Consider the following 57,671-nt stretch of genomic DNA (forward strand, 5'->3'; position numbering starts at 1 on the left):
GCTAGAAACTTAAAAATAGTTGGTTTTTATAACTTTTCGAATCTTTTATGCCAGTTTTTGAAGCGTTTTGCACAATAATTATCGAGTTCTTCATAGTCCATAAAATACAGTTCGGCACCTGCTTTGATGTCCATGTCATACTCGCAATGGTCGTTGGTGTGTTCACGGCAAATAAATGGGCGTTTCTCATAAATTCCACAATTGCCATTTGGCTCAAGGTGTTGGCACTGAGCATAGAAAACTAAATACCAGCCGTCAGTGTCTTTAAATAGATGAGTATTGAGATGGGAAACATGCCAAACCAAATTATCAAAGTCGCGGATAGAACGGGGCGTTTCAACTTCGACGGTAGAGTATTGACAGCATTTCGATTGTGAACAATAACTACATTTGTTTTCCGCATTCATGCCTTTAGGTTTTGGCATTTTCTTGTCGAAAGTAGCGAGGTTAACCACCGGTATTGTTTTGTGTTTTTTGTTCACCCGCTACCCCTAAGATATTAATCCAAAGCAATCTAATTTTAATGATTTATTATTATATTAACGTTGATACTAATCCGCTTTAAAATGTCCTCGCAACAGCTAAGTCTGCTAAGTCAGCTAATGCATTGCTAAACGGATTATTTGGCATCTTCTCTAATCGCTGCTTTGCTAATACGACTTCATGATTGGCTTTGGTTAGCGTGTATTCAATCGATTTGGTTTGCTTGATAATTTGCTGAATCTCCGAAAGATGCTCTAAACCACCGTTCTCGATACATTTTCTGATGAGTGCTTCGCCCGCTTCATCGGCTTGTTGTTTCGCATAAATTAGCGGTAATGTTGGCTTCCCTTCGGCTAAATCGTCGCCGACATTTTTACCAAGTTCCTCGCTGTCTGCAGTGTAATCTAAAGCATCATCCATTAATTGAAAAGCAAGCCCCAGATGAAGGCCGTATGCATGCATGTCGTCGGCGAGCTCATCATGGCCGGAGATAATAGCACCCAATTGGCAAGCGGCTGCAAACAAAATAGCAGTCTTATTTCTGATGACCTCAAAGTAAGAAGCTTCCGTCGCGTTGGGGTCATTGCAGTTCATTAATTGCAGAACTTCTCCCTCTGCAATTTGATTGGTAGTATCAGCTAAAATTTGCATAATCTGCATCTTGTCGAGCTTAACCATCAATTGAAAAGAGCGGGTATATAAGAAGTCACCGACCAGGACACTTGCCGCGTTACCAAATAATGCATTAGCGGTTTCTCTACCTCGACGTCTGTCACTTTCGTCCACGACGTCGTCATGGAGCAGAGTTGCTGTATGAATGAATTCGACGATAGCCGCAGCAATATGATGTTTGTTGCCTTGATAACCGAGGGCATTTGCGACCATCAGCACCAGTAACGGACGCAGTCTTTTGCCGCCAGCTGCGACGATATAATGACCCAGTTGATTGACCAGCGCGACGTCTGATTCTAACTGTTCGAAGATTACTTGATTGGTCGCCTGAAAGTCGTCATTAACTAATTGCGTAATTGTTTTGATATCAGCCATTTATGCTTTTTTTGCTTTCTGCCAGGTGAGTCGTTTGATAAGTATTTGAAGATATAGTGTTCGACTACCTGAATAATTATAATTCAGGCTCGAATGCTAGGGCTTGAGGGGGGTTCGGTCAAGAAAAAACTAGTTATGTCCGTGATCTTGTCAAATTGTGCTGAAAAATACTGAAATTTCTGCCTATAAGTCTTGCGACTAGTAGCCTAATGCCTTAAAATGCGCGCCCTTAAATAGGAATCCCAAGGTTCATAAAAGCAATAATAGCTACCAAGGGTCCTGACAAAAACTTAAAACTAAGCCAGTAACTTTCTTAGTTTTCGATTGAAAATCAAGAAGTTGCAATTAAGTGAAGGAGATTTTTCACTATGTATGCGGTAATTCAAAGTGGTGGTAAACAACACCGAGTTTCCGAAGGTCAAGTTGTTAGACTTGAAAAGATTGACGGCGAAAAAGGCGCAGCAATCGATTTCGACAAAGTTTTATTGGTAGGTGAAGGTGCTGATTTAGCATTAGGCGCACCTTACCTCGAAGGCGCTAAGGTCTCAGGCGAGATCGTAGAGCATGGTCGTGGCAAGAAAGTCAAGATCGTTAAATTCAAACGTCGTAAGCACCATATGAAACGTATGGGCCATCGTCAATGGTTTACTGAAGTTAAAATTACTGGCATTAGCAAGTAATCTAACTCAACTGATTCAGGAGAGATATAATGGCTCATAAGAAAGCTGGTGGTAGTACTCGTAACGGTCGCGATTCCGAAAGTAAACGCCTTGGTGTTAAGCGCTACGGTGGTGAAAAGGTTTCTGCGGGCAGCATCATTGTTCGTCAACGTGGTACCCAGTTCCACGCTGGCAATAACGTCGGCATCGGGCGTGACCATACTTTATTCGCTAAAGCTGATGGCGAAGTGAAGTTTGAAGTAAAAGGTTTACGTAACCGTCGCACAGTGAGCATCATCACTCACTAAGTGCGTTTCCAGCCTGGTTGCTGGAACAAAAGCCTTCTATAATAAAAAAGCTCCGATATTCGGGGCTTTTTTTATATCGGTAAAGTGTTTTAATTCACACAAGTTATCAAGACTGAGATTGTAAATCATGAAATTCGTAGACGAAGTGACCATAAAGGTAAAAGCTGGTAACGGCGGTAGCGGTATCTGTAGCTTTCGTCGCGAAAAATATATTCCTAAAGGTGGCCCAGACGGGGGCGATGGCGGCGATGGTGGTAGTGTCTATTTGATCGCCGATTCTGAGCTTAATACATTGGTCGATTATCGGTATGTACGTTTTTATGGTGCTGAAAACGGTGAAAAGGGTGGTGCTAAAAATTGCACTGGTGCAAAAGGCAGTGATTTAGTTTTACCGGTCCCAGTAGGAACCAGAGTCGTCAACCGAGAAACGGATGAACTCATTGGTGATATGCAAAAGGCCGGCGAGAAACTGCTTGTTGCCAGGGGCGGATTTCATGGCTTAGGAAACACACGATTTAAAAGCAGTGTTAATCGGACTCCACGCCAAACCAGTAAAGGTTCACCGGGTGACTTTCGCGAATTGAAGCTAGAGTTGCGCGTTTTGGCCGATGTAGGATTGTTAGGGTTACCGAACGCTGGTAAGTCGACGTTTATCCGCAGTGTTTCGGCGGCTCGCCCTAAAGTTGCTGATTATCCTTTTACTACCTTAGTCCCAAATTTAGGGGTTGTTGCCCCCGAACCTCACCGAAGTTTCGTGATTGCAGATATCCCGGGTGTTATCGAAGGGGCGGCAGAAGGCGCTGGATTAGGTGTTCGGTTTTTAAAACATTTATCTCGCACCCAATTGTTGTTGCATTTGGTCGATTTGAAGCCTTTCGATGAATCCGATCCGCTTGAAAATGTTAAGGCGATTCTCGGAGAGTTAGAACGATACTCTGAGGAATATCAGAGCGATCTCAACCAAAAAGAAGTTTGGTTAGTATTTAACAAATGTGATTTGTTGTTAGAAGACGAAGTTGAGGAAGCTAAAAACCGGATTCTTGAAGCGCTCGATTGGCAGGGGCCCTATTATGTTATATCGGGTCTGGAAAGCCAAGGGACCAAAAAACTGTGCTTTGATATTCTCGAACACATCGAATCTGAAAAAGATAAAGCTGAAAAAGACAAAGAAGAAACGGGAACCCATCCTGAAGAAACGCAATCGCAAGCAGGTTCGCTCGAGTAAGACAGTCAGTGACTTTTTAAAAGGTAATAAAAAACCCGCCATTAGGCGGGTTTTTTGTATTCGGTCTAGGCTAACCTCATCGGTTATGCCATAGCCTTAATTTGCGCGTTGAAACGGCTCTTATGACGAGCAGCTTTGTTTGCGTGAATTAGGCCTTTACCAGCAGCGACGTCAAGGACAGAAACTGCTTTAGTGTATGCAGCTTCAGCTGCAGCTTTGTCACCAGATGCAATCGCAGCAACAACTTTCTTCATGTATGTGCGCATCATAGAACGACGGCTAGCATTATGCTGGCGACGACCTTCAGCCTGACGTGCACGCTTCTTTGCGGATTTAATATTAGCCAAGGCTTTGCTCCTGAAATTAGGCTTACGTTTTAAGGTGCGGGAATATACAGGTTTTTTGGGGGGATATCAAGGTAAATTATGATAATTTCTTGTTTCTCTGTCATATTCCCTCAAGCCTCGTCGTTTCTGGCTTTAGGCAATTTTACGATCGGCATATTTGGTCCATAATTGTGCCATTTAAATAGCGGATTTGCATGCGATAATTTCATTGACGGATTATGGCTAACTGGCTAACCTTAGGTGCCTCGTAGTAGAACCCCGCTGACCGAAACCGATTACAGCAAAGCACTATCAGCTAAACAAGTTAAAAAACCGTTGCGACCGGATAATAACAATGGAGAAATAGGTGTCGAAGCAACTTTTAAAGTCTGGAATCATTGTTAGCGCAATGACCTTTTTGTCTCGGATCTTAGGATTGGTTCGAGATATCGTAATGACTTACGTATTAGGTGCTGAGTGGGCGACAGACGTATTTCTGGTCGCCCAAAAAATCCCTAACTTTTTACGCCGCCTATTCGCCGAGGGCGCATTTTCTCAGGCCTTCGTGCCCGTTCTTGCGGAGTACCAAACCAATAAAACCGTCCAAGATGTGAAGCGTCTAATTGCTGAAACGGCGGGTACGCTTGGCGCTATACTCTTGGTTGTTGCGATCTTGGGGGTGATTGGTTCACCTGTTTTAGTCACGCTTTTTGGACCAGGTTTTATTGGCAAAGAACAGGAGTTTGAGCTAGCGTCCTTGATGCTTAAAATTACCTTTCCTTATATTCTTTTTATCTCGCTTACGGCTTTTTGTGGCTCTGTATTAAATAGTGTTGGTCGATTTGGCATTCCAGCATTTACCCCTGTTCTGCTGAACGTATCCATCATATCGGCTGCGATCATCGTGACACCCGCTATCGAAGAAAAGACTGCATTGGCATTAGCTTGGGGGGTGTTTGTCGCAGGAGTCGTTCAATTGTTACTTCAGCTTCCATTTTTATGGAAAGAGGGACTATTGGCGAGACCGCGGTGGGGATGGGACTCTCCAGGCGTACAAAAAATTCTCACTTTGATGGGGCCGGCACTATTTGGCGTTTCGGTTGGTCAAATTAACCTTCTGCTTGATACGATTTTGGCGTCCTTTTTGGAGCGGGGCAGTATTACCTGGCTTTATGTTTCTGACCGAATGTTAGAGTTTCCGCTCGGTATATTTGCGATTGCCATTTCGACAGTCATTTTACCGTCGTTGTCTCGACAGCATGCGAGTGATGACAAAGCAGAGTTCAATCGAACCTTTAACTGGGGCTTGCGGCTTGTATTCCTGATAGGTATTCCCGCAACCATAGGCCTATTTATGATGGCGGAGCCGATTATATTGACGGTGTTCCAAAATGGTAAATTCGGGTTAAATGATGCTTATTTAGCTTCCTTGAGTTTAAAGGCGTATATCGTTGGACTACTCGGTTTTATGTTGATAAAAGTCCTCGCGACTGGGTTTTACTCGCGACAAGATACCAAGACGCCGGTAAAAATCGCCATAATCGCTATGGTGACGAATATGGTGTTCAATCTTATTTTATTTTTCCCGCTTAAACATGTTGGGCTTGCACTTGCTACTGCCATATCAGCCATTGTTAATGCGTCATTGTTGTTTATCAACCTCAAGCGTATCGGTGTCTTCATCGCTGATGGTCGATGGAATAGTTGGTTTGCTAAATTGGCCCTGGCAAACCTTGTTCTTGTTGGCTTTATCTTCCTAGTCATGGCGCCGACTCAAGATTGGCAGAACTGGGATGTTTGGCAGCGAGTCTGGAACATGGTGATTTTAGTCTTCGGTTCCATCGGAGTTTATGCGCTTACTTTGTTCGCCGCGAGGGTCAGAATGAGCGATTTACGCCAGACTTAGGGGGTTATTGTTTGTTTAAATGATAAACATTATTTGATGGCAGCAAAGCTCTATCAGTGGCCGCTTGTCTAGTATATAATCCAGCGACTTTGGCGTTTGCGCACCAGGAAAAACATGAAATTAATCCGAGGGTTAGTGAACCTTCAACATCAAAATGAGAGCAGTGTTGCAACCATTGGCAACTTTGATGGTGTGCATGTCGGACACCAAGCGATTATTGAGAAAGTTTTAGCGAAAGCAAAGCAACTCGGATTACCTTCTTGTGTCTTGCTATTTGAACCCCATCCTAAAGAATACTTCATGGGCGAGAGCTGTCCGCCTCGGCTGACGTGTTTCCGCGAAAAATACAATGCTTTGAAGGATTTGGGGGTGGACAAGCTGGTGGTGCTTCAGTTCAATCAGTCATTGCGAAACATGGAGGCGATTGCGTTTGTTCAGTCGATTCTTATCGAGCGATTGAGTATCAAGCATCTTGTCGTCGGTGATGATTTTCATTTTGGTAAGCAACGCAAAGGTAACTTTCAGTTATTGGAGCAGATGTCAGTAGGGCAATATACTCTTGAACCGACGCCCAGTGTTTTGGTTGATGGTGAGCGAGTAAGCAGTACACTTATCCGTAAAACGTTGGCCCAAGCAGATTTAGCTAAAGCTAAAAAATTACTTAATCGAGCGTTTACAATCTCTGGAAAAGTTGGTTTTGGACAGCAATTGGGAAGAACGATCAACTTCCCGACTGCAAATGTCGCCATCAAGCGGATAAAAGCCCCCTTAAATGGTGTGTTTTTGGTGAAGTGCCGATGGACAGCCTTGGGTGAGAATTGTAGCGCTTGGGGAGCCGCAAATTGCGGTTCTCGGCCAACCGTGGATGGGACTCTGCACCGTCTAGAAGTTCACCTGTTGGATGCCAATCCAGATCTCTATGGTATAGAGTTAATGGTTGAGTTTATCGCGTCAATTCGTGCCGAGAAGAAATTCGACAGCGTCGAAGCATTAAAAAGACAAATTGTTCGCGATGTTGAAGTATCGAGAAAACTGATTAGTCAGTTTGAGACTATCGAGTAAATTAAAGATTAACAAATAATAGTAAATTTTGGATAAACAAATGACAGATTACAAACCCACATTGAATCTACCGCAAACCGATTTTCCGATGCGCGGTAACTTGGCTCAAAACGAGCCAAAAGTCTTGGCCCAATGGACCAAAGATGGGTTGTATGAAAAAATTAGAAATGCGTGCAAAGGGCGTCCCAATTTTACTTTGCACGATGGTCCTCCTTATGCGAATGGCGACATTCACATCGGTCACGCTGTGAATAAAATCCTCAAAGATGTGATCGTGAAGAGTAAAACTCTAAGTGGTTTTGACGCGCCCTATGTTCCTGGGTGGGACTGTCATGGTTTGCCGATCGAAAACCAAGTTGAAAAGAAAATCGGTAAAGCTGGGGTTAAAGTACCGTTTGGTGAATTCCGAGATAAATGTCGAGCTTATGCGGCTAAACAGGTGGAAGGCCAGAAGAAAGATTTTATCCGTTTAGGCGTGTTTGGTGATTGGGATAATCCTTACCTGACAATGAATTATGAGACTGAAGCAGACATCATTCGATCGCTTGCTAAAATAGTTGACAATGGTCATTTACATCGCGGCTTTAAACCGGTTTATTGGAGCGTTGTCGGTGGTTCTGCACTCGCTGAAGCTGAGGTTGAATATCAAGACAAAACCTCCTTCTCAATCGATGTGCGTTATGCCCCACAAGATGAAGCGGAAGTGCTGGCGAAATTCAAGCCTGTCGATGGCGATTTAGGTGAAGGCGAACTGTCGGCGGTTATCTGGACCACAACACCTTGGACACTTCCTTCTAGTCAAGCGATATCGGCGCACGCTGAACTGGAATACGCATTGGTTGAACTGGATGTTTCTACCGAAGCTGACGAACGCCTCGGTAACGGCAAAGAGAGAATCATCTTAGCAAGCGAAATGGTTGAAGATATCATGCAACGCTGGCATGTTGAAAGCTATAAAATAGTCGGCACCACAAAAGGTAAAGCGCTAGAAAAACTGGTGTTTCAACATCCGTTCACGGAGCGTGACATTCCTTTAATCTTGGGTGAGCACGTTACAACCGATGCTGGTACAGGCTTGGTTCATACTGCACCTGATCATGGTATGGAAGATTTTGTCGTGGGTAAAGAGTATGGCATCGGCACGCTCAACCTAGTGGGTCCTAATGGTGTCTTTGCTGAAGAAGCTCCTGCAGTTGCTGGACAACACGTTTATAAAGTCGACGCGCCAATTTCTGAAATGTTAGCGGAACAAGGTCGCCTTATTCGCTTAGATAAAATCAGACACAGCTACGCTCATTGCTGGCGAACTAAAACGCCATTAATTTATCGAGCAACGCCTCAGTGGTTTATCTCAATGGAGCAAAACGGTTTACGCGAAATGGCGATGCAATCGATTAAAGATGTTCAATGGGTACCTGATTGGGGACAAGCCCGTATCGAAGGTATGGTCGATGGTCGTCCCGATTGGTGTATCTCTCGTCAACGAACTTGGGGCGTACCTCTTTGTCTGGTGGTTCACAAAGAGACTGAAGAGCTGCATCCAAAAGCGACTGAAATCATGGAGCGAGTTGCCAAGCTTGTGGAAGAAAAAGGTATGCAAGCCTGGTTTGATGTGCCACTTGAAGATTTAATCGGTGATGAAGCAGAGCAGTATCAGAAAATAGACGACACCTTGGATGTATGGTTTGATTCTGGTGTCACTCATTCGGCTGTGATGGGGCGTCGAGAAGAATTGTTTGAGCCAGCTGATCTTTATCTCGAAGGCTCTGATCAACATCGTGGTTGGTTCCAGTCTTCATTGCTTACCGGGATCGCGATGAACGGTCATGCGCCCTATAAAGCCGTGCTTACTCATGGTTTTACGGTTGATGCGCAAGGCAACAAAATGTCAAAGTCGTTAGGCAATGTTGTCGCACCGCTCGATGTTATCAATAAGCTTGGTGCAGATATTCTGCGTCTTTGGGTCGCTTCGACAGATTATCGTTCAGAAATAACTGTTTCCGAAGAAATCTTAAAACGTACGGCGGATAAATATCGCCGGATGCGCAACACTGCACGGTTCTTCTTGGCTAATTTAAGTGGCTTCAACCCGGAAACCGATATGGTTACCGCTGATGATATGTTGCCGCTCGATCGCTGGGCAGTCGCTAAGTGTCTTGAAGCACAAAAGGAAATCCACGCGGCTTTTGATGAGTACAACTTTCTAGCAGCAACCAATGCGATGCATCACTTTTGCTCGTTTGATATGGGGAGCTTTTACCTCGATATCATCAAAGATAGACAGTACACCGCCAAAGCGGGTTCATTAGCCCATAAATCTTGTCAAACGGCGTTGTATCACATTGTTCAGGCGGTCACGCGTTGGTTCGCGCCAGTGCTTTCTTTTACCGCTTACGAGATCTGGCAACAGATTCCTGGCGTAAAAGAGAATACGATTTTCTGGGAAACTTGGTATGAAGGTCTGTTTGCTTATGATGCGGACGCGAAAATATCGCAAGCAGACTGGAAAGTCATCGACCAAGTGAAAACTGAGGTGAATAAAGCCATCGAAGTAATGCGTAAAGACGGCGGTATCGGTGGTTCACTTGAAGCTGAGGTAACTTTGTGCGCGACTGACGAGATTGCATCAGTGCTAGAGAAACTCGAGGATGAGCTTCGGTTTGTTTTAATTACTTCACAAGCGAAAGTGGTTCGCGGTGACTCTGGAACGCAAACTGAAATGCCAGGTCTTAACTTAGAGATTGTTGCTTCAGCAGCTGAAAAGTGTGACCGTTGCTGGCACCGTCGAGAAGACGTCGGCGAGAATGATGCGCATCCGTTATTGTGTTCTCGTTGTGTGACCAATGTTGACGGTGACGGCGAAACGCGTTTATACGCATAGACTGGATTATAGAATTTGTATGGCGAAGTTTAAATTCAAACCCCATGATTTACAGCCCTGGCAAACAGGGCTTTTCTGGTTATGGATTTCGATATTATTTTTTGTGCTTGACCAGTGGACCAAAAGCTTTGCGGTGGAGTATTTCACCACGCCAGGCAATCCATCAGTTGTCGAGGTGATGCCTTCTTTTAACTTTATTTTGCGGTACAACACCGGTGCAGCCTTTTCGTTTTTGGCTGGCGCTGGCGGTTGGCAGGTCTATTTTTTTAGTACCATTGCCACGCTAGTCAGTTTAGGCATTATGTACTGGCTATACACGTTGCCGCGCAGTAACCGTTGGTTGGGGTGCTCATTGGCATTTATTTTAGCGGGTGCAATTGGTAATTTATATGATCGCCTGACCCTTGGAAAAGTCGTCGACTTTATCGATTGGTATTATCAAAACTATCACTGGCCAGCGTTTAATATTGCTGATGCAGTGATCATGTTAGGTGCGGTAATGATGCTGTTAGATGGGTGGGTGAATAAAGAAGACTATGCGTCCAATGATAAATCGTCATCGGCACCGGCTGGCGACAGCAATAAATCAATTAAAGATTCTGACAAAGCAGTTAAAGAATAGATTATGAGTGAAGTAGTAACATCAAGCAGCCGAGTTTTGGCTGATGTAACCATTAAGTTAAAGGACGGTAGTGTCGCTGATAGTACCAAAGTCAGTGGTAAGCCGAGCTGGCTGGTTATGGGAGATGGTAGTTTTAGTGATGCCTTTGAAGATTATCTCTTGGGCGCGAAAGTCAATGATACTTTGACCTTTGAATTACCTGCCAAGGATGCTTTTGGTGAGTCGATTCCTGACAATATTCATTTCATGGATATCAGTCAGTTTCCGCAAGATGTAAAGCTTGAAAAGGGCGCGATAGTCGGTTTCGAGAGCGCCGATGGCGGCCAGATACCGGGCATTATTCGAGAAATACAAGCGTCTTCTGTGAAGGTGGATTTTAACCATCCATTAGCAGGCGAAGATATTGTTTTTGAAGTTGAAATCAAGCAAATAGCAGCGTAAAGATTGGATTAAACAATGAAAATTATGTTGGCAAACCCACGAGGTTTTTGTGCAGGCGTTGATAGAGCAATTGAGATTGTTAACCGTGCGATAGAACTATTTGGGGCACCGATTTATGTCAAGCATGAAGTTGTGCATAACAAATTTGTGGTCGATGATTTGAAACAAAAAGGGGCAATTTTCATCGAGGATCTTGGTGAAGTTCCTGAGGGCAGTACCTTGATTTATAGCGCTCACGGAGTTTCTCAAGCGGTCAAAAACGAAGCGAAACAGCGTGAGTTTAGAGTATTTGATGCAACATGTCCTTTGGTGACAAAGGTCCATATGGAGGTTGTGCGTAAAAGTCGCAACGGCGAAGAGGGCATTTTGATTGGCCATAAAGGACATCCTGAAGTCGAAGGGACGATGGGGCAATACTCAAATACCGAAGGCGGTATTTATCTGGTTGAAGATGCCGAGGATATCAAGAATCTTGAAGTTAAAAATCCTGAGAAGCTCTTTTATGTGTCTCAAACCACCTTGTCGGTCGATGAAACGAAGGAACTGATTGAGTTGTTAAAAGCGAAGTTTCCTGCCATACAAGGCCCCAAAAAAGATGACATATGCTATGCAACGCAAAACCGCCAAGATGCGGTTAAGACTCTGTCGCAAAGCTCATCGTTAATTTTAGTCGTTGGTAGCCGAAATAGCTCTAATTCTAACCGCTTAAAAGAGCTTGCAGAAAAAGAAGGCAGTCAAGCCTATCTTATTGATAATGCGTCTGAAATTAAGAATGAATGGCTTCAGGGAGTCGCCACTGTAGGAGTGACTGCTGGGGCGTCAGCGCCTGAAGTTTTAGTTCAAGAAGTGATTCAAAAGTTGAAGGATTTTGGTGGCGAAATGGAATCTTTTCCGACTGAAAATCCCGAAAACATGTACTTCCCAGTGCCAATTGAATTGCGTTGATTTACCGTTTTTTCCTTTCCGCGTAGTATTTGTATAAAATCAAAGAGATAGCGGCCTCGCAGCCGTTTATCTCCGCGAATGTGACTTCTATCACATTAAGGCGTTATAACGTTCCACTTATCCCTCAAAGTTATACAACTATCGGCTCTCAGTTGATATATAAGCACATTCTTATACTATTTCATTATGGCAAAAATATTGGGTTTGCCTCTCGGAAACATTGGTTTGTTAATATGACATCAAAACAACAAGGTTTTACTCTATCGGAGCTGTTATTGACGGTGACCATTGCGGCAATTTTACTTGGCGTAGCGTTACCATCATTCAACAATTTAATTGCTGAATCAAAGCTTACGTCTACGACCAATGCGCTCATCGGCGCGCTTAACTTAGCAAGATCAGAAGCAATTGAAGCGGGCGCACAAGTGACCGTAGAGCCTGTTGGCGGTGGCGGTTTTCAGCTCAGAAACTTAACCACAAACGCTGTTCTAAGAACTTTCGACCCGCCGGGTGACGGAGTCACGATTACCGCGTCTGGCGCTGGAGTAACCTACCAGGCTAATGGTTATAGAGCGTTCGGTAGTCCCGAGTTCACCCTCGAAGTTTGCAATAACAAGAATAACGGTCGAGAAATTACGGTAGCGACTGGTGGTGGAGTAACCGTGGTGGAAAAATCATGTTGATTAATAAGTCGTTTGCCAATCAAGCTGGCGTATCACTCATAGAAATCCTGGTTACAACCTTAATTTTGGGTGTTGGACTTCTTGGCGTTGCAGCGCTACAGATATCAAGTTTATCAAGCAACCAAGAAGGGCTTTTTGCCTCTCAAGCAACTGCAATTGCTGAAGACTACGCATCGAGAGTTCGCTCTTCGAAAACTAGCACTGTTATGCCCAATACTAATATTAGTTACGCTCAGTTTGTCGCTGCTTACCACAATGGTAACAACGCGCCCCTGGCTTGTGCCGCGGCGCCAGCGCAATTGTGCCGTTCTGATGCAGGAAATGCAGCCCTAGACTGTACACTAGCGCAGCTCGCTATTTACGACCAGTGGGAAGTTTGTTCTGCGGCTCAAGAGGCATTGCCAGGTGGTTTAGTGAGAGTGCTCAACAATGGCATCCGGTTGACTATCGTTGTTGATTGGGATTCTGAGCAAGGCCGAGAAGATATTGGCAATGTTGCCGTTCGCAACAATAATTGCTCGCCGCTTACTGGTAGCAACACCCGTAACTGTGTGATTTTGGAGTTGGTTCCATGAAGTCATCATTTATTTCAGCCAAGCAAAAAGGTTTCTCGTTAGTCGAGTTAATGGTTGCCGCTCTTTTGGGGCTGGTACTACTTGGCGGTGTGATCCAGCTGTTTTTAGGTTCGAATGAAAACTATCGCATGCAAGATGAGTTAGCTTCTATCCAAGAAGATGGTCGATTTGCTTTGATGTTTCTTAATGAACAAATCGAAATGGCGGGTTGGACTGATCCTTCCTCATCGCAAGTAGTTAGTGCGATAGATTTTGGTAACTCAGCGGACGGCTTAAACGATACCATCGCCATGTCTTACGTTCGCGCAATTGACGGCGTTAACAATCTAGATTGCAACGGTAATGTTGTTCTAAATGGCATAGTCACTAATCAGTTCTCGGTTAATGCTGATAACGAATTGGTTTGTCGTGGCATGGGCGCAGGCGGCGTGGCACAACCATTAATTAGTGGTGTGTCGAGCTTCCAAGTTCTGTACGGTGTAGAGACTGAGTTGGTTTGTCCGGATGGTGTGGTAGACCGTTATATGACTCGGGATGAAGTTAATGCAGCTGGACTCACCGGTAATGTCATGGCGGTTAGAGTGTCACTTCTGTTGAATAGTGGCGAAGAAATATTAGCTGAGAATTTGACTGATCAGTTTCAAGTTGCCGATCAAAATTTAAACTTCAATGACAGACGCGTTCGCCGATTGTTTCAGGAAACCGTGTTTATGCCCAATTCGGCTTATAACATATTAGTTAATTCTGATGCTGCAGTTAAGTGTATGTCAGGTTTTTAATTGAATATCAGGAATAGATTAAGTGTTTACTAAAAAGCTTACAAAGTATCCTAGTTTTCAAAAATCACAACAAGGTGCCGCGTTATTTGTCGCGCTGATTATGTTGTTAATTTTAACGATTGTTGGTTTATCAGCTTCGCAAAGAAGTACTTTGCAAGAAAGAATGGCCGCTAATATGCATTTAGACAAAATGACATTTAGTGTGGCAGAAAGTGCCATCAGTGCGTTCGTAGCAGAAGCGAATACCGGTAACAAAATTGATCCCGCTCACGTGTTGTTTGAACTTCGCACGACGGGTGATGTAGTGAATAAACAGTATGACTTGAATGGCGGTCGAGTTGCTTCTGGGTTTATTGATAGTAACAGTGGCGGAGGCAGTTTAAGAGCGCAAATCGTACCAACTATCCTCGATGATTGTGATAAAACCTGCGGCGGATTTAGTTTAGGTTTGGGATCGTTGAGTGCAAACATCGGTTGTCGAAATTATTTGCTCACTGGTAATGGCCAGTTAGTCAAAGACGGACAAGTTTTAAAAACTGCGACTACGCAGTTATGGGCAAGAGAAATTACTGCGTGTAACTAAGCGCCTAGGGTAGTTTGTTCATAGGATTTTCAGAAATTCAAATATTCCGAACCTGTTGAGTTTTAGAGTATTTAGATTTCTAGATTAGAAAGTTTTTAGATTAGTAATTTTTAGATTAAACAAGCTTTTAGAATAGTTTTGTTCTAAAACAAATTGAGAATTTTGCCGGAGGTTAAGGCAATGATGAAAATCAGTAAGTTGTTTGGAAAAATTGGGCTCGTAATCGGTTATAGCTTTTTAAGTTTGCAGACTGCCTATGCTGAAGATACCGAAGTATTTTTTGCGCCAGCAAATTCTACAGCGACTATCAAACCGAATGTTATGTTTATCATCGATACTTCAGGCAGTATGCGCTGGGGCGTCGACGGTACTTATAATGTTCCTTATGAAGAGCGCCGTCTGACCATTGTCAAGAATGTAATGGACGACTTGCTGACCGATTTGCAAAATGTCAATGCCGGCTTAATGCGATTTACGCGTGGTAACAGCTCCGATAGCAGTGCGAAAGGTGGTCCAGTACTTTTCCCTGTATTGGATATCGATTTGCCAGCAACGCCAATTGTTGAGCAAGAAGTTTCAAACGGAGCGAATGATGGTTATGAAGATGGTGGCACGGTTGTTTGGTTGAATACCCAACAACTCAATATCGACGGTGCTGCGGCTGCATACACTGGTTTGCGTTTTGAGGGCCTAAATATTCCACAAGGCGCAACGATCAAACGAGCGACCGTTTCTTTTACTGCCAACGGTGATTCAACCGGCGCAGCTAAGTTCAATATTTATGGTCAACTAGTACCCTCAGCACCGGCGTTTACCACCGCAATAACCAATATTTCGGCACGACTGGCGACGCCAACCACAAACGTTGTCACTTGGGAGCCGGTTGAATGGTCGGATAGGCAGTCGTATACAACGCCTGATATCAAAGATGTTGTTCAAGAGATGGTTGACCAAGCTGATTGGTGTGGCGGCAACGATTTAGCCCTTCTAATCGAAGGAACCGGTAACGAGGCTCGCGTAGCCTATAGTGCTGAGGGCGATGCGGCCTTTGGCGGTGCGGATGAAGAAAGTGACAATGTCACCGCGGCTCGAATTCGCGTGGAGTATGAAAGTATCCTACCACCTGGCGCGAATGGTTGTATTACTGGAAATGAGCAGACATTCCCAGTTGTTGATGGTGCGCACGACACTGAACAAAATTTAGGCGTTGGTGGGCTGCAGTTGGATTTCGAATCGAATAACTTGATAGGCGTTGGGTTTGCTAACGTTGATATTCGTCAAGGTACGACCATCGAAGATGCTTACATCGAATTCACTGCACGTGCTGATGATGGTGGTAGCGCGACTGCGGATATTTGGGCGGTTAATAGTAATAACCCACCGATGGACGATACCATGATATGGGAGCCGAGTCGTACAGCGAGTGTTAACTGGTCTGGTATAGAAGACTGGGACACCAATGAGGTATACCGAACCGTATCAGTTACTTCGATTGTTCAAGCGTTAGTTAACCGTAGCGATTGGGATGCGGGTACCAAAGACATGGCGTTTGTTGTTGATTTCCTATCGGGTGCGAATAACCGTAGAGCGCGCAGTTATAATGATGATCCGGCTCGCGCGCCTCGTTTGGTAGTCTCTCTTTCCGAGTCAGTTTACACTCCTGGTGCAATTACGCTTCGAGAAGACTTAAGAACTGCGGTACAGGGATTGCCCCACACAGGTAATACGCCTATCAGTGACACGATTGCTGAAGCCGGCTTGTATTTTACCGGTGGAAACATGTTATGGGGACAAACCCGTAATAATCATCAAAACAACCGTGTTAGTCATCCGTTGTCGTATATCAATGGAACCCAGATTACGCCTGCGGGTTGTTCACCTGATAACCCTGATGATACCGATTGTCGCGGAGAGGTTATCATTGGTAATCCTCAATATATTTCACCAATTGTCGAGCAATGCCAAACTAACCATATCGTTTATCTAACGGATGGTGCGCCAACCAGTCACCACATTGAAACAGAGCAAGTCTACAGTGCCTGGACTGGAGGCAGCTCGTGTAACCGTGGTAATGCGCGTGCTGATTGTGCAATTGATATTGCTGGTTACTTACACAATAACGACCTGTCGCCTTTACCAGGTAAGCAAACAATCAATACTCACATGATTGGTTTTGGTTCTGGCGCGGACCCGGTGTTGATGAAGCAAATGGCGGACGCTGGTGGTGGTGGTCACTATTCGGCGCAATCTAAAGATGAATTAGTCGCGGTTTTAAAAACCATTGTTGATTCGATTGCTTCTGTCAGTACGACTTTCGTAACAACTGGTGTAACCGTTAACCAGTACAACCGCTTGACTAACAGTGAACAACTTTACTTCAGTTTATTTACACCATCATCGCAAAATGTATGGCCTGGAAACGTGAAGCGTTATCGTTTAGCGAATGGTGAAATCGTTGATTTTAAAGGTAACAACGCGATTGATAAGTTAAGTGGTGAATTTTCAAAGGACTCTCAAAGTTACTGGTCAGATGGTATTGATGGTAATCGTGTAGACGAAGGTGGTGTCGCTGAGCAGTTAACCAATAACCGTAAAATATTTACTAATATCGTGTCGACTGATATTTCAAGCTCAGCGAATCGATTTAATGAAACTAATATCACTTCTGCGATGTTGAATACCATTGATGAGCAAGATAGATTGCGGGTCATCCATTGGACGATGGGTGTAGATGTAGATGATCCGTCGTATTCGTTCTCTGACCCTTTCGCGGCACCAGCACACAAACAAATTGCTGATCCATTGCATTCTCAGCCATCAATTGTGTCTTACGCGACTGGCGGAAGTTCTTTGGACGTGGTGTTTGTCGGTACCAATGACGGCTTTTTAAGAGCATTTGATACTGACGAGAATAGTGGTGAAGAGCTCTGGTCATTTATACCCAAAGAATTACTTGACAGGTTATCGAGTATTCAAAAAGGGGTCGTTTCATCGCATAACTATGGTATCGATGGTTCTATCAGTATTTATATTGATGATGCAAATAACAATGGCCAGGTAGATGTTGGTTCGGAAAAAGCTTACTTATATGTTGGAATGAGACGCGGCGGTAGAAGTTATTACGCTATTGATATCTCCAATCCGAGCGCGCCTTCATTGAAGTTTATTATTTCAGGAGCTTCGGGTGTTGGTCCTGGCCAAGTAGGTTCAGCTTACGCGAAACTCGGTCAAACCTGGTCTCGTCCAATCATCGGCAAACTAAAGTTGCCAGGTGGTAATTCAGATGACCTAGTAATGGTATTTGGCGGCGGATATGATACCGGCCAAGATTTAGCGGGTACTCCTGCTAGAACTGACGCTGTGGGTAACGTTGTGTATATTGCTAATGCGCTAACCGGTGATATGTTGTGGTCATCTGATAGTGCGATTGACCCTGGCGAAAGTGAGGGACCATTGAATATGAACTCGGTCCCTGCAGACATCACAGCATTCGATCTGGACGGCGATGATTATATTGACCATATGTACGCTTCGGATACCAAGGCGCAGATTTTCCGCTTTGATGTTGATAAAGATACTCAAACGATTAAAGGTGGTCGTATCGCATCGCTTCAAACCGCTGCAGATGTCGCCAATAACAGACGCTTTTACTACCCAGTCGATGCGGCATTGATAAAGCTGATTGATGATAGTTTTGTCTCAGTTTCTATCGGCTCTGGTTATCGTGCTCATCCCTTGGATGAAAATATCACTGACCATTTTTATATGATTCGCGATGAGGGCGTGTTAAAAGGTCAATTTGATATGGACGTGACTATGGGTGACTTAACCGATGTATCAAGTTTAATTGGTGATTCTGATGGTGATGGCACCAGTGACGCTGCCGCGCAAATTGAGGCTGATGGTAACAATGGCTGGTATGTGAGTTTTAGCAACTCAGGAGAGAAAGTTATTGAGCGTTCTATTACGTTCAACAACGCGGTTATTTTCACAACCTACTTACCGCCGAGTAATAGTGGAAACTCATGTGAAGCTGCAGCCGGTGGCAGTCGAATCTATGGTCTTCGAATTGTTGATGGTAACCCTTATCTTGACACTAACTTTGATGGTCAGATTAATGAGTCAGACCGTTACGCTGAGTTAGTGGGTGCTGGTATTGCTCCACCTCCTCAAGTATTATTGGAAGGTACTGATGAGGGGGTTAAGCCGCGTCTATGTGTTGGTACGCAGTGTAATCTAGAAGATTTCTTACCAGATACAACTCAGGGCATTGTGGGTTATCGTTGGAGTAACTAGAGGGTTTCATATGAAAAAGCTGAAGGGGTTTACCCTGGTCGAATTGTTAATTGTTGTGGCAATCGTTGGTGTAATTGCAGCGGTAGCCTACCCGAGTTACACGGATTATGTTGTCCGAGGTAAGCGGGCTGAGGCCATGGCTGCTCTCACTAATGCCGCTCAAGCGATGGAACGTCATAGAGTTGCTAATTACAGTTACACCCTAGCTGGTGGCTTGGGAGATGTATTTTCGACACAAGTACCTGTTGATGGAAGCGCCACAGCTTACTACACTCTGTCAGCAGCGACGACTGCTACCACCTATACCTTAACAGCAACTCCGATCGGCAGTATGGCGGGACTCGATGATGCTTTAACGCTAACCAATACAGGCGCTAAAACTTGGGGCGCTAAGACCTGTTGGCCAGAAAATGGTCCCGATTGCTAAATTGTCAAAGTTGATAAAAAAACCTGCCAATGGCAGGTTTTTTTGACTTTGAGACATTGACTGAACTTATAGTAGAACTTAAAGCCAAACTGAAATATACGGCGGATAATTGATTAAAACTAAAGCGGCCGATTATCTTCAACTTCAGAAGAGAAATTAAATTTAATTAATTCAACCATTTTTTTTCCGTCCCATCCGTAGGCGATAGAATTGCCATTAACCTGATTTTCAATAGCCACAAAATTAGTCCCAAATTTCATTGGCGCGACACCGGCAATTCTTTTTAATGTCTTCTTAGAAGCTGCGTCCAGATACTGGTTGCCAGGTACTTTGGCATACTCCTTAATTTTAGAGAGTTTATGAGTCGATCTCCCGGAGATATACGCTGCGAGGAAGAACTTGTTGTTTTGTTCAAGAATCCCCACCCAATCTAAAACTTTATCGCCATTAAAGTCTTTTTCGACTTGCATGGGGCAAAGCAATTCCTCGTTATCAATAATGTTTTTGAGTGCCCTGGAAGGAATGATATTGGGTCTTTTTATGCCACCTTTTTCTGACATAACCAATTCTTTGAATAGCTGGGTATCACAAATGTTGTTTGCTTGTGCAGGGGCTAAATTAAGCCCGCCTAACGCGCTTAGCAACAAACCAAGATAAACTTTTTTCATTAATACTGTCTCGTAATCGATCATTTATTTATTGCCATCATACACCAAAGCTATACGCCTTAAAATATACGGTTTTAGGGAGTTTTAGAGATTACCTAGTGACCATTTTCTGGTAAGATCTTGCGCCTTTATAATCAGCATTTAATATCGCCATGCAAAAGCAAGATTTTAGGTTTGATTTGCCAGAATCACTTATCGCGAATGAACCTTGTAGCAACCGCACTGACAGCCGCCTTATGGTGTTAGATCCTGTGGAAAATACTTGTCAGCATAAGCATTTTCGAGATTTGGTCGACTTTCTCAATCCTGAAGATTGCTTGATATTTAATAACACTAAAGTTATCCCTGCTAGACTCCAAGGCACGCGAGAGTCAGGCGGTAAAGTTGAGGTGTTGGTTGAACGAGTAATACCAGGCGACGATTATGATACTTGTGTTGCTCAAGTCCGTGCCAGTAATACACCCAAGAAAGGAGCCAAAATCAATATTGCGGAGGAACTTGCGCTGGAAGTCATTGGCAGAGAGGGAGCTTTTTTTAAGTTAAAGTCGCTCAGTCAAGGGCCTTTGTTTGAGTTGATAGAAAAGTACGGTGCGATGCCGTTGCCGCCCTACATCAAAAGAGAAGCTGAAGAAGTCGACAAACAGCGTTATCAAACTGTTTACGCAGAAAAACAAGGGGCTGTCGCTGCACCGACCGCAGGCTTGCATTTTGATGAAGCTTTGATGCAGAAAATAACCAATAAAGGCGTTGCTACAGGATTTGTGACCTTACACGTTGGCGCAGGAACTTTTACTCCCGTCAGAGTCGATAATATTACACAACATCAAATGCATTCTGAGTGGTATGAGTTATCTGAGTCTGTCGTGCAGCTGGTTAATGAAACTCGGTCAAAAGGTGGGCGAGTAATCGCGGTCGGTACAACATCGGTAAGGTGTTTAGAGTCTGCGTCACGGGCTGGTGAAATTAAGGCCTCCAGTGGTGAGACGGATATTTTTATTTATCCTGGTTATGAATTCAAAGCGGTTGATGGATTGATAACCAACTTTCATTTATCGGAGTCTACTTTGTTAATGCTCGTTAGTGCATTTGCCGGTAAGGACTTTATGCTAGAACAATATCGAGTCGCTGTAGAAAACCAATATCGATTCTTTAGTTATGGCGACTCAATGTTTATTCAAAACCGGCTCCCGTAAATTCTGATTTAAAAGGTCAATTAATGAAATTTAAATTATTAACAACAGACGGTGCGGCAAGACGAGCGCAGCTTGAGTTTGAGCGCGGCACTGTCAATACGCCAGCTTTTATGCCGGTTGGAACTTATGGGTCGGTAAAAGGTATGTCACCGGAACGGGTTGAACATACTGGAGCAGAAATTATTTTGGGCAATACTTTTCATTTGATGCTCAGACCGGGTACCGAGATCATTCAAATGCATGGCGATTTACATGATTTCACCCACTGGCAGGGACCTATCTTGACGGATTCCGGGGGGTTTCAGGTATTTAGTCTGGGAGATTTGCGTAAAATTACCGAGGAAGGAGTAACTTTTCGCTCTCCGGTTAATGGCGAGAAAGTCTTCTTAGGTCCAGAAGAGTCAATGCAAGTTCAACGAGAGCTTGGCTCAGATATTGTCATGATTTTTGACGAATGTACCCCGTACCCAGCAACTGAAGAAGAAGCTAAGGTGTCAATGGAGCTGAGTCTTCGTTGGGCAAAACGTTCGAAAGAAGCGCATGGCGATAACCCGGCGGCATTGTTCGGTATTGTCCAAGGCGGTATGTATCCTGAGCTGAGAGAAGTTTCCCGCATCGGACTCGAAGCGATTGGCTTTGACGGATATGCCATTGGCGGGTTATCTGTCGGCGAATCCAAAGAGGAAATGAAGATGGTATTGGATAATCTAATGCCTAATATGCCAGATAATAAGCCGCGGTATTTGATGGGCGTTGGCAAGCCTGAGGACATCGTTGAGGCTGTGCGACGCGGTGTGGATATGTTTGATTGTGTAATTCCTACCAGAAACGCCAGAAATGGGCATCTTTTTACCTCGACGGGAGTTGTAAGAATAAGGAATAGCCCCAATAAAAAGGATACCGGGCCAATCGATCCAAACTGTGATTGTTATACCTGCCAAAACTACAGTCGAGCCTATATCCACCATATGGATAAGTGTGGGGAAATGTTTGGTGCTGAGTTGGCAACTATTCACAATTTGCATTATTACCAGCATTTGATGAAAGGTTTGCGCGAGGCGATAGAAACGGGTACATTGACCGACTTTGTCGAGAAATTTTATGCTGATAGGGGCCTAGAGGTCCCGCCAATGGCTAGTTTGTAACCAATGAATGAATTTTGAGTGGCCTTATCAATTAAGGCTATTTAAATCGACCAATAGATAGAGAAATATAAATATCCAATAGGGGAAAATAATGTTTATAAGTAACGCGATGGCAGCTCCTGCAGGCGGTGCTGCAGCTGGAAGCGGAATGTCTACCTTAATAATGATGGTGCTTTTCGGTGTTGTTTTTTACTTTTTGCTGATTCGTCCGCAAAGCAAGCGTGCAAAAGAACACAAAAGTATGATCGAGTCGATCCAGAAAGGCGATGAGGTTGTTACCAGTGGCGGAATTTTGGGTAAGGTCAATAAAATTACTGATAATTTCATTGTGCTAACGGTAGCGAATAACGTTGACATGAAGTTCCAAAAACACTCCATTACAGCGACACTTCCGAAAGGAACCATCAAAGCCGTCAACGAATAATATTAAGCTCGCTCATGCGGGCTTTTTTTGTGTGCAGGCTTTTTAAAAATAAACTTTAGAGTTATTCATATGCTTTATAACCAACAAACAGTCCGGCCGATTAATACCTATGCCGGATGGAAGTATGCCATGTTAGTCATCGTACTCGCATTGGCAATTCTTTACGCTTTACCCAACATTTATGGGGAAGACTATGCTTTGCAAGTCAGTGGTCCGAAAGGTGGTCCTGTCGCCGCGGAAATGTTTGAGCAAATCGAACAAAATCTAAAAGACAACGGCGTAGAAATCAAAAAATCGACAAATGAGGATGGTCGAGCTTTGATTCGCCTATTCGATTCCGAGACGCAATTAAAAGCGCGTCGCTTAACAGCCGAATTCTTGCGCGATAAAGGCGATTTCGGTGTCGCCTTAAACTTGGCGCCAGCAACGCCAGAATGGTTAGAAAACTTGGGTGGTTCGCCATTGAAGTTGGGACTCGATTTGCGCGGTGGAGTGCACTTCCTGATGGAAGTGGATATGGAACAAGCCATCAGTAAAAAAGAAGATCAGTATATCGATGACTTTAAGTCGTTACTCCGTGAACAGAAGCTTCGTTATGCTTCGGTGGTGAGAGTTAATGATGTTGGTTTAGTGGCAAGATTTAGAGATGAAGAGACTCGTGACAGTGCAGAAAGCGAAATTCGTCAACGATTTAATGAGTTAAATACTAGAAGTCGTGAGACCGGCGAACTTTACGAAGTGGTCATTACGATTCCGCAAGTCAAAATTACTGAAATAAAGGATTATGCGCTTCAACAAAATATTGCGACTTTAAGAAACCGTATTAACGAGCTAGGTGTTGCCGAGCCATTAATTCAGCAGCAAGGTGCAGAGCGAATTTTAATCCAGTTACCGGGCGTGCAAGATTCTGAACGAGCTAAGCGTATTCTTGGTGCGACAGCGACTATTTCATTCCAGCTAGTCAATGAGTCAGCCGGTTACAATCCTTCTCGCGCACCTGCTGGAGCGGAGTTGATTAAAGAAGAAGACACTGGGATAAATCATGCCATTCGTAAGTCTCCACTAATCAGTGGAGAGCATTTAACCGATGCTAATGTGGGCTATGATGAAAATAGTATGCCCCAGATTAATGTTAATTTGGACAGCGAAGGTGGCGCAAAAATGCTGGCCATGACTTCTAAAAACATTAATAAGCCAATGGCAATCATCATGCGAGAGTCTAAAGGCATCTATGAAGAAGTCGATGGTGAGTTGAAACTGGTTGATACCAAACTGGTTACTAATGTTGTGAGCGCACCAAACATCGGCGCTGCACTGGGCAGCAGTTTTAGAATAACGGGGCGTTTTTCGCCAACAGAAGCTCGCGATCTTGCCTTGATACTTCGTTCTGGCTCGTTAATCGCACCTGCTTATTTTGTGGAAGAGAGAACCGTTGGTCCAAGTTTAGGTAAACAAAATATTGAACTGGGTAAAACATCGATTATTGTTGGCTTTATTGCAGTACTCATTTTTATGTTGATTTACTACAAGGTGTTTGGACTTGTCGCGAACATTGCTTTGACGAGTAACTTAGTGTTTATCGTTGCATTGATGTCATTGATCCCAGGAGCTACTTTAACCTTACCGGGTATCGCGGGTATAGTTTTAACGGTTGGTATGGCCGTTGATGCTAATGTATTGATTTTTGAAAGGATACGCGAAGAGCTGCGAGAGGGAACAAACCCCGCCCAAGCAATTCATAATGGTTATGATAAGGCTTTCTCAACCATTGCCGATGCAAATATCACGACCTTGATTGCAGCATTGGTTTTATTCGGTATTGGTACTGGACCGGTAAAAGGTTTTGCGGTGACGTTATTCTTAGGTATTTTAACCTCGATGTTTACTGCAATTGTCGGCAGCCGGGCTATTGTCAATTTAATCTACGGCGGTAAATCGCTGAAGAAAATTTCTATTTAAGGTTGGAGAAAGTTATGAGAATTATAAAGTCTGATCTCAATATTGATTTTCTAAAGATAAAAATGCTTGCAACAGTTACCTCTGTGGTTCTGATGCTTGCATCAATCGGTCTTTTAGCAACTAAAGGATTAAATTTCGGCCTCGATTTCACTGGTGGAACCTTGGTTGAAGTAGGCTATGAGCAAGATGCCGATTTAGATGCGGTTAAAAGTCAGTTGGCGAATGCCGGATTTGATAAGGTGGTCGTGCAAAATTTTGGAACTTCTAAAGATGTGATTATCAGAGTCGCGCCAATAGAAGGAGAAGATAAAGACAAAATCGGAACCAAGGTCTTTGAGGCCCTTAAGCAAGCTTCAGGTGAAAATATCGACCTACGTCGTAACGAATACGTTGGCGCGAGTATGGGGGAAGAGTTGACCGAGCAAGGTGGGCTGGCAATTTTGGTCGCCCTGATTTGTATATTGATTTACGTCTCAGTTCGCTTCGAGTGGAAGTTTGCATTGGGATCGGTTGCAGCACTGGCGCATGACGTTACCATTACCTTAGGACTGTTTTCTTTGATTCAAATGGAGTTTGATTTAACGGTGCTTGCTGCGGTTCTTGCGGTGATCGGTTACTCGTTGAATGATACCATCGTTGTTTTTGACCGTATTCGAGAAAACTTCTTAAAACTGAGAAAAGCTGAGCCTACAGGCGTTGTTAACACCTCGCTTAACCAGACTCTGGCGAGAACAATTATGACTTCGATTACCACCTTACTGGTATTACTCGCCTTGTTTTTCTTGGGCGGAGCGACAATTCATGGTTTTGCGACTGCATTAATCGCTGGTGTACTGATTGGTACATACTCGTCGATTTACGTCGCAAGTAACGTTGCATTAGCGCTAGGCATCACGAAAGAAGACTTAATGCCGCCTGAAGTGGAAAAAGAAGGTGCAGATCAAGACGCTTTGATTTAGAATCGCGCCTCGCTCAAAAAATCAGCAAACTCCCGCTTTTGGCGGGAGTTTTGTTTTTTGGAGCCAAAATACTATCTTTGACTATACTCTAAGACTCGCTTAGCGCGTTTTACCTAACCGGAAAAATTTAATGTCCGACGCTGAACCCTCAAATATTTCGTTCAATGACCTCGATCTGCCGCAAGAACTCACTGATGTTTTGTCAGAAATTGGTTACGAAAAACCATCCCCCATTCAAGCAGCAAGTATCCCTGTGTTACAAGGCGGCGCTGATCTCATTGGTCAAGCTCAGACTGGAACCGGAAAAACGGCTGCATTTGCATTGCCTTTAATGGCTAAAATTGATCTAAAAAATAAGCAACCCCAGGCATTAATTCTTGCACCAACACGAGAGCTCGCGATTCAAGTTGCTGAGGCGTTTAAAACTTACTCGAAATACTTTAAAGGGTTTCAGGTATTGCCGGTTTATGGTGGACAGTCGATGTCGCAACAATTGAGACAACTCAGTCGAGGTGCTCATGTGATAGTTGGGACGCCAGGAAGAGTCATGGATCATATGCGGCGCGGTAAATTAAAATGGGATGCAATGCATACTTTGGTTTTAGATGAAGCCGATGAAATGCTGCGAATGGGTTTTTTGGAAGATGTTGAGTGGATATTAGAAAAGACACCAGAATCCAGACAGATTGCGTTGTTTTCGGCAACTATGCCGAGAGAAATTCAACGAGTCGCAGAGCGCTTTTTAAAGTCTCCACAAGAAATAAAGATTAAAACCACCACCACCACAGCAACGACTATAACCCAGCAGTACTTGCTTGTTTCAAACAATCATAAACTCGACGCGCTCACTCGTTTACTCGAGGTCGAAGAAAGCGATGCGATAATCATATTTGTTAGAACGAAAACCGCGACTGTCGAGTTAGCCGATAAACTGAATGCGAGAGGATATGCCGCGGCTGCGATCAACGGAGATATGCAGCAAAGTGCCCGTGAACAAACGATTGAGCGCTTAAAGAAGCATAAGTTAGATATCTTGATTGCTACTGATGTCGCTGCCCGTGGTTTAGATGTACCAAGAATTTCTCATGTCATTAACTATGATATTTCTCAAGATGTCGAATCCTATGTTCACCGAATCGGAAGAACCGGACGAGCGGGACGTGAAGGCGCTGCGATCTTATTTGTGACGCCCAGAGAAAAACGTATGTTGGCTTTGATTGAAAAAGTCACCAAAAAGAAAATTGAGCGCATAGGTTTACCATCGACCGAGTCGATTAATGATCAACGGATTGAAAAATTTAAACTAAAGATTACTGAGAAAATCGACTCTGGTGATTTACAACCGTATTTAGAAATTTTAGAAGCATATCAATATGAGTCTAATCAAACAGGTTTAGAAATTGCAGCAGCATTAGCGAGCCTCGCGCATGAAAATACACCGTTGTTACTAGAAGATTTACCATCACCAAGAGAAGATCGAAAAGCGCGTAGAGAACGTTCTGATCGCGACGACAATTATGGTAGAAAGCGTCGCGAAAAACGCAAAGGTCAAGCCGGCGAGTCGCGAAGTGGTGAGGATTTTAATCCGAATTCGCAAGGGCTCAAAGAGTTTCCCGATATGGATATGGAAAGATTCGTTATGATGGTTGGGTTCGAAGATGGTATTAAACCCGCTAATGTGGTCGGAGCAATCGCTAATGAAGTCGACATTGAAAGCAAGTACATTGGTCATATAAAAATATTTGATCAATTTACTTCGGTTGATTTACCGGCGGGTATGCCAAAAGAAACTTTTGCTCACTTAAAAAAGGTCAGAGTTTGTGGCGTGGCGATGAATCTTACGCGTGCAAAAGAGTTTAGTTTAGAAAAACTCCAAGCGACAAAAAGTAAAAGGTCTAGTTCCAAAAAAGGCGGTGAAAAAAAGTCTCGACCAGGTAAAAATGAGAGAGCTAAAAGAAAGGCGTCTAAAGGCAAGCGATAATTAAGAGTAATAAGTGAGGAGCATCTATGCGCGCCGATAATCCTATTCCTAGGGAAATTGCTGATAAACAATTGGTTGCATACAATGCCCACAATTTAGATGATTTTTGTCATCTGTTTGCCGACGATGCGCAATTGATTGAGTTACCTTCAATGAACACCTTTGCGCAGGGGATTGGAGAAATTAGAGCTTTCTACCAAGAGAGATTCTCTCATCCGGAGCTCCATTGTGAAGTACATCTGACAATGGATATAGGCCGTTTTGCGATCGATAGAGAGACCGTCTACGGATTACCCGGTGATAATATTGAAGCAGTCGCCATTTATGAGGTGGTCGATCATAAAATTGTTAAAGTATTCTTTATTCGGGATTGATTGTTTAAGACAAAGGTTTTCGTGTATAGGGCAACCTTTGTCGTATAACTGAGATAGACGAATAGGTACAGATACAGGAATAGTTCCGGCACAAACATTGAGGCGAAAGGACTTTGCCGCTCGTCTAAACTTCACCATCTTAAATGCGCCAATTTCAGCTCACACTAGTTATTGCACAGGCGAGTTCATATCAAGACCCTATTATTGGCATTCTCATTCAATCCAGCCAGCCTGTCGGCTAGCCACCCACACCCACACCCACATGAACTTCTCTAATTACCGACTTATTTCGTTTAAGGCTTTGATTTTTAGCCGATTATCGATACCATAGCTATTTGAGAGCAATTGTTAGTAATTTCCCGTTTTACTTAATATTTTGCTTTTATTTCAAATAGTTAGCTCGATTTTTGCGTAATAATAAATCATCAGAGGGGCACCTCAGTTGGTGGTAATGAAAGTGACAAGGAAAGTGACAAGGCAAGTGACTGGCTTGTTAGCGGCTTTTTCGAGCAATGCAGTCTATTTATTAATTTCTTAAGTCATGTCTGTTGAATTGTAAAAAAAGCGAAAGCTAGTGAGTTGGCCATTCGGTCAAATTTACTACAGCGCGAGAAAACAAAAAATTTTAGCAAGGGAAAGAATTAATGGTTAGCTGGTTACTCAAAGGTCTAACATCCGATACGTTTGTTTTTCGACTGCTGCTCGTTAGCATATTGGTATTTATTTCAAGCCAGTCATTAGCGGCATCGCTTTCAGGACGAGTCGTGTTAACCGGCAAAGGCGCTGACAAAGTTAAAGTAGAAGATACCATTATCTTCTATGAGCCGAACCAAAAGGTCAGTGTATTGCCGCTAGCAACGCCTCACAAGATCGTTATGAAAAAGAAATCCTATCAACCCAGGGTTTCAGTAATTCCGGTCGGCTCCACTGTTCAGATATCAAATTACGACAGTATTCTGCATAACGCTTTTTCGCCTTCGAAACCCAATCAGTTTGATTTAGGGTTATACGGCAGAAGTGAAGGTAAGTCACATCGTTTTGATCATACGGGTGTCGTACGAATTTTTTGCAACGTACATTTTCATATGGTCGCTTACGCATTGGTGTTAGATACTCCCTTTTATACTCGTGCCGATGAAAATGGTGAATTTGAAATAACGGATATTCCCCCAGGCAGCGGACGTTTAATTTTTTGGCATGAGCGCACTAAACGCATCGTTAAGCAGATCAGTTTACCCGTCAGTCAAGCACAAAATGTTGAGTTAGTAATCAGTAAACGCAGGGTACCGGAGCATAAAAATAAATCAGGCGCGAGTTATAAAAAGAAAAGACGATCGAGAAGGAAATACAATTAATGAGCATTAATCGATTTCGACTACCATTAGCCACTCGAATATTCTTAATGAGTAGCTTGCTACTTATTTTTGCATTAGGGTCAATCGTTTTTGCAACGTTTGAAGTCGGTAAAGGCGTTGCTAAACGCAGTGTTGACGAGTCACTTGCCAATAGTCTCGCATTGCAGAATTATTTTCGGGATCTCAATGACCGCGAGTTGTTAATTGTACTTGACGGATTTGCAAGTGATCCTAACTTTTCCGGTTATGTCGCCGAGGCTATCGACGCTTCCTCTGAAGATTCGCTTGATGTTGTGTCGATTGCGGATTTGATTCAAGAGCGAAAAGAAGACGCTGAGCTTGATTTTATTATCTTGCTCGATCCTGAAGGTGAGGTCATCGTTCACTCCGAAAAGCCTGCACTCACCGGTAGGGATTTATCAAATAAATTACTTTTAGCACCGGTGATCGCGGAGCTTAACGAAGCAACCGGAATATGGCTCGAAAATGACCAAATGTATCAAGCGGCGGTTATGCCATTAAGTATTGACTACGACCTCGTGGGTTTCGTCGTCGCCGGATTGGTAATTGATAAGAATTTGGCCAATGAAATTAAACGAGTCGGTGGTGGTGACACGATGTTTACCGTGGTCAAAGACGGCAATTTAATCGATGTCGCATCAACTTTAGACATTGCTCGAAGTGACATTATAACCAGTAAGCTCAAAGATGAAGTGAGTCAATTAACCAATCTAGCAGAAGACTCAAACCGGCTCGCGATAGAATTAGATGAACAGGATTGGACCGTGCAGGTCGTTCATTTAGCAGAGCCGGAAAATGGGCTACATCCCATGTTATTGATTTTCTCTTCCTCAAGTAAATACATGGAAGGGTATAACAAGATTTTTAATATTATTCTTATAGCAGCAATAATTGCGATCTCTGTATCGATCGCTATGTCATTGTTGTTAACTTCTGGCGTATTAAACCCCATTCGTCAATTAGCATCAGCCGCCAAAGCTGCAGCTAAAGGAGATTATTCGACTCAACTCAGCTTAACAGGTCGTGACGAGTTAGCGGACTTATCAAATTCGATTGATAGTTTGTTAAGTGATCTGCGTGATAAGCAAGATATGCAAGATTATATATCTGAACTCTCTAAAATTTTACCGGATGAAACGAGTGGCTCTCCTAAAGTTGACGCCAATCAAAAACTTCCAGTGACTAGCGGGGAGCACGCATTATTGGCGATTGATGTTTCAGGGTTGCTACATGCTTCAAAAGATCCTCAAAACATCGTTGCTCAGCTGCAAAAATTATGTGACTTGATTGGTGCACAAATTGAAAATACGAATGGTGTGCTCATTCGATTAGGCGGAAACTTATTTATTGCTGCATTTAATGGGGAACAAGCACTACAAGTGGCATATTCTACTGCAGGTGGTATCGATGCAGTGTTTAGTCAGGAAGCGTTAAACGATGAGAAGCATGGTGCGCGATTTAGCCTAACTCAAGGAAATTGCTATCTTGGTAATATCGCTTCTCACTACTCTTGGCAGCGAGTGATTGTCGGTAAGCCGGTAAGATTAGCGTTACGGTTAATTGAAGAAGGTGGGCTTCATTGTCTACTGGTCAGTAATGATGTTTATAAAAGATTGAAAAGCGATTTAGATAAATCCGGACAAAAAGCCAAAGGATTTAAAGGTCGATTAACCGGTAAAACTTTGTGTGCCCTTGATTTGTCTGCGGCACACGATTATGTCGAGCCGCTTTCCAAAGATCAAGCAGAGGCTCGTCAGACGCTAGTTTCAACCAAAATAACCCATAAGTCATTTTTTGACTTACCAGCAGGCAGCGTATTTGCACAGCGTTATGAAATTATCGCCTCTCTTGGAACGGGCAGTATGGGACTTGTGTTTAAAGCGATTGATAAAGAGCTTAACGAGCCTGTCGCGCTAAAAATTCTGCGCAAGGAAATTGCGGAAGATAAAGAGCACTTAGAACGATTGAGAAGTGAAATTAAACTCGCAAGACGGGTTACTCATCCAAATATTTTAAGAACTTATGATTTGGGTAAGATTGACGAAACACCATTTTTATCGATGGAGTATGTGCGCGGAATGACCTTACAGTATTTGTTAAGTAATTCGGGCAAGCTTCCTTACTCAGCCGCATTACGTGTAGCAAAACAATTATGTATGGGACTGTCGAGTGTTCATGAAATCGGCATACTGCACCGTGATATCAAAGCAGAAAATGTGATTATTGAACCGAGTGGTAATTTAAAATTGATGGACTTTGGGATCGCCCGAACCTTAAAGCAGTCAGAGATTCATAAGTTAGATGAAGGTATGTTTGTTGGTACGCCGCGCTATGCGTCGCCGGAACAAATAAGAGGAGGGGAGCTAGGGATCTCTTCTGATATTTATTCTTTAGGAATTTTATTGTGTGAAATCTTTACCGGTAAGACGCCAATAATTGGTGAGAGTGTTAACGATATCCTAGTTGCGCATGTCACCGAACCCCCGATTCCGCCGTCCAAATTATGGTTAGAGATTCCGGCAGAACTAGAACAAATAATTCTTAAATGCCTGCAGAAAGATCCTAAGGACCGTTATCCAAGTGTTGCTGAACTTTTAACTAAAATGAATGAGTTAAGTGTATGAAACTAGAAATTAGGGCAGCTTTTTTATTGTTGTTATTGTGTAGTTTATCGTTATCAGTGATCGCGAAAGAGCCAGGGCCGGAGGACGGCGAATGGTTTGTCGATTTGCTTTTAAGGCAGGAGCAGACCACTGATTTACCTAATAATCGAGAAGATATTGAACGTACTCGATTATTTTTTTGGGCAGACTTAAACGCGCCAATTAATAGCGATTTTTCACTTGGTGCTTCGATTTACGGAAACTATGGTTCTGATGATGCGCAAGACAATCGTACCAATCTGGATAACTCAGAGACTGATACGGTAGAAGTGGATCAGTTTTTTATTCAATGGCACCACAGTGAGTCAGGATCGGCTTGGATAGGTAAACATTATTTACCTGTTGCGCTTTCGGCTATGGTTTGGGATAAAGATATATTTACCGTTGGTATCAGTTCGGTCAATGAGTGGACCACTGAATCGGATGCCGAGGTGTTAATCGGTTTTGGGGTGCATCGAGTTGAGCATATTTTTAGTGATCAAACGAATATGGCCTTTGCTCAATTTGAGTATGGTCAGTTCCTTGGCGATATTTTTTTTACAACATCGTTGTCTTTAGTTGCATTTGAGGAAACTGAGTTTTTAGTTGCCGATGGTGTTGTGAGAACCAATTCTACTGAGGCTTTGCAAGAAGGCTTCGAACTAGCACTGCTTAATCTCGGGATCGATTTTGCAATCGGTGATGTTGGCGCTTCTTTCAGTATTGAAGCTTTAAACAACTTAGCAGTAGATGACAATAATACAGGGACCCGATTCAATCTTGTGATTGGTGATAGCAGTGTTAAAAATGGCTGGCAAGCTAATGTTCATTACCAAGATTTGGAGAGAGATGCCGCGATCGCTGCTTTTAATGACGATGACTGGTGGTTTAAGACGAGGATGACGGGATATCGAATATCTGGTTCATTTGGGCTAACTGATGATACCGCAATTCAATTAAGCTATTTTGATGAAGAGTTATTAGCTGAAAATACCAAGCGATTGTTTTTGGAAATCAGTTCATCGTTTTAGTTATTTAAGTTTTGTTATTGATACGTATTAATAGTAGCACAATTTGCTTTGATAAAATTAACGGTTGAATCTATTGGGGTAAGCTAGTCCATTAATGGTTAACTTTTGGTTTTTATCGGTAACTCAAGAAGCCCCTAAAAGCAGTTAGTTACTCTATTTATTAACTATAACGATTAGATACAAGGAAGGACGTTGAAAAAGAAACACACCTCCCAATTTTGGGTTGGAAAGTTCGACTCAAGTGAACGATTTTATAATTTTGTTGGTGAAGACCCTGAATATTGGTCGGAAGAAAATGAAGGTAGAAACGATTTCCCACTGAGCAAATTTATCGCTTCTCAAAATCAAACATGGTTTGATCACGACTTTATTGAAGCTGGTTTTAATCAAGCGGAAACCGGAGTTAGAGAGAAGTTTAAAGCGTACTCATACATAGAGCAGTGGGCAGATCGAGTTGAGGAGAAGGCTAAGTTATTAGGAATGGAAGATTTAAATGCCTTTATTATGATGGGGATAGATGAATCGCCAAAACAAGAGAGACACCTTCAAGTATCCACCCCTTGTTCGTATAAAGCCGAAGGAATTAAATTAGTATATTTGGGTGAGTTCTCATATATCCATGATTATAGCTGGATGAAGAGTTGAGAATGTTTAGGACGCACACATTCTATAATCTCATTGGTTATTGAGTAAACAGTTGTTATTTGTGATGTTGCTAATCCTCTATCGGTATGAATCTATTCATGAGGAAATTGATAGCAGGTTGTCGAGTTAAATATGAAAAGAGCTAATTTCAATTTAGGTTTTAATATATTCATTGTTTTAGTAATATTTTTTCTAGTCAGTGCAATTATTGGCTTTGGAGGAGCTGCAGTTGTCGCTATAATTATCGCCTTGCTCTCTGATTCAGGAAGATACCTATTCAACCGAATTAAAGGCAAGACTGACTATGAATTAAATCCAGCTGAGTATAATACTGAAACTATCTCAATAGAAAATGGTATGGTTTTATTTGGCGGAGAAGCCAACTATAAGCCTATAAGGCTGGACGAGATTCTCAAGGTAAGCCATGAACCTACCGAATATGACTACCAGGAAATTACATTCACATTTAAAGACAAAGGTGGGTTTGTGTACAGCTTAAATAATTCTGCTGATTACGTCTGTAAGGTAGTCAAGGAAATTAATCATGAATTATTTGAAGGTAGTACAAAGTTAAATAATTGAGTTATTTAATAACTGAGCGGTAAAAATCTTAACAACCAACCTTAGCTGGAATTCTGAATTTTAAAAAGATAGTTAGTCTGTTACCGTAACAGTTACAGATAATTATCGATTATTCTCTGAGCAATTTCAGTGACTTTGACATTGTTACTCATCGCTTTACTTCGAATTTGTTTATAGGCTTCCGTTTCCGTAATATTTTTTTTTGTAATTAATACGAGTTTAGCTCGGTCAATTATTTTCTGGTCATTCAATGACTGCCTCAGCTGAATTAATTCATCATTCATTTCATCCAATCTATTGGCCTGTTTGTGTAATAAATTTTGTAATGTATTATTTGATGATAAATTATTGAGGCTTTCGATTTGTCCCCAGAAATTATAATGTGAACCGAACAATTCAGGATGATAAGGTAACGAGGAATGATTTGTTTTCGAAAGATTTTGAGACCGATCAGTCAATACGAGAGTTTCATGTGTTGCTAATTCATTTGCAGCTTCTTCAACTAATAATTTAACAGAATTTGTTAGTTCGTTGGTTAAAGCTTTCTCTATTTTGTACATTTCATCAATGCGCTTAGTGGTAATTTCATACCAAACCTCGCTTAATCCATCATCAATTGAAGATTGAGCTCCTAATCGATTGACGATATTTCTAAATCGAATAACGTCGTGATTTATAGATGAATCAGTAAGCTGCAACCAAGTAGCTTTATGTTCCGTTTTAACTAAATCACAAAATACGTCGAACCGATTCTCCTGAATTTCTTGAAGGTGTTGAATTTTATCCATAACACTATTATCGAATCTGCATTTTACAAAGCCTATACCTGTCCAAGCTCTCTCTTGTCCTGCAAAATCTTTCCCTTGTATAAAGTTGATGAGTGCTATTAACTGTCGAGTGATCTCAGGGTTTTTAGAAACCTCAACATAATCTACAATTACCGCCGATAAGCCATTGATTAACTGCGTGTAAAAATCAATAGATTGCCATGGGTCAATAGATACTTCTGTAATTTTTTTTCTTAATGAATACAAATAATCTATTTGGTAGGACGCAATAGCTGAGCTCGTTAATAACCTCGAGTTATTCCCATAAAGTTCTGGTGTAATCAGAAAATCATTTACAACTGAAAGAAATTTTTCAATAGATTGATCAGAGCGAAGAAGTTGGTTCTTTCTTCTTTTAATAAACCTTTTACCGCTTGACGCTAGATAAATACTACTGGTACCGCGCTCGCGTTGTAGTTCGTGCATGAGATCAGTAACAGAAACGAATAGCTCCGAACTGTATTCTATTTGCCGTAACGCATCCAAATCTGATTTTTTAGAAGCGATCAAAAGTCGTTTTGTTAAATTACTTTGTTCCATAATAAAGTAGATGACTAAGCTATCAACACCAATGTTATTAGTGACTATATCTTAAGCAAATGATGTGCCTTGATAACGACTAATTGTTAAAACATTTTGGCATAACAACCTGAACTAAAATTTATTATTTAAATCGCGTTTCAATTTCGGTTGATTATGATTTCAAATAGAGTTCGCGCAGATAAATCTCATAAAAAAGGTTTACTTGCACCACAATATCTCACTATCCGCACAAAATTAGTGCAGACATCTTACTTAAGTCATTAATTTTCTCGACTAATTTAACGGTTTTATTGGCTTTGCAACACTTGGCATAATCTTTGTATTAAATAAATTAACACCTCTGAATTTGTCGCTAGTCTTAACACGACAAACTTAGAGTGACAATTTGAAATCAGGCAACGAAGCCCAGTCACAGTCAAGTGAGAACTTGGTAGTGAATGGGCTTTTTTTTTGGGGGGAGATTTAAATGTACGTCGTTAAAATATTGAGCAAGCTAAAATCTTTGGTTCATATTGTTAGCTTCACATCGATTATAACTTTCAGTAATTTTAGTTTCGCTGAAAAGCTTGGTTGGCCGGAGAAAGAAGAACTAACGTTTGGATTTATTAAGCTGACTGATATGGCACCTATTGCAATCGCTTATGAAAATGGCTACTTCGAAGAGGAGGGGCTCTATGTCACTATTGAAGCACAAGCAAACTGGAAAGTCCTACTAGATGGTGTGATAGATGGCCGTTTGGATGGTGCCCATATGTTAGCTGGTCAACCAATTGCTGCCACTATTGGCTATGGTACGCAGGCTGACATTATCACGCCGTTTTCTATGGATTTGAACGGTAACGCGATTACTGTTTCAAATACCATTTGGGAAAAAATGAAGGTAAATGTTCCCAAAATCGCCGACGGTCGTCCTTTACATCCCATTAAAGCTGATGCACTAAAGCCTGTTGTTGAAGAGTTTAAAGCAAAAGGTAAACCTTTCAAAATGGGTATGGTTTTTCCTGTCTCAACGCATAATTACGAATTACGTTACTGGTTGGCCGCAGGAGGAATACATCCCGGTTTTTATGCACCACACAAAGGTGATACTTCAGGTAAATTGCAAGCAGACGCCTTATTGTCAGTGACGCCACCGCCTCAAATGCCAGCAACATTAGAAGCAGGCACAATTTATGGTTATTGTGTTGGTGAACCATGGAATCAACAAGCGGTATTCAAAGGAATTGGCGTCCCTGTTGTTACCGATTATGAAATCTGGAAGAACAACCCTGAAAAAGTTTTTGGCATTACAAAAGCATTCGCTGAGAAATATCCCAACACTACTATTCGACTAACTCGAGCGTTGATTCGTGCCGCGAAATGGCTTGATGAAAATAATAATGCTAACAGACCTGCTGCTGTAAAAATATTATCACAATCCAACTATGTTGGTGCTGATTACGATGTTATTGCCAATAGTATGACTGGGACATTTGAATACGAAAAAGGCGATAAACGATCAGTGCCTGACTTTAATGTATTTTTTCGGCATTTCGCTACTTATCCCTATTATTCAGATGCCATCTGGTATTTAACTCAAATGAGACGGTGGGGACAAATATCAAAGGATAAATCGGATGAGTGGTATCACGAAACTGCAAAAAAAGTTTACCGACCTGATATCTATACTAAGGCTGCATTGTCATTGATCAAAGAGGGAAAAATGGATGTTAAAGACTTTCCAGATTTTTCGACGGAGGATGGCTATCGAAGCCCACAAACTCATTTCATTGATGACATTATTTATGATGGTTCAAAACCAAATGAATATATCAACCAATTCAAAATTGGCCTGAAGCAAGGTGACACGATCTGATACAAAGTGATGTCTGGAGATTTTGGGATCGCTTTCCTCTTATTGGAGAAGAATGAATGAACACCTTAATGGATAAAATTACGTTCAACGGGACTGAGAGTACCAAGTTGGTAGTGATAAATTTGCTAAAGCATGTCTCACAAAGTATTGCGCTACCGATATTAGGAATATTGGTGTTTCTCGCGCTATGGTCAACGGCGGCTAATAATATTGATACTTCATTAGGAAAATTTCCTGGTCCAGGTGCTGTCGCCGAACAGGTCGTTAACCTGTATCAAGAGCACCGTGCAGAGCGTATTAAAGCTGAAAAATTTTATCAGCGACAGGAAGAGCGAAATGCTAAACGACTCGCTCAAGATCCCAATTATCAGCCAAAAATAAGACCCTACACGGGTAAAGAGACTTTTTGGGATCAAATCATAACTAGTCTGATCACTGTTATGAGTGGTTTCTTGCTTGCTGCCATTATTGCCATTCCTCTCGGCATAGCTGTTGGCTTAAGCCGGTCGCTCAATACCGCTATAAATCCGATTATACAGATATTTAAACCGGTTTCACCACTGGCCTGGTTACCTCTGGTAACAATGGTCGTCAGTGCCCTCTATGTGAGTGACGATCCTATGTTTGCTAAGTCGTTTGTAAATTCTCTGATAACCGTAACCCTATGTTGTTTGTGGCCAATGGTGATTAACACTTCTATCGGTGTTTCTTCGATAGACGAAGATTGGGTCAACGTTAGCAAGGTTTTACAACTACCAGCCCTCAAACATATTCAAAAGATTGTATTACCAGCTTCAATACCTGCAATTTTCACAGGTATGCGTTTGTCTCTTGGCATTGCATGGATGGTTTTAATTGCGGCAGAAATGTTGGCACAAAATCCAGGTTTGGGGAAATTTGTCTGGGATGAATTCCAAAATGGTAGTTCACAATCTTTAAGTCGAATCATGACGGCGGTTTTAGTGATTGGACTGATTGGCTTTCTTCTCGATCGCAGCATGTTGTCGATTCAAAGTCTTTTATCATGGAATAAACAAACCGATTTACGATAGGTGAATACGATGAAGAGTTTTTTAGAAATTAGCCATATTGACATGGTGTTTGAGACACCCAAAGGCCCCTTTACTGCACTTAAGTCTGTTGATTTAAAGATCAACAAAGGAGAGTTTATTTCACTCATCGGCCATTCAGGTTGCGGTAAATCAACGGTACTCAATATCGTTGCTGGTTTATTAAAGGCAACCATGGGTGGGGTAATTATCAATGATAAAGAGGTTACTACACCTGGTCCAGAACGAGCTGTCGTATTCCAGAATCACTCACTATTGCCTTGGCTGACAGCCTATCAAAATGTCGAGCTGGCGGTTAAACAAGTATTTCATAAAACAAAGAGTAAAGCTGAAATCAGGGATTGGATTGAACATAACCTCAAACTAGTTCATATGGATCATGCCATGCACAAGCGTCCAGATGAAATCTCTGGGGGAATGAAACAGCGGGTTGGAATCGCGCGTGCTTTATCAATGCAACCTGAAGTCTTACTCATGGATGAGCCGTTTGGTGCGTTGGATGCCTTGACGCGAGCTCACATGCAAGATTCGTTGATGGAGATTCAAGATGAGTTAAAAAATACCGTCATTATGATTACCCATGACGTCGATGAGGCGGTTCTATTATCCGATCGCATTGTCATGATGACCAATGGGCCTGCGGCGACGATTGGCGAAATTCAGGAAGTTAATCTAGCTCGTCCGCGAAATCGTGTGGCCTTATCAAATGATCCAGAATACAACGAAATTCGCTCAAACGTATTGACCTTCCTGTATGAAAAACAGCGCAAAATTGAAACTATAACTGGCAAGCAATCCACACTTGATGAGACTGAAATCAAAGAACAAATTGCATAGATTAATTAAGGATTAAACAATGAAATATTCAATAATTAAAAAAATACCCATCGCAATTCTTTTATCGGTATTAGTGTCAGCGAACAGTCTAAGTGCTGATGAAAGTTTAGGAACCGCGGATGTTAATTTCAATTTACGCTATGAGAGCGTAGAGCAAAATAATGCATTGCAAGATGCCGACGCGCTGACGCTTCGCACCCGGTTGACCTACACCTTCAAAGAGAAAGATGGTTTCTCTGCACTGGTTGAATTTGAAGATTCGCGAAACATTTTAGGTATCACTGATTACAATAATACGCTCGGTCAGAATGCGGGTGTTTATTCTGTTATCGCGGACCCGGAAACGACTGAACTCGATCAGGCATTCGTACATTACAAAAGAGATGGCCTTAAAATAAAGGCGGGTAGACAAGTCATTACCTATGATGGCCATCGTTTCGTTGGTCATGTTGGCTGGCGTCAAGATCGTCAGACATTCGATGGTTTAACCATTAATTACAAAGCATCTGATGACTTAATCCTTAACTACGCCAATATCACTCAGCGCAATCGAATCTTTGCTGAAGTGCGTGATCTGGAATCTGAGGATCATCTTTTTAATCTCGCCTACACCACTGCAATCGGTAAGGTTACCGGCTATGGCTATTTGTTAGAAGTCGATGACGAAACTGACAATGGTATAGATACCTACGGTATAAGTCTCAAAGGAAGCTTTACCGTTGGTGAGACGAAAACTCTATATCACGCAGAATTTGCACGTCAATCAGCTATCGCCAACGGAGCAGATTTTGACGCTGACTATCTTTTCATTGAGGGCGGTGCGGTATTTGGAGGGTTCACGACAAAAATCGGTTACGAAGTTTTAGGTTCAGATTCTGGTAACTATGGGTTCGCAACTCCGTTAGCCACACTCCATAAATTTAATGGTTTTACTGATCAATTTCTTGCGACTCCAGATGTTGGTTTGGTTGATGTCTATGCAACGTTTGCCACCAGTGCGCTAGGTGCCAAATGGACACTGACTTATCATGATTTTTCTGCTGACGAGAGCTCAACTGGCATTGATGATTTAGGTAGCGAAGTAAACCTTGTTGTAGCGAAGAAGTTCAGCAAGCGTTATACCGCTGGTTTCAAATATGGCGCCTATTCTGCAGGTGATGCCGCTGCTGGCAAAGTTGATACGGATAAAATATGGATCTGGCTGAGTGCACAATACTAGTCACCATCATTTACTCAACTTGGATATGAGGTAAATCAAATGGCCGAAACGCTAAAGATAATTGTTGTTGGTAACGGTATGGTTGGACATCACTTTGTTGAGCAGTTAGTGACACAGCAACACCCAAATATCAATTTCGATATAACCGTGTTAGCAGCCGAATCACGTCTCGCTTACGACAGAGTTCACTTATCAGAATACTTTACTGGTAAACGTGCAGATGATTTGGCCATGACATCTGAAGCAACCTATGACCAGTGGCGGGTTGCATTTCATCTGAATAGTAAGGTAACTCAAATTGATCGGGCGAAGCAGATAGTTACGACACATAATGGTGATCAGTATACCTTTGATAAACTCATTCTTGCTACGGGCTCATATCCTTTTGTACCGCCCATTCCGGGTAATGAACAGTCTCATTGTTTGGTTTATCGGACTATTGAAGACTTACAAGAAATCGAACGCTGCGCTAAAGAGAGTCGTGTCGGTGTTGTCGTCGGTGGTGGTCTGTTAGGACTCGAAGCGGCAAACGCACTCAAGGAGGCAGGACTTAAAACTCATATTGTTGAGTTCGCACCGCAACTCATGGGTGTCCAAATTGACAGTGCTGGTGGCACTTTGTTGCGTAATAAAATCGAGTCACTGGGTGTCGAAGTACATACCTCCAAGGCGACCGTCGCGATAGAACAAGGTACAAACCATCGGTATCGAATGAATTTTAAAGACGGTGGGCATCTTGAAACTGATTTAATTTTATTTTCAGCAGGCATACGTCCTTATGATGAGCTTGCTGATTTAACTGGACTGGAGAAAGGCGAACGCGGTGGGTTTGCAATCAATAATCAATGTCAAACTTCAGATCCTAATATCTATGCAATCGGAGAATGTGCTGCTTGGAATAATTTTATCTTTGGTTTGGTTGCACCAGGTTATCAGATGGCAAAAATAACCGTACAAAAATTGATTAATCCTACATCGGATGAAAAGTTCATTGGTGCTGATATGAGCACCAAATTAAAATTGATGGGTGTCGAGGTCGGTTCTATCGGAGATGCCCATGGTAATACAGCCGGTTCTCAAAGTTACACCTATGAAAACCAACCGCAAGGGATTTACAAAAAAATCGTTGTTAACCATGATGGTACTAAACTGATTGGTGCCGTTCTCGTCGGCGATACCAGTGATTATGATTCACTATTACAATACATGCTCAATGGCATTGATCTACCAGAACATGCAGAATCATTAATACTTCCCAATGTGAACAATGGCCCTGTTCTCGGTGCCGATGCACTCCCAGATAGTGCGACTATTTGCTCGTGTCATAACGTTACCAAAAGCGATATCGTTAACACCATTACAGCCGGTTCAACCGAGCTCGCTACTGTCAAGTCATGTACCAAAGCGAGTACTGGTTGTGGTGGATGTGCCGCTCTGTTGAAAGATGTTTTTGATACTGCAATGGAAAACCTCGGTTTTGAGGTGAAGAAAGATATCTGTGAACACTTCGCCTACTCACGTCTAGAATTATTCAATATCGTTAAAATTGAAAAAATAGAAACATTTGAAGATCTCCTGCAACGCCATGGTCATGGACTCGGTTGTGATATTTGTAAACCCACTGTCGCTTCCATTTTGGCTTCCTTGTGGAATGACTATGTTCTCGAGAAAAACAAAATCCCGTTACAGGATACTAATGATACCTATCTTGCCAATATGCAAAAAGATGGCAGTTACTCGGTAGTACCTAGAGTTCCAGGCGGCGAAATTACACCCGATAAACTTATCGTACTGGGAGAGGTTGCGAAAAAATATGATCTGTACACCAAAATCACCGGAGGACAGCGTGTTGATTTATTTGGTGCCAGAGTCGATCAATTACCATCAATTTGGGCGGAGTTAATCGACGCTGGTTTTGAAACCGGACATGCTTATGGAAAGGCAGTAAGAACAGTGAAGTCGTGTGTTGGCAGTACCTGGTGTCGTTATGGTGTTCAGGATAGTGTTGCCATGGCCATATTCATCGAGAATCGATACAAAGGTATACGCGCGCCACATAAAATCAAGTTTGCAGTGTCGGGTTGTACCCGGGAATGTGCTGAAGCGCAGAGCAAAGATATCGGGGTTATTGCAACCGAGAATGGCTGGAATTTATACGTCTGTGGTAATGGCGGAATGCGACCAAGGCATGCTGAATTATTTGCCTCCGATCTCAATGATGACACCTTGATTTTATACATCGACCGCATCTTGTCTTTTTATATCAATACGGCCGATCGTCTACAACGCACCTCAGTATGGATGGAAAACATGGAGGGGGGGCTGGACTATCTCAGGCAAGTTGTCATTGATGATCATTTGGGAGTTTGTGATGAATTGGAACGGCAAATCGCTCATGTTATTGCCAATTATCAGTGTGAGTGGAAGACCACAATCAATGACCCAGAAGCATTAAAACGCTTTAAACCATTTGTGAACAGTAACGAGACTGATTCGACTATTGAGTTTGTTCGTGAACGAGGTCAGATAAGACCGGCTATAGAAAAAGAAAAATCGATTAAACAGTCTCCTCATTTAATCCCTGTGATTGAAGCGAAATAGTGTGATAAAAGATAGTGTGATAAAAAATAGTGTGATGAAAAACAGTGAGACGAATTATAATATTATGAATAACAGTATGATGAATACAAATCAAGAAACCTGGTTAAGTGTTTGCAACAAATCTGACCTAGTAATCAACTCTGGTGTCTGCGCCCTCGTAGATAATCATCAGGTCGCCATCTTTGGTGTCCAGTCAGACGATCTGAAAATCTATGCCATCTCAAATTATGATCCTATCGGTAAAGCTCATGTGTTATATCGGGGAATTGTTGGCAGTATTAATGACGAGCCTGTTGTCGCATCACCGCTTTTTAAGCAGCATTTTAGTCTGACCTCCGGCCAGTGTATTGAAGATGATTCATCACATGTTCGTACTTTTAAAACTCGACTAGTTGAATCAGATGTTCAAATACTGATTTAAAGCTTTGACGATATAGCCAGTGTTAATGAAGCCTAACTACATCCCATCACAGACCACGCTTACAGGTCAAAAAAACGCTACAGAACACAAAAACTGTATAGGGCAAACAACCTGCGCGTACTGTGGTGTTGGATGTGGCGTTGATATTCATTTTGAAAAAGGAGAGCCGGTAGCGATCGAAGGTACACCATCTCATCCTGCTAACTACGGTAAATTATGTGTTAAGGGTAATCATCTGCTGGAAACTTTGACGTCAGAGGATCGTCTGATAACACCGCAAATTGATGGCAAGTCGGTTAGTTGGCATTTGGCTACCGATATGATTGCTGACCGATTGATAGAAACCATTCGATCACATGGACCCGATTCTGTTGCATTTTATCTCTCTGGTCAGTTGCTCACTGAAGACTACTATGTCGCGAATAAATTCATGAAAGGCTATGTTGGATCAGCTAACGTTGATACTAATTCTCGACTTTGCATGTCCTCCGCTGTCGCAGCGTATATACGCGCCTTTGGTGAAGACATAGTACCCTGTAGTTACTCTGATCTTGAACAAACTGATCTCTTGATAATAATCGGTTCCAATGCTGCCTGGACTCACCCAGTCTTATATCAACGCATTGAGCGAGCCAAACAGATCAACCCAGCAATGCAAATTGTCCTTATTGATCCACGCCGAACCGCAACTGTTGAAATTGCCGACAAACATTTAGCATTAAAGCCTGGAACAGATGCCGCAATTTATAATGGACTGCTGAATTATCTAGCTAACTATGATGGTCTCGATAAGTGTTTTATTGAAAAGCATACTGAAAATTTCGATGGATGTTTGGCCGAAGCAAAGCAATGGTCGGTCAATCGTGTTGCATCTTTTTGTGAACTGAAAGTCCAAGAAATAGAATCGTTGTATGACTTATTTCTTTGCAGCCCACGAGTGATTAGCTTTTACTCTATGGGGATCAATCAGTCGTCTAGTGGTACTGATAAGTGCCAATCAATCATTAATGCCCATCTTGCCTCAGGTAAACTATTAAGGCCTGGCTGCGGACCGTTCTCGATTACAGGGCAACCCAATGCGATGGGGGGACGTGAGGTTGGAGGTATGTCCAATATGTTAACCAGTCACATGGACATTGAAAATGCTACCCATCGAGAGCAGGTAAAAACATTCTGGCAATCACCTACCATTGCGAGTAAAGCTGGATTAAAAGCCGTTGATATGTTTGAACAGATGCGCTCCGGTCAAATCAAAGCTGTTTGGATTATGGCTACAAATCCAATGGTCAGCCTACCTAATCGACCTATTATTACAGAAGCGCTGAAGGCTTGCGAAACTGTAATCGTCTCTGACTGCGTTGCTAGAAATGACACCTTAGAATATGCGAACGTTGTTTTACCCGTATCTGGTTGGCTAGAAAAAGACGGAACTGTAACCAATTCAGAGCGAGTTATTTCCCGTCAACGCGGACTGATAGGTCCGAATGGTGAAGTTAAGCATGATTGGCAGATCATATGTGAAGTGGCAAAAAAGATGGGGTTTGATGGTTTTGATTACCAACATGTCCACGAAATATTTAATGAGTGGACTGCACTGACCGGTTATAAAAATAATGGCTCAAGACAGCTTGATTTGAGTGCTATAGGCCGACTTAGTCAAAGCGAGTATAATAATCTTAAACCGCAACAGTGGCCGATTAAACCAGGGGGTGATAGTCGCGTATTTGTTGACCGACAATTTAGTACGTCATCTGGGAGAGCACACTTCCATCCTGTAACCCCTCGCTTACCGATACAAACGACTTCAGAACAATTTCCAATAGTCATGAACTCTGGTCGTCTCAGAGATCACTGGCACACGATGACAAGGACAGGGCGCTCAGCCCGTTTACATGCTCATACAGAACATCCTTATATCGAAATTAATCCTTCGATGGCTCGCACTTTGGATATTGTCGATGGAGATTTAATTCGCGCTCAATCGTCAACGGGTGAGGTAATTGCCAACGCAAGAGTCACTGATAGTGTTCGAAAAGGTCAGTGTTTTATGCCGATTCATTGGTCAAAGCAATACGCTTCACATGCGAAGGTTTCCGCACTTTATCAGTCGGTCATTGATCCCATTTCAGGCCAGCCTGAAAGCAAACATACCGCAGTAAGAATTGAAAAAATGAACTATGCGCAACATGGATTCTTGTTCTTGACCAGCGATATTAATTTAACTGTTGATTACTGGAGTAAAACAAGAATAAGTAAGGGCTGGTTATGGCACTTTGCTATGCATCAGGAAGGATTGGAGTTGCGACATTTTCTCCAAGAACAATTAACGGATCGTTATCAATGGTTGCAGTTCAACAGCTCACACCTTCAGTCTGTTGTTGCACAGTCGAGTGGAGAATTAAAAGCTGTTGGTTATTTATCAAATGTTCCAGTAAAGATTAATTCTGACTGGTTAAATCAATTATCCATTAGTGACAGCATTTCTGATGACCAATTAAACCGTTTATTACATGCGCAAACCGATCCAACTTTTGAGAATGGCAAACAGGTTTGTAGCTGTTTTAAAGTCTATGAAAAAAGCATAGTGACTGCAATCAAAGAAGGTCACCGTAGTGTCGCCGAACTCGGTAAAAAATTACAGTGTGGCACCAATTGTGGTTCATGTAAAACCGAACTGAGTCAATTAATTAAAACACACGCAGAGGATACTCACCATGACATACATGCCCTTGTTCTTTAAAACCAATAGTAGTCGACCTGCTTTAATTATTGGTGGTGGTGAGATTGCTTGTGCCAAAGCTAAAGCACTTATCAGCTGTGACACCAATATAGTTGTTGCAAGTAAAAAGATAAGTGAACCATTAAGAAAACTGCAAATCGAACATGGTTTTAAGATCATCCCCCGTGACTATAAAGATTCTCTGATAGAGGGTAATGCCTTCGTTATCGCCGCAACAAATAATGATTTCGTTAATCGACAAGTCGCTAAGCACTGTAGAGCAGTAAACATTCCTGTCAATGTAGTGGATAACCCTAAATTATGTGATTTTATTTTTCCAGCCCTAGTGAGACGAGGACCACTACAAATTGCGATTTCATCGGGTGGTATTTCACCAGTTCTCGCACGAATCATTAAACAAACCATCGAGCGTATTATTCCTCCTTACTATGAACGAATAATTGATTTCTTACGAACCAAAAAGGAGCTGTTACGTGATCACCTTAATCACATCCAGCCACGTAGATTATTCGTCGAAACCTTATTGAATGGTCCAATCGCCGAAGAAGCTTTAGAGGGGAATACAAATCATGCTTCTGAATTGTTAGAAAAGGCGCTAGCAACAACTAATGACTGCAAACAAGCGGGATTATACCTAATAGGTACAGGCCCCGGTCATCCTGAGCTTATTACGCTTAAGGGTATGCGTTTAATTTCGCAGGCAGATGTTGTTCTATACGATCGTTTGATTCCTCCTGATCTCATCGAACAATATGCTCGTAAAGATGCTTCAGTCATTGCTGTAGGAAAAACGCGTAACCATCATCATAAAAAGCAGGAAGATATCGGATGTATGATAGAGAGGTATTTGAAGCAAGATAAAATAGTGGTTAGATTGAAAGGAGGCGATCCGGGTATTTTTGGACATTGTGCAGAAGAAATAAATATTGCTAAGCATTTAGATGTGCCATACCACATAGTACCGGGTGTTAGTGCCGTGACAGGATGTGCCGCCTATAGTGGCTTTCCGCTAACCGAAAGAGGCGGTTCGAATTCTCTACATATATTAACTTTATATTCTAAAGAAATAGAGCAAGAATTTATTTGGAACAAACTTAGAGGAACACAAAAAGATACGCTGGCTTTTTATATGAGTACACCCAATACATCAATACTCTGTAAGAAGCTTATCGGTATCGGTTTTCAACCGGACACGCCGATATTACTTATAGAGCAGGGGACTACACCTTTTCACCGTGAGTATCCTGCCACATTGAGTACCTTTACTTTGAAATACCATGCTCGTCGATTTAAATCACCTAGTTTGGTTATTGTCGGAAATGTCACTCGATTTAGCATGGCACATCAAAGGACCAATAATCAAGTTGATTTGGAAGAAACTAAAGCTTCGTATTTTGCGCCGTTACCGCAATCGTCAGAAAAGCCTATCTTCGCTAATCATCCCACGGCATTCACAGATCGAGTTCAGCGGGAAAAATAGATTAAAAACAGATAATTCAACTGATGAATGATAATTCAAAAACGATAATTTAAGACATATAAAAAAGATTATTCAGATTATTCAAAGAGATTATTCAAGACAGACACTATTGAGTGATTTCTTACAATTATCTGAGCTTATTTCTAATGTATACCATTTAAGTTAAGAACATTCGCCACTTGCTTTGTGGGTTATCCGAGATATTGTGCCTGTCTATATTTGCATTTTTGTATAACTTAGAAGGAGTTAATTCAGTATACTTGGCTGAATTCTCATATATCTATGATTACAGCTGGATGAAAAGTTGAGAATGTTTGAGAAGTTATTTAGTAACTAGACTCTTGTCATCAATTACTTGAGATTAAAATTAAGTTTTATTTGGTTCCTAAGTTTAAGTGTATTCATCTACTAAACGAAGTGCTCGGAACTACATGTAAAAGTATTTAAGAAATAAACGAAGTAATTCATGACAAGCCCTTCGAATAAACAAGAAATAAACGTCTGAATTGGGGTGTGCAAAGGAGAGTTAATGAACAAATGCCCAAATTGTAATAACACGCCGATAAGCTTTTTTGAATGGAATAGAGGTTTAAATGCCTTCTCGTGTAAATGTCAAAATTGTTCTTGGCCTCTTAGAGGAAAGATAATAAATATTGTACTTTTTGCTGTAACGGTGCTTTCTGCTGTAGTTGGGTTAATAGTAGCCCGAGAGATATTTGAGTTTAGAAATGCTATTAAAGGAGTTCTTTTCATTATTTTTATAGCACCACTAATAATAATAGGCTCAGGGATTGGTTACTGGATGGGTGGCTATAAAATATAGAAGAGCTTTAACGCAAAACAAGTGAAACCAGAACCAAAGTAGCAAAATAATTAAAGACAGCCACAATTAGGCAAATGACTTACACCAAAATAATTAAAGACAGCCACAATTAGGCAAATGACTTACACAAACTTGCGAATATTCCTTAGCGACAGTATCAAGGCGATTTAAATTAAACTACGCGAGTGAAAAACTTATTGGTTTAAAGCTTGACTTAGCGAACTGGTCGATTTTCAGGTAATCGATAACCTTCTCGTTTAAGAATAAATCCAAGGTTATGTTATCGTTGGTACTTAGGTAGTGGAGAGGTACAAACGCCGTATGCTCGATACGCCTTTAATCCATTTTGATTTCAGTTTATCAGCAAACGATTGAATGAGATGAAGGGGCCCAACAGCGCGGTAGTAATTACGACCATAGTGATTAACTTGATTAAGCCAATTATCTTGGTTGATATTGAGCCGTTGAAATATCGGCTTTAAGTGAGTGGGAATTGTGGCTTTATCCGGATGAATGATTGATTGGCCGGTCCATTCAACCAGTTCAATATAGTCTTTTAGCGGCATTACCATGGTTCTTTGTCTGACCTTACCTGCAAGTGACTCTACTACTTGGTTTAATGTTTCTTCGGTCATCGAGCGTACTCGTGATTGAATGCTGGTATAGTCACTCTCTTCGACTTTATCGGTTATCCCTGCTCTAATGGGGTTAAGGTCGACATAGGCCATGCAAGTCAAAGCAGCTGATTCGTCTAACAAAGCTTGTGAGGTAAACCGAGACTCCCAGAAGTGTCCTTTGACAAAGTCTTCTTGATTACTGCGTTTAGCAATAGGCTCATTTATACAGCGCATGAGCCATGAGATTGAGCCCAAGCGTTGTCGATACTCCGCTAACAGTGTTTCATCATTAGCTATAGCTTGTAGTTTGAGTTCTCGCTGGAGTTTAAATTGAGGATTATCCAGTTTACCAGGAAACAGTTGTAGCCAGCGCTCTGCGACTTCTAAATCACTCCACTGACACGGTGCGAGCGGGTCAGAATAAACCACTAGATGATAATGGTTATGCATCACGGCATAACTATAAACTTCGATAGAGAAGATAGTAGCGAGCTGTAATATTCGTTGTTCAATCCAAGCACGGCGATGTTCATAAGATATCCCTGTCTCATCATCCACACCACATAAGAAAGCCCGTCGAACACAACGGGATATCAGGTGATAGTAACCGGCGTTTTCAGAATCAATCAGGTCACTGCGTTTGATGGCCATTATTGCTCCTTAATCAATGAATTCACATTATCAACAAAGGAAGCTCATAAAAGAAGGCGAGAATAACACCGAGACAACTCAGAGATTGAAGATTGATAGCGTGAGTGATTGTCGATATAGTGACTGTCAGTAATTGTCCTTCGTTTGGGTATTGCCTTTTATTGGCTCAATTTTTACGGTTCTCATTAACAGAGAAGACTATTTTACTGATCGAAGGCTTAAGAAAGTAGGAAACAACTCCAATATTACTAATACTCAAGCAGCGAATATGGGGTCAAGTGTTGGGAGTAGCACTGAACCATAGAAACATATCCTGAAATAGGTGGATGATCCAAAAATACACGCAACACAATCAATCGTTCGGCAAAAAAATATAGAGTATGATAAATATCTTAATAAGTAAGCGAGGTTTAAATTTAAGGGAACCGTTTTGGACAGACAAGAATTTGCAAGAAGATTTTCAGAACGACAATTATCGTATCTCAGTACAATAGAAGCTCTAAGTAAAAACAAAGATATAACATGGCATAGCTATTTTAGTTATGCTCACGTTGAAGATGTTGGCTCTGTATCTATGGTCCTAAAAAAGGATAAAACAGGCCCAGAATCTAAAAACTTGGAAGAATTAAATAGCTATATAAAATTTTTGACTGGTGATGGTTTTAGTCTAGAAGTTTTGGTTGAATGGTCGCTAGATAGTTGTATATATCATGTTGCATCATGGGAAGATGATGAGGAACCAGATTGGCCTCAAGATATTAATGGTGGGTTTGTCTTGAGGTGGCTTCCGGTTAAAGACTCTGATAGTTTAGGAATGTGAATCACGGGTTAGAATCGCTGAAATGATGAGTGTATGGCAAACTCCATCACAATGCCGACACTGAACGATCTTTAAGATTATAAGAAAAGCTGTCATTCGAGGTATAAATAAGGAAATAAATTGGGAGCATACACAAAAATTAAAGGATGGATTGAAGTTCCTGAAAGTTTAGGGAAAGAAATTGAACCTATCTTAATAAAGTACATTACTTCTGAGTATCTAAACAAGCATCAGGTAAAAGTACATCAAGCCGACTTATATTCTGGCGGTTGGGTGATCCAGGAGAGCCCGATCAATGGATATAAACACGTTTTTTTCGGAGCTGAAACAAGGACCTATTTACTGGGTTATATTAAGGCTCAGATAGAAGAAATTGCGCTACTAGTCGAAAAGACCGATGACTTTGAACTTTATCCGGAAGGTTTTTTCAGTTTAGAGGAAGATGGAACACATAGTTACCCAGATGTCAGATGGATAGTTTCACATGGCCGAGTTCGTGTTCTCGAAGGAAAATTATACTAGTCACTTCAGTTTATGAGAGTTAAATAAAATGATAGGCTTGAACCATCACAGAGTTGCCGGTCGTATTAACTTTTTGATGTCAAAAAGCAGTCACTCATGAATTGCCGAAAATAATATCCTTCTTTTGATAATTTAAAACATTTCGATAATGAACAAACTTAGACCAACTATACCTATCGCTAACTGGAAAGTAGCGCTTAATATTGAGGAAAGTCAGAAAGTTCAAAATCAAGAGAGTGTGCCAGCATTTAATTGTGACTGTGAGTCATGTGAACACTGGAGAAAGATGTACGAAAAGGTTCTGCCTGAAGGTATATTGCTTGAACTAAAAAGGCTTGGTATCAATCTTGATACTCCTTCAGACGCATATGAGCACGGTTCTGGTGAGGATGGCCGTCATTTCAGAATAATATTTCACATAGTAGGACGAATATTAAGTGGACCAGAAGCTTACAGGTGTGAGCAACAAATTGATAGCAGTGTTTTAAACTATCAGGTTACCAGAGAAACGCCTTACTTCAGCATAGTAGTTTTGCCATACGCAGAGTCTTATGATAAAGGTCCGATTTATGAGAAGAGTAAGAAAGGTGAACTTATAACCATTGATATGCGATTAAGTATTCCTTAGTATTCAACGAGTACTTTTATCACCTTTCGGGCAGTCAAATATAAATTCTTCTGAACCAAAGTATGACTTATGAGACGTCCAATTAGCTTGAAATGTAATAGAATTCTATGGACTTAAAACTAACTTTTAAAAATCCTCAGCATGGATGGTTACCTTGAGTATTCACAAGCGGTGATTATACTGTGGAGTTTGAAGCATCAGATGTCCCAAATAACCCGGTGAGTGAACTTGTAGAATCCCTTTGGAAACCTGTTAGAAATGAAAACTCAGAAGTGTGGTGGCACTTAGAGCCTGCTGGTTATTATTTTATATTTGAGCCTAAACAGAGCGAATTGTTGTTTAGCATTCAGTTTTCACCAAACTCTAGTTTAGCTAACAGAAAAATATTGTTTGAAGCGAAAGTAAATTTAAGAAACGCATTAATGATGTTTTGGCGTTGTGCGAAGAAAACCACTACCTTTGAAACATCTGACACTGATTGGCCCAAGCTTGACAAAAATGAATTAGAAAATTTAAGGACTAAACTTAACCAGATTACTGATGATGGTTTCTAAGGTGCAAGGGAGGCTCAAACCATTACAAAGTAGACACTCAACTCAGCACGTCATTCCGAGCGTAGTCGAGGAATCTCCCACAGTTTTGGATACATCTACAAGCAGAGATTTACAAAGAAACACACCCATGTCTGTGATGGTGTCCAAGATTTTGAGTTTGTCTAAGCCTTTGGGAGATCTCTCCACTCCGGTCGAGATGACGGGCTACCTTTGAAAGTCTGGTTTGAGGAAATAAAAAGCTCCTTGATGCTTCGAAGTATGACTAGAAACTAAATGGCAAACCTTGCCCTTTAAAAAACTGAGTCAATAAAGTCAGGAGAACATTCCACTGCGGTTGAAACAACTAAAAAAATCTCTAGATGATTCAACCGACTTTTTGTATTTTTAAATATTACGGTTAAACATCTTCCTCATCGGTTTCAACCCAAGGAATCAATAACTCCTTATAACCAACAATACCAAGTGCTTTACCTGCTTCAGTGACTAACGTATGAGAAAGTCCAAACCGGCTGAAAAGTCGAGCGCAATATCTTACGTCCATGTCCGGTTCGATACTTATGACAGGTTTAGACATGATTTCATAGAGATTAACTCTGCGTGTTGCTTTGTCTTTCGCGAGTACTTTTTTGACGATGTCTGATAAGAGAACCACGCCATAAGCATCATGTTTATCACGTTTTTTTATAATCAGCATTTCAATGTTTTTTTCTTTAAAAACTTGAATAGCTTCCTTTACTGTAGCGAGACCATCAATTTCATAGAAGTCAGTTCGCATCACATCGCGTGCTTTGATTACTTTCTTTTCCATTATAAAAACTCCTTCACTTCGTCAGTGAGCTTCGCTTGTTGACTAGCAACACCAACGGCGTCCTCAACATCAATCTGAAAGGCAATTCCAGTCCCGGGTTTATCATCAAACTCACCCACTTTATTAATCTCTTCAATAATGTGTCGACTTAAATGTTCTTCAACTAAAAACAAGATAACATCTCTTTGGGTTTCGAGGTTTAAACCAAAGAATGTTTTTGATTGAGTCATTCCTTCACCTCTCGCATTATTAATAACCGTCGCGCCGGTAGCTCCTGCCTTTCTGGCTGCATCCATAACCGCATCGGTTTTCTCATCTTCGATGAATACTACAATCATTTTAAAGTGCATGATTAACTCCTCACGCTGCTATTAGCTTGATCTACTTGAGATCGTTTTGATTTAAAAAAGTTAACTTTAGCTTCTGATAACTGAGCATAAGCCATTACTGACATAATCGGAAATAAACTGGCGAAGGCAATCAGCCCAAAACCATCTATCAAAGGATTACGTCCCGGAACTGTTTGCGATAGACCTAATCCGAGTGCGGCGACTAGTGGAACGGTTACGGTTGATGTGGTTACACCACCTGAATCATAGGCGAGGGGAATAATGAGTTTAGGCGCGAATGATGTTTGAATAACAACGATAACGTAACCCACAATAATGTACCAATGAATCGGATCGCCGACTACTATTCGGTAACAACCCAAACTAATTCCGATCGCTACGCCTAAAGCAACAGCGATGCGCAGTCCCCAAATTCCGATCGCGCCGGCTGATACTTCATTCGCTTTAATTGCGACAGCTATTAGTGATGGCTCAGCAATTGTGGTACTAAACCCGATACAAAATGCAAAAATATAAACCCAATAATAATCTTGCCAACTAATCTCCCCAGCGATATCGCTTATTCCGCCAAGCGACTGAATAAATGATGGTGCCGTAAGTTGTTCCGCCATGATTTTGCCGAGTGGAAACAATGCCCACTCTAGACCGATAAGGAAAAGAGATAGACCAATTAGGACCCAAACAAACCCCGTTAAAATCTGCCCAAGGTTAGCTGGTTTTTTACGAATGACTAGGAATTGAAACCCAAAGATAATCACCGCAATCGGTATGACATCTTTAACCGTGGTTACAATTACATTGAGAATTTCGAGTAGTGTCTCCATTAGATAATCATTCCATATGCCATGACAAAAATCATTGGTGTGAGTGAAGCAAAGGCGATCAATCCAAAGCCGTCAATCATCGGGTTTCGTCCTTTAATCGATGACGCTAAACCTACACCCAATGCGGTTACAAGGGGCACAGTTATTGTCGATGTTGTGACGCCACCTGAGTCATAAGCGATTCCAATGATTTCTCTTGGTGCAAATGCTGTCATGATTACCACTAGTAGATAACCACCGATAATGATCCACTGAATCGGCCACCCTTTTAAAATACGAATAACGCCAATAACGATTGCGATACCGACCGATAAAGCAACAGTAAACCGCAGACCTGTAGCGTATGATTGCTGGGCTTCTGTAGAGGCTTCAATCATATTTCCCGCGGCAGCAACTTTTGCGGCTTCTGCGGAAACAGCAATTAATGCAGGTTCAGCGACAGTCGTACCGAAACCTAAGCAAAAAGCAAAAATCACTAGCCAAACTACGCTACCTTTGCGGGCAAAAGCGTGTGCCATTGACTCTCCAATGGGGAATAACCCTTGTTCAAGGCCATGAATGAAAAAAGTCAGGCCGAGAATTACAAATCCTACACCGGCAATTAATTTGCCAACATTGGGGAGCGGTTGCTGGAGGACAAAAAACTGAAAGAATAAGATAACAATCAATATTGGTAGCAGGTCACGAACACTACCTAACATCGATGCAAACAACTTATGCAGTAGCTTAATCAAATATGAATCCAGAATTATACTAAGATTTAATTATTGGTTTTTAGGGTAGGGGGATAACGGAAAGTGGTCAACCAAGCAAATACGCATTTATTGACTTTGGTCATCTTGATGCCAGTTTTTGTACGTTGCTAGAATTGACCAAACCTTATTTAAGGAGTCAGCGAACTTTACCAGGCGAGTATTGGTTTGAGAATAGCAATGAGCATGCGCCAGTGAATGAGGGGGGTAGACAATCAACTTATTCCTTTTTGGAGACTTTAAGCGAGTTATCTGGTGCAGTAAATTCGAGGTTAGTGAGGGTAAGCGTTACGTCAGGTTTATCTTGTTCAAATTGGGCGATTTTAACTGGAAAATAGTTTAATTCTGGACTTAACCAAACTGAAAAACTACTGTCATCACCACTAACTCTCTCAAGGCGTATCGTTTGATATTCTCCAAAAGGTGTTTTGATCACGTCTTCACCTTTGAGTTGATATTCATAAAACTCACGTAATCCTTTGTAGCTGACAAGATATTTGAACTCTTGATTTCCGATGAGTAAATCAGAACGGAGTTTAAGCAAATGATTCGCTCGATCAAATACCTGTGATTCTAACGGCAGGCTCCATTTCCGTTTGCCTCGCGTTCCGACTTCCTGCTTTGCATCCCAATCGAATGCTTGTTTGGTTAACCGATCTTTTCTGAAACTGACTTTTGTTTTCGAGTAAAATTCGTCGGTAAACATCTTTCGTTCTTTAATTTTAAATTTAGAGTACTCACGACTTCTTAACGTTAAAAGCCATTTGCTCAATTTAGAAGATACTTCAAGTTGCCATTGATTATCTTTCTTTTCCATTTTTCGGGTTGCATTACCTAGCGCATCACCATCGGCGCTAATTTGATAAGTCGCTACATAAGCATGCAGAAAGATCCATGGGTTTTCCTTGAGAGAACGGTTAATTTTATTTTGTTCAGATGGGTTTACTCCGGGAATTTCTGCAAGCTCGTCATTTGGAGCAGTCGATTCGGTTTGTTCGATATTGGCGCTAACTGAATTGCTTTGGATAACTTGTTCAGTCAAATTGGTTGAGTCAGTTGTTTCAGTTGATTGAGTAGATTCTGTTCCATCAGTATTTTCGGTTTGTATTGAGTCGCTAAGTGCCTCGGATTGGGTTGACTCCGCTGGTACTGCCTCAGATTGGGTTTCGACGGATTTTTGTTGTGGGTTGAGCTCGTTTGCTTTGAGGTCAATCGAATTCCAGGTTAAGAGTAACGTAATGAATAAAAGAGACACAACTCTGGTTGAATCAAATTCAATCTGAGTAAAGCTTTTGCGAGGATTATTCCGAATCAATAATGATGGGGTGAGTAAGCTTTTCATTGTCAAAATAAATCCCTTCAGATTCCATTGAAAGTCTTTCAGTCAAAAACCATGAAGCGACCTCTGGATATAGCTTGTGCTCTAATTGTTGAACTTTGGCCATAACCTCAGATTCGCTGTCATTTAAGTCAAGTTTCAGCCTTGCTTGGCCGATAACCGGTCCACCATCTAACTCTTCCGTTACAAAATGCACACTTGTGCCATGAAAGGTGTCTTTGTTCTCTAGTGCGCGTCGGTGGGTATGTAAACCTGTATATTTGGGCAACAAAGATGGGTGAATGTTCAATAGTTTGCCATTAAACTTTTGCACGAAACCTGCACTTAGGATTCTCATGAAACCTGCTAATATAACAAGGTTAGGGGAGAATGACTCAATAGTTTTCGCTAACGCTTCATCGAATGCTTCTCTGGAATCGAAATTACCGTGTTCGATAACACGAGTCGGAATATTGGCTTTGGCCGCGCGCTCTAGACCAAACACGCCGGATTTATTGCTGATTACGCCCACGATTTTGGCGTGCAAATTACCTGCTTTTTCCGCCTCGATAAAAGCTTGTAAGTTAGAACCGCTGCCCGATATTAAAACAACAACCCGTTTGTTACTCATTGGCTAATTCCTGTCGACCAATGTTTATTTAAAGCTAACTTGCTGGTTGTCTTGTGATTCGACGATTTCACCTAAGTGCCATGCTTGTTCGCCGAGCGCATTGAGAATCTCTAGGGATTTGTCGAGTTCATCGGCAGCGACCACTAATACCATACCTACCCCACAGTTAAAGGTACGATACATTTCCATTTGTTCAACATTACCCTTAGTTTGAAGCCAGTTAAAGATTGCCGGCATTTGCCAAGAATTCTGATTGATTTGCGCGCAGCTATTGTCGGGCAAAACGCGCGGGATGTTTTCTAATAAACCGCCGCCAGTAATGTGAGAGAGGGCTTTTAAATTAACTTGTTTGGCAAGTGCCAAGGTTGACTTCACATATATTTTGGTGGGTTCTAGTAATGCTTCTGCTAAAGTACCCTCGCCGAATGAGTCATCAAGTTTGGCACCGGATACTTCGATGATTTTCCTGATTAAAGAATAACCATTAGAGTGGGGACCACTGGAGCCTAAACCAATCAACTGATCGCCAGTTGTTACTTGGGTACCGTCAATA

53 protein-coding genes (1 of these 53 only partly in view) are annotated in these 57,671 nt (G+C 41.9%); 40 read left to right on the forward strand and 13 right to left on the reverse strand.

What is annotated here, in order from left to right:
* Nucleotides 1-26 precede the first annotated feature (26 nt).
* Together FLL45_RS02345 and FLL45_RS02350 are read right to left on the reverse strand one after the other, a co-directional pair.
* Complete coding sequence (locus FLL45_RS02345; protein WP_246075733.1) at nt 27-482, reverse strand: YkgJ family cysteine cluster protein; 456 nt, start codon at nt 480-482, stop codon at nt 27-29.
* Nucleotides 483-561: 79 nt separating this feature from the next.
* The gene (locus FLL45_RS02350; protein ID WP_142888178.1) at nt 562-1,530 is read right to left on the reverse strand and encodes a polyprenyl synthetase family protein; all 969 of its coding nucleotides are present in this window, start codon (nt 1,528-1,530) and stop codon (nt 562-564) included.
* 368 nt (nt 1,531-1,898) lie between these two features.
* Here FLL45_RS02350 and rplU point away from each other — a divergent pair, with 368 nt between their 5' ends.
* The 3 genes from rplU (at nt 1,899) to cgtA (ending at nt 3,722) form a co-directional block, all read left to right on the forward strand.
* Nucleotides 1,899-2,210, forward strand: coding sequence for a 50S ribosomal protein L21 (rplU, locus tag FLL45_RS02355; RefSeq protein WP_142888179.1), 312 nt, complete (start codon nt 1,899-1,901; stop codon nt 2,208-2,210).
* Nucleotides 2,211-2,239: 29 nt separating this feature from the next.
* Nucleotides 2,240-2,497, forward strand: a complete 258-nt coding sequence (gene rpmA, locus FLL45_RS02360) for a 50S ribosomal protein L27 (protein WP_142888180.1) — start codon at nt 2,240-2,242, stop codon at nt 2,495-2,497.
* 127 nt (nt 2,498-2,624) lie between these two features.
* Nucleotides 2,625-3,722: an Obg family GTPase CgtA gene (gene cgtA / locus FLL45_RS02365; RefSeq protein ID WP_142888181.1), complete on the forward strand. Its 1,098-nt coding sequence runs from the start codon at nt 2,625-2,627 to the stop codon at nt 3,720-3,722.
* An 83-nt stretch (nt 3,723-3,805) separates the two neighbouring features.
* Here cgtA and rpsT read toward each other — a convergent pair whose 3' ends face one another.
* The gene (rpsT, locus tag FLL45_RS02370) at nt 3,806-4,069 is read right to left on the reverse strand and encodes a 30S ribosomal protein S20 (protein ID WP_142888182.1); all 264 of its coding nucleotides are present in this window, start codon (nt 4,067-4,069) and stop codon (nt 3,806-3,808) included.
* A 346-nt stretch (nt 4,070-4,415) separates the two neighbouring features.
* Here rpsT and murJ point away from each other — a divergent pair, with 346 nt between their 5' ends.
* The 12 genes from murJ (at nt 4,416) to FLL45_RS02430 (ending at nt 19,248) form a co-directional block, all read left to right on the forward strand.
* Nucleotides 4,416-5,954 (forward strand): murein biosynthesis integral membrane protein MurJ, encoded by a 1,539-nt coding sequence (murJ, locus tag FLL45_RS02375; protein WP_142888183.1) that lies wholly within the window; start codon nt 4,416-4,418, stop codon nt 5,952-5,954.
* 114 nt (nt 5,955-6,068) lie between these two features.
* The gene (ribF, locus tag FLL45_RS02380) at nt 6,069-7,016 is read left to right on the forward strand and encodes a bifunctional riboflavin kinase/FAD synthetase (RefSeq protein WP_142888184.1); all 948 of its coding nucleotides are present in this window, start codon (nt 6,069-6,071) and stop codon (nt 7,014-7,016) included.
* 40 nt (nt 7,017-7,056) lie between these two features.
* Nucleotides 7,057-9,897, forward strand: coding sequence for an isoleucine--tRNA ligase (ileS, locus tag FLL45_RS02385; RefSeq protein ID WP_142888185.1), 2,841 nt, complete (start codon nt 7,057-7,059; stop codon nt 9,895-9,897).
* A gap of 19 nt (nt 9,898-9,916) precedes the next feature.
* Entirely contained in the window at nt 9,917-10,519 is a 603-nt protein-coding gene (gene lspA, locus FLL45_RS02390; RefSeq protein ID WP_142888186.1) for a signal peptidase II, read from the forward strand.
* A 3-nt stretch (nt 10,520-10,522) separates the two neighbouring features.
* Nucleotides 10,523-10,960: an FKBP-type peptidyl-prolyl cis-trans isomerase gene (fkpB, locus tag FLL45_RS02395; RefSeq protein ID WP_142888187.1), complete on the forward strand. Its 438-nt coding sequence runs from the start codon at nt 10,523-10,525 to the stop codon at nt 10,958-10,960.
* A 15-nt stretch (nt 10,961-10,975) separates the two neighbouring features.
* Nucleotides 10,976-11,905, forward strand: coding sequence for a 4-hydroxy-3-methylbut-2-enyl diphosphate reductase (ispH, locus tag FLL45_RS02400; protein WP_142888188.1), 930 nt, complete (start codon nt 10,976-10,978; stop codon nt 11,903-11,905).
* Between the two features lie 233 nt (nt 11,906-12,138).
* Nucleotides 12,139-12,588 carry a GspH/FimT family pseudopilin gene (locus FLL45_RS02405; protein WP_142888189.1) on the forward strand — a complete coding sequence of 150 codons (450 nt, stop codon included), beginning with the start codon at nt 12,139-12,141 and terminating at the stop codon, nt 12,586-12,588.
* On the forward strand, nt 12,582-13,163 hold the full coding sequence (gene pilV, locus FLL45_RS02410; RefSeq protein ID WP_142888190.1) for a type IV pilus modification protein PilV: 582 nt from the start codon (nt 12,582-12,584) through the stop codon (nt 13,161-13,163). The genes FLL45_RS02405 and pilV overlap by 7 nt, the downstream gene beginning before the upstream one ends.
* Nucleotides 13,160-13,942 carry a PilW family protein gene (locus tag FLL45_RS02415; protein WP_142941131.1) on the forward strand — a complete coding sequence of 261 codons (783 nt, stop codon included), beginning with the start codon at nt 13,160-13,162 and terminating at the stop codon, nt 13,940-13,942. The genes pilV and FLL45_RS02415 overlap by 4 nt, the downstream gene beginning before the upstream one ends.
* Nucleotides 13,943-13,964: 22 nt before the next feature.
* Nucleotides 13,965-14,525 (forward strand): pilus assembly PilX family protein, encoded by a 561-nt coding sequence (locus FLL45_RS02420; RefSeq protein WP_210247094.1) that lies wholly within the window; start codon nt 13,965-13,967, stop codon nt 14,523-14,525.
* Nucleotides 14,526-14,705: 180 nt separating this feature from the next.
* Nucleotides 14,706-18,821 carry a PilC/PilY family type IV pilus protein gene (locus tag FLL45_RS02425; RefSeq protein WP_142888191.1) on the forward strand — a complete coding sequence of 1,372 codons (4,116 nt, stop codon included), beginning with the start codon at nt 14,706-14,708 and terminating at the stop codon, nt 18,819-18,821.
* Between the two features lie 10 nt (nt 18,822-18,831).
* Entirely contained in the window at nt 18,832-19,248 is a 417-nt protein-coding gene (locus tag FLL45_RS02430; protein WP_142888192.1) for a type IV pilin protein, read from the forward strand.
* A 119-nt stretch (nt 19,249-19,367) separates the two neighbouring features.
* On the opposite strand, the gene FLL45_RS02435 is transcribed toward FLL45_RS02430, so the two are convergent.
* Nucleotides 19,368-19,916 (reverse strand): hypothetical protein, encoded by a 549-nt coding sequence (locus FLL45_RS02435; RefSeq protein ID WP_142888193.1) that lies wholly within the window; start codon nt 19,914-19,916, stop codon nt 19,368-19,370.
* 152 nt (nt 19,917-20,068) lie between these two features.
* Here FLL45_RS02435 and queA point away from each other — a divergent pair, with 152 nt between their 5' ends.
* From queA to FLL45_RS02495, 12 genes are all read left to right on the forward strand, one after another.
* Nucleotides 20,069-21,109 (forward strand): tRNA preQ1(34) S-adenosylmethionine ribosyltransferase-isomerase QueA, encoded by a 1,041-nt coding sequence (queA, locus tag FLL45_RS02440; RefSeq protein WP_142888194.1) that lies wholly within the window; start codon nt 20,069-20,071, stop codon nt 21,107-21,109.
* Nucleotides 21,110-21,132: 23 nt separating this feature from the next.
* On the forward strand, nt 21,133-22,254 hold the full coding sequence (gene tgt, locus FLL45_RS02445) for a tRNA guanosine(34) transglycosylase Tgt (RefSeq protein ID WP_142888195.1): 1,122 nt from the start codon (nt 21,133-21,135) through the stop codon (nt 22,252-22,254).
* Between the two features lie 91 nt (nt 22,255-22,345).
* A complete protein-coding gene (gene yajC / locus FLL45_RS02450) occupies nt 22,346-22,678 on the forward strand; it encodes a preprotein translocase subunit YajC (protein ID WP_142888196.1) in 333 nt (110 codons plus the stop codon).
* A gap of 69 nt (nt 22,679-22,747) precedes the next feature.
* Complete coding sequence (gene secD / locus FLL45_RS02455) at nt 22,748-24,637, forward strand: protein translocase subunit SecD (RefSeq protein WP_142888197.1); 1,890 nt, start codon at nt 22,748-22,750, stop codon at nt 24,635-24,637.
* A gap of 14 nt (nt 24,638-24,651) precedes the next feature.
* The gene (gene secF / locus FLL45_RS02460; protein WP_142888198.1) at nt 24,652-25,596 is read left to right on the forward strand and encodes a protein translocase subunit SecF; all 945 of its coding nucleotides are present in this window, start codon (nt 24,652-24,654) and stop codon (nt 25,594-25,596) included.
* 130 nt (nt 25,597-25,726) lie between these two features.
* On the forward strand, nt 25,727-27,577 hold the full coding sequence (locus tag FLL45_RS02465; RefSeq protein WP_142888199.1) for a DEAD/DEAH box helicase: 1,851 nt from the start codon (nt 25,727-25,729) through the stop codon (nt 27,575-27,577).
* Between the two features lie 26 nt (nt 27,578-27,603).
* A complete protein-coding gene (locus tag FLL45_RS02470) occupies nt 27,604-27,951 on the forward strand; it encodes a nuclear transport factor 2 family protein (protein ID WP_142888200.1) in 348 nt (115 codons plus the stop codon).
* A gap of 644 nt (nt 27,952-28,595) precedes the next feature.
* On the forward strand, nt 28,596-29,306 hold the full coding sequence (locus tag FLL45_RS02475; protein ID WP_142888201.1) for a cupredoxin domain-containing protein: 711 nt from the start codon (nt 28,596-28,598) through the stop codon (nt 29,304-29,306).
* Nucleotides 29,306-31,951, forward strand: a complete 2,646-nt coding sequence (locus FLL45_RS02480; RefSeq protein ID WP_142888202.1) for a serine/threonine protein kinase — start codon at nt 29,306-29,308, stop codon at nt 31,949-31,951. Before FLL45_RS02475 ends, FLL45_RS02480 begins: the two co-directional genes overlap by 1 nt.
* Complete coding sequence (locus FLL45_RS02485) at nt 31,948-33,000, forward strand: putative porin (protein WP_142888203.1); 1,053 nt, start codon at nt 31,948-31,950, stop codon at nt 32,998-33,000. The genes FLL45_RS02480 and FLL45_RS02485 overlap by 4 nt, the downstream gene beginning before the upstream one ends.
* Before the next feature lie 192 nt (nt 33,001-33,192).
* Complete coding sequence (locus FLL45_RS02490) at nt 33,193-33,645, forward strand: immunity 22 family protein (protein ID WP_185964293.1); 453 nt, start codon at nt 33,193-33,195, stop codon at nt 33,643-33,645.
* Nucleotides 33,646-33,777: 132 nt separating this feature from the next.
* The gene (locus FLL45_RS02495) at nt 33,778-34,227 is read left to right on the forward strand and encodes a hypothetical protein (protein WP_142888205.1); all 450 of its coding nucleotides are present in this window, start codon (nt 33,778-33,780) and stop codon (nt 34,225-34,227) included.
* Nucleotides 34,228-34,319: 92 nt separating this feature from the next.
* Here the strand turns inward: FLL45_RS02495 and FLL45_RS02500 are convergent, their stop codons facing one another.
* Nucleotides 34,320-35,594, reverse strand: a complete 1,275-nt coding sequence (locus FLL45_RS02500) for a nitrate regulatory protein (RefSeq protein WP_142888206.1) — start codon at nt 35,592-35,594, stop codon at nt 34,320-34,322.
* 469 nt (nt 35,595-36,063) lie between these two features.
* Here FLL45_RS02500 and FLL45_RS02505 point away from each other — a divergent pair, with 469 nt between their 5' ends.
* The 9 genes from FLL45_RS02505 (at nt 36,064) to FLL45_RS02545 (ending at nt 48,643) form a co-directional block, all read left to right on the forward strand.
* A complete protein-coding gene (locus FLL45_RS02505) occupies nt 36,064-37,452 on the forward strand; it encodes a CmpA/NrtA family ABC transporter substrate-binding protein (RefSeq protein ID WP_142888207.1) in 1,389 nt (462 codons plus the stop codon).
* A 56-nt stretch (nt 37,453-37,508) separates the two neighbouring features.
* On the forward strand, nt 37,509-38,504 hold the full coding sequence (locus tag FLL45_RS02510; RefSeq protein WP_142888208.1) for an ABC transporter permease: 996 nt from the start codon (nt 37,509-37,511) through the stop codon (nt 38,502-38,504).
* A 9-nt stretch (nt 38,505-38,513) separates the two neighbouring features.
* The gene (locus tag FLL45_RS02515; protein ID WP_142888209.1) at nt 38,514-39,359 is read left to right on the forward strand and encodes an ABC transporter ATP-binding protein; all 846 of its coding nucleotides are present in this window, start codon (nt 38,514-38,516) and stop codon (nt 39,357-39,359) included.
* A gap of 19 nt (nt 39,360-39,378) precedes the next feature.
* Complete coding sequence (locus FLL45_RS02520) at nt 39,379-40,578, forward strand: alginate export family protein (RefSeq protein WP_142888210.1); 1,200 nt, start codon at nt 39,379-39,381, stop codon at nt 40,576-40,578.
* A 39-nt stretch (nt 40,579-40,617) separates the two neighbouring features.
* Nucleotides 40,618-43,179 carry a nitrite reductase large subunit NirB gene (gene nirB / locus FLL45_RS02525; protein WP_142888211.1) on the forward strand — a complete coding sequence of 854 codons (2,562 nt, stop codon included), beginning with the start codon at nt 40,618-40,620 and terminating at the stop codon, nt 43,177-43,179.
* A 76-nt stretch (nt 43,180-43,255) separates the two neighbouring features.
* Nucleotides 43,256-43,600: a nitrite reductase small subunit NirD gene (gene nirD / locus FLL45_RS02530; protein ID WP_246075736.1), complete on the forward strand. Its 345-nt coding sequence runs from the start codon at nt 43,256-43,258 to the stop codon at nt 43,598-43,600.
* Nucleotides 43,601-43,625: 25 nt separating this feature from the next.
* On the forward strand, nt 43,626-46,340 hold the full coding sequence (locus tag FLL45_RS02535) for a nitrate reductase (protein ID WP_142888212.1): 2,715 nt from the start codon (nt 43,626-43,628) through the stop codon (nt 46,338-46,340).
* On the forward strand, nt 46,315-47,820 hold the full coding sequence (gene cysG, locus FLL45_RS02540) for a siroheme synthase CysG (protein ID WP_142888213.1): 1,506 nt from the start codon (nt 46,315-46,317) through the stop codon (nt 47,818-47,820). The genes FLL45_RS02535 and cysG overlap by 26 nt, the downstream gene beginning before the upstream one ends.
* A 529-nt stretch (nt 47,821-48,349) precedes the next feature.
* Nucleotides 48,350-48,643, forward strand: coding sequence for a hypothetical protein (locus FLL45_RS02545; protein WP_142888214.1), 294 nt, complete (start codon nt 48,350-48,352; stop codon nt 48,641-48,643).
* A gap of 293 nt (nt 48,644-48,936) precedes the next feature.
* Here FLL45_RS02545 and FLL45_RS02550 read toward each other — a convergent pair whose 3' ends face one another.
* Nucleotides 48,937-49,911 carry a transposase gene (locus FLL45_RS02550; RefSeq protein ID WP_142888215.1) on the reverse strand — a complete coding sequence of 325 codons (975 nt, stop codon included), beginning with the start codon at nt 49,909-49,911 and terminating at the stop codon, nt 48,937-48,939.
* Nucleotides 49,912-50,341: 430 nt separating this feature from the next.
* Between FLL45_RS02550 and FLL45_RS02555 the strand changes: the two genes are divergently transcribed.
* The 4 genes from FLL45_RS02555 (at nt 50,342) to FLL45_RS02570 (ending at nt 52,435) form a co-directional block, all read left to right on the forward strand.
* Complete coding sequence (locus tag FLL45_RS02555) at nt 50,342-50,731, forward strand: hypothetical protein (RefSeq protein WP_142888216.1); 390 nt, start codon at nt 50,342-50,344, stop codon at nt 50,729-50,731.
* Nucleotides 50,732-50,851: 120 nt separating this feature from the next.
* On the forward strand, nt 50,852-51,253 hold the full coding sequence (locus FLL45_RS02560; protein WP_142888217.1) for a hypothetical protein: 402 nt from the start codon (nt 50,852-50,854) through the stop codon (nt 51,251-51,253).
* Between the two features lie 148 nt (nt 51,254-51,401).
* Nucleotides 51,402-51,881, forward strand: coding sequence for a hypothetical protein (locus tag FLL45_RS02565; protein ID WP_142888218.1), 480 nt, complete (start codon nt 51,402-51,404; stop codon nt 51,879-51,881).
* Nucleotides 51,882-52,063: 182 nt separating this feature from the next.
* Nucleotides 52,064-52,435: a hypothetical protein gene (locus FLL45_RS02570; RefSeq protein WP_142888219.1), complete on the forward strand. Its 372-nt coding sequence runs from the start codon at nt 52,064-52,066 to the stop codon at nt 52,433-52,435.
* Between the two features lie 397 nt (nt 52,436-52,832).
* Here the strand turns inward: FLL45_RS02570 and FLL45_RS02575 are convergent, their stop codons facing one another.
* From FLL45_RS02575 to purM, 7 genes are all read right to left on the reverse strand, one after another.
* Nucleotides 52,833-53,243, reverse strand: a complete 411-nt coding sequence (locus tag FLL45_RS02575; protein ID WP_142888220.1) for a CBS domain-containing protein — start codon at nt 53,241-53,243, stop codon at nt 52,833-52,835.
* Nucleotides 53,243-53,593, reverse strand: a complete 351-nt coding sequence (locus tag FLL45_RS02580) for a P-II family nitrogen regulator (protein ID WP_142888221.1) — start codon at nt 53,591-53,593, stop codon at nt 53,243-53,245. The genes FLL45_RS02575 and FLL45_RS02580 overlap by 1 nt, the downstream gene beginning before the upstream one ends.
* A gap of 2 nt (nt 53,594-53,595) precedes the next feature.
* Nucleotides 53,596-54,417 carry a DUF1538 domain-containing protein gene (locus FLL45_RS02585; protein WP_142888222.1) on the reverse strand — a complete coding sequence of 274 codons (822 nt, stop codon included), beginning with the start codon at nt 54,415-54,417 and terminating at the stop codon, nt 53,596-53,598.
* A complete protein-coding gene (locus FLL45_RS02590; RefSeq protein ID WP_425456670.1) occupies nt 54,417-55,148 on the reverse strand; it encodes a DUF1538 family protein in 732 nt (243 codons plus the stop codon). Before FLL45_RS02590 ends, FLL45_RS02585 begins: the two co-directional genes overlap by 1 nt.
* Before the next feature lie 241 nt (nt 55,149-55,389).
* A complete protein-coding gene (locus FLL45_RS02595; RefSeq protein WP_142888223.1) occupies nt 55,390-56,511 on the reverse strand; it encodes a DUF3108 domain-containing protein in 1,122 nt (373 codons plus the stop codon).
* Nucleotides 56,471-57,118 (reverse strand): phosphoribosylglycinamide formyltransferase, encoded by a 648-nt coding sequence (purN, locus tag FLL45_RS02600; protein ID WP_142888224.1) that lies wholly within the window; start codon nt 57,116-57,118, stop codon nt 56,471-56,473. The genes FLL45_RS02595 and purN overlap by 41 nt, the downstream gene beginning before the upstream one ends.
* A 24-nt stretch (nt 57,119-57,142) precedes the next feature.
* Nucleotides 57,143-57,671: the 3' portion of a phosphoribosylformylglycinamidine cyclo-ligase gene (gene purM / locus FLL45_RS02605; RefSeq protein ID WP_142888225.1), read on the reverse strand. 512 nt of this gene lie beyond the right edge of the window; only the last 529 of its 1,041 coding nucleotides appear in the window; its start codon lies off the right edge, out of view; its stop codon occupies nt 57,143-57,145.

Origin of the sequence: Aliikangiella marina (genome assembly GCF_007004765.1) — a bacterium.
Lineage (GTDB): Bacteria > Pseudomonadota > Gammaproteobacteria > Enterobacterales > Kangiellaceae > Aliikangiella > Aliikangiella marina.

Excerpts from the sequence above, each read along its gene's own strand:
- FLL45_RS02350 (WP_142888178.1), bottom strand. The coding sequence starts at position 1,530 with ATGGCTGATATCAAAACAATTACGCAATTAGTTAATGACGACTTTCAG.
- rplU (WP_142888179.1), top strand. The coding sequence starts at position 1,899 with ATGTATGCGGTAATTCAAAGTGGTGGTAAACAACACCGAGTTTCCGAA.
- rpmA (WP_142888180.1), top strand. The coding sequence starts at position 2,240 with ATGGCTCATAAGAAAGCTGGTGGTAGTACTCGTAACGGTCGCGATTCC.
- cgtA (WP_142888181.1), top strand. The coding sequence starts at position 2,625 with ATGAAATTCGTAGACGAAGTGACCATAAAGGTAAAAGCTGGTAACGGC.
- ribF (WP_142888184.1), top strand. The coding sequence starts at position 6,069 with ATGAAATTAATCCGAGGGTTAGTGAACCTTCAACATCAAAATGAGAGC.
- ileS (WP_142888185.1), top strand. The coding sequence starts at position 7,057 with ATGACAGATTACAAACCCACATTGAATCTACCGCAAACCGATTTTCCG.
- lspA (WP_142888186.1), top strand. The coding sequence starts at position 9,917 with ATGGCGAAGTTTAAATTCAAACCCCATGATTTACAGCCCTGGCAAACA.
- fkpB (WP_142888187.1), top strand. The coding sequence starts at position 10,523 with ATGAGTGAAGTAGTAACATCAAGCAGCCGAGTTTTGGCTGATGTAACC.
- ispH (WP_142888188.1), top strand. The coding sequence starts at position 10,976 with ATGAAAATTATGTTGGCAAACCCACGAGGTTTTTGTGCAGGCGTTGAT.
- FLL45_RS02405 (WP_142888189.1), top strand. The coding sequence starts at position 12,139 with ATGACATCAAAACAACAAGGTTTTACTCTATCGGAGCTGTTATTGACG.
- pilV (WP_142888190.1), top strand. The coding sequence starts at position 12,582 with ATGTTGATTAATAAGTCGTTTGCCAATCAAGCTGGCGTATCACTCATA.
- FLL45_RS02415 (WP_142941131.1), top strand. The coding sequence starts at position 13,160 with ATGAAGTCATCATTTATTTCAGCCAAGCAAAAAGGTTTCTCGTTAGTC.
- FLL45_RS02425 (WP_142888191.1), top strand. The coding sequence starts at position 14,706 with ATGATGAAAATCAGTAAGTTGTTTGGAAAAATTGGGCTCGTAATCGGT.
- FLL45_RS02430 (WP_142888192.1), top strand. The coding sequence starts at position 18,832 with ATGAAAAAGCTGAAGGGGTTTACCCTGGTCGAATTGTTAATTGTTGTG.
- FLL45_RS02435 (WP_142888193.1), bottom strand. The coding sequence starts at position 19,916 with ATGAAAAAAGTTTATCTTGGTTTGTTGCTAAGCGCGTTAGGCGGGCTT.
- queA (WP_142888194.1), top strand. The coding sequence starts at position 20,069 with ATGCAAAAGCAAGATTTTAGGTTTGATTTGCCAGAATCACTTATCGCG.
- tgt (WP_142888195.1), top strand. The coding sequence starts at position 21,133 with ATGAAATTTAAATTATTAACAACAGACGGTGCGGCAAGACGAGCGCAG.
- yajC (WP_142888196.1), top strand. The coding sequence starts at position 22,346 with ATGTTTATAAGTAACGCGATGGCAGCTCCTGCAGGCGGTGCTGCAGCT.
- secD (WP_142888197.1), top strand. The coding sequence starts at position 22,748 with ATGCTTTATAACCAACAAACAGTCCGGCCGATTAATACCTATGCCGGA.
- secF (WP_142888198.1), top strand. The coding sequence starts at position 24,652 with ATGAGAATTATAAAGTCTGATCTCAATATTGATTTTCTAAAGATAAAA.
- FLL45_RS02465 (WP_142888199.1), top strand. The coding sequence starts at position 25,727 with ATGTCCGACGCTGAACCCTCAAATATTTCGTTCAATGACCTCGATCTG.
- FLL45_RS02470 (WP_142888200.1), top strand. The coding sequence starts at position 27,604 with ATGCGCGCCGATAATCCTATTCCTAGGGAAATTGCTGATAAACAATTG.
- FLL45_RS02475 (WP_142888201.1), top strand. The coding sequence starts at position 28,596 with ATGGTTAGCTGGTTACTCAAAGGTCTAACATCCGATACGTTTGTTTTT.
- FLL45_RS02480 (WP_142888202.1), top strand. The coding sequence starts at position 29,306 with ATGAGCATTAATCGATTTCGACTACCATTAGCCACTCGAATATTCTTA.
- FLL45_RS02485 (WP_142888203.1), top strand. The coding sequence starts at position 31,948 with ATGAAACTAGAAATTAGGGCAGCTTTTTTATTGTTGTTATTGTGTAGT.
- FLL45_RS02495 (WP_142888205.1), top strand. The coding sequence starts at position 33,778 with ATGAAAAGAGCTAATTTCAATTTAGGTTTTAATATATTCATTGTTTTA.
- FLL45_RS02500 (WP_142888206.1), bottom strand. The coding sequence starts at position 35,594 with ATGGAACAAAGTAATTTAACAAAACGACTTTTGATCGCTTCTAAAAAA.
- FLL45_RS02505 (WP_142888207.1), top strand. The coding sequence starts at position 36,064 with ATGTACGTCGTTAAAATATTGAGCAAGCTAAAATCTTTGGTTCATATT.
- FLL45_RS02510 (WP_142888208.1), top strand. The coding sequence starts at position 37,509 with ATGAACACCTTAATGGATAAAATTACGTTCAACGGGACTGAGAGTACC.
- FLL45_RS02515 (WP_142888209.1), top strand. The coding sequence starts at position 38,514 with ATGAAGAGTTTTTTAGAAATTAGCCATATTGACATGGTGTTTGAGACA.
- FLL45_RS02520 (WP_142888210.1), top strand. The coding sequence starts at position 39,379 with ATGAAATATTCAATAATTAAAAAAATACCCATCGCAATTCTTTTATCG.
- nirB (WP_142888211.1), top strand. The coding sequence starts at position 40,618 with ATGGCCGAAACGCTAAAGATAATTGTTGTTGGTAACGGTATGGTTGGA.
- nirD (WP_246075736.1), top strand. The coding sequence starts at position 43,256 with ATGATGAATACAAATCAAGAAACCTGGTTAAGTGTTTGCAACAAATCT.
- FLL45_RS02535 (WP_142888212.1), top strand. The coding sequence starts at position 43,626 with ATGAAGCCTAACTACATCCCATCACAGACCACGCTTACAGGTCAAAAA.
- cysG (WP_142888213.1), top strand. The coding sequence starts at position 46,315 with ATGACATACATGCCCTTGTTCTTTAAAACCAATAGTAGTCGACCTGCT.
- FLL45_RS02545 (WP_142888214.1), top strand. The coding sequence starts at position 48,350 with ATGAACAAATGCCCAAATTGTAATAACACGCCGATAAGCTTTTTTGAA.
- FLL45_RS02550 (WP_142888215.1), bottom strand. The coding sequence starts at position 49,911 with ATGGCCATCAAACGCAGTGACCTGATTGATTCTGAAAACGCCGGTTAC.
- FLL45_RS02565 (WP_142888218.1), top strand. The coding sequence starts at position 51,402 with ATGAACAAACTTAGACCAACTATACCTATCGCTAACTGGAAAGTAGCG.
- FLL45_RS02575 (WP_142888220.1), bottom strand. The coding sequence starts at position 53,243 with ATGGAAAAGAAAGTAATCAAAGCACGCGATGTGATGCGAACTGACTTC.
- FLL45_RS02580 (WP_142888221.1), bottom strand. The coding sequence starts at position 53,593 with ATGCACTTTAAAATGATTGTAGTATTCATCGAAGATGAGAAAACCGAT.
- FLL45_RS02585 (WP_142888222.1), bottom strand. The coding sequence starts at position 54,417 with ATGGAGACACTACTCGAAATTCTCAATGTAATTGTAACCACGGTTAAA.
- FLL45_RS02595 (WP_142888223.1), bottom strand. The coding sequence starts at position 56,511 with ATGAAAAGCTTACTCACCCCATCATTATTGATTCGGAATAATCCTCGC.
- purN (WP_142888224.1), bottom strand. The coding sequence starts at position 57,118 with ATGAGTAACAAACGGGTTGTTGTTTTAATATCGGGCAGCGGTTCTAAC.